At 72.2% G+C, this 50,687-nt stretch carries 54 protein-coding genes and 3 pseudogenes; 28 read left to right on the top strand and 29 right to left on the bottom strand.

From position 1 onward, the window contains the following. Positions 1 to 358: pseudogene (locus ACRYR7_RS05915) on the bottom strand (aminoglycoside phosphotransferase family protein); the annotation flags it as partial. A gap of 333 nt (positions 359 to 691) precedes the next feature. Between ACRYR7_RS05915 and ACRYR7_RS05910 the strand changes: the two are divergent. Beyond that, the gene (locus tag ACRYR7_RS05910; protein ID WP_432571143.1) at positions 692 to 1,834 is read left to right on the top strand and encodes an FAD-binding domain-containing protein; all 1,143 of its coding nucleotides are present in this window, start codon (positions 692 to 694) and stop codon (positions 1,832 to 1,834) included. Between the two features lie 76 nt (positions 1,835 to 1,910). Here ACRYR7_RS05910 and ACRYR7_RS05905 read toward each other — a convergent pair whose 3' ends face one another. The 4 genes from ACRYR7_RS05905 to ACRYR7_RS05890 form a co-directional block, all read right to left on the bottom strand. Further along, positions 1,911 to 2,372 carry a VOC family protein gene (locus ACRYR7_RS05905; RefSeq protein ID WP_432571142.1) on the bottom strand — a complete coding sequence of 154 codons (462 nt, stop codon included), beginning with the start codon at positions 2,370 to 2,372 and terminating at the stop codon, positions 1,911 to 1,913. Between the two features lie 97 nt (positions 2,373 to 2,469). After that, positions 2,470 to 2,625 (bottom strand): hypothetical protein, encoded by a 156-nt coding sequence (locus ACRYR7_RS05900; protein WP_432571141.1) that lies wholly within the window; start codon positions 2,623 to 2,625, stop codon positions 2,470 to 2,472. 413 nt (positions 2,626 to 3,038) lie between these two features. After that, on the bottom strand, positions 3,039 to 3,989 hold the full coding sequence (locus tag ACRYR7_RS05895) for an SDR family oxidoreductase (RefSeq protein ID WP_432571140.1): 951 nt from the start codon (positions 3,987 to 3,989) through the stop codon (positions 3,039 to 3,041). Between the two features lie 54 nt (positions 3,990 to 4,043). Continuing rightward, a complete protein-coding gene (locus ACRYR7_RS05890) occupies positions 4,044 to 4,805 on the bottom strand; it encodes a DUF3159 domain-containing protein (RefSeq protein WP_432571139.1) in 762 nt (253 codons plus the stop codon). A 242-nt stretch (positions 4,806 to 5,047) separates the two neighbouring features. On the opposite strand from ACRYR7_RS05890, the gene ACRYR7_RS05885 reads away from it, so the two are divergent. Further along, the gene (locus ACRYR7_RS05885; protein ID WP_432571138.1) at positions 5,048 to 5,887 is read left to right on the top strand and encodes a helix-turn-helix transcriptional regulator; all 840 of its coding nucleotides are present in this window, start codon (positions 5,048 to 5,050) and stop codon (positions 5,885 to 5,887) included. Positions 5,888 to 6,135: 248 nt separating this feature from the next. Next, positions 6,136 to 7,341, top strand: a complete 1,206-nt coding sequence (locus ACRYR7_RS05880) for a Gfo/Idh/MocA family protein (RefSeq protein ID WP_432571137.1) — start codon at positions 6,136 to 6,138, stop codon at positions 7,339 to 7,341. 723 nt (positions 7,342 to 8,064) lie between these two features. On the opposite strand, the gene ACRYR7_RS05875 is transcribed toward ACRYR7_RS05880, so the two are convergent. The 4 genes and pseudogenes from ACRYR7_RS05875 to ACRYR7_RS05860 all read right to left on the bottom strand — a co-directional run bounded on the left by ACRYR7_RS05875 (position 8,065) and on the right by ACRYR7_RS05860 (position 11,996). Then, entirely contained in the window at positions 8,065 to 8,649 is a 585-nt protein-coding gene (locus ACRYR7_RS05875) for a hypothetical protein (protein WP_432571136.1), read from the bottom strand. Positions 8,650 to 8,953: 304 nt separating this feature from the next. Beyond that, positions 8,954 to 10,030, bottom strand: a complete 1,077-nt coding sequence (locus tag ACRYR7_RS05870; RefSeq protein ID WP_432571135.1) for a helix-turn-helix transcriptional regulator — start codon at positions 10,028 to 10,030, stop codon at positions 8,954 to 8,956. Between the two features lie 127 nt (positions 10,031 to 10,157). Continuing rightward, positions 10,158 to 10,589: a VOC family protein gene (locus ACRYR7_RS05865; protein ID WP_432571134.1), complete on the bottom strand. Its 432-nt coding sequence runs from the start codon at positions 10,587 to 10,589 to the stop codon at positions 10,158 to 10,160. A 195-nt stretch (positions 10,590 to 10,784) separates the two neighbouring features. Next, a pseudogene (locus ACRYR7_RS05860) lies at positions 10,785 to 11,996 on the bottom strand (FAD-dependent oxidoreductase). 76 nt (positions 11,997 to 12,072) lie between these two features. Here ACRYR7_RS05860 and ACRYR7_RS05855 point away from each other — a divergent pair. Together ACRYR7_RS05855 and ACRYR7_RS05850 are read left to right on the top strand one after the other, a co-directional pair. Beyond that, positions 12,073 to 12,774 (top strand): TetR/AcrR family transcriptional regulator, encoded by a 702-nt coding sequence (locus ACRYR7_RS05855; RefSeq protein ID WP_432571133.1) that lies wholly within the window; start codon positions 12,073 to 12,075, stop codon positions 12,772 to 12,774. A gap of 349 nt (positions 12,775 to 13,123) precedes the next feature. Continuing rightward, positions 13,124 to 13,399 carry a hypothetical protein gene (locus tag ACRYR7_RS05850; RefSeq protein WP_432571132.1) on the top strand — a complete coding sequence of 92 codons (276 nt, stop codon included), beginning with the start codon at positions 13,124 to 13,126 and terminating at the stop codon, positions 13,397 to 13,399. A gap of 7 nt (positions 13,400 to 13,406) precedes the next feature. On the opposite strand, the gene ACRYR7_RS05845 is transcribed toward ACRYR7_RS05850, so the two are convergent. Next, positions 13,407 to 13,730, bottom strand: coding sequence for a hypothetical protein (locus tag ACRYR7_RS05845; RefSeq protein WP_432571131.1), 324 nt, complete (start codon positions 13,728 to 13,730; stop codon positions 13,407 to 13,409). Positions 13,731 to 14,418: 688 nt separating this feature from the next. On the opposite strand from ACRYR7_RS05845, the gene ACRYR7_RS05840 reads away from it, so the two are divergent. From ACRYR7_RS05840 to ACRYR7_RS05815, 6 genes are all read left to right on the top strand, one after another. After that, complete coding sequence (locus ACRYR7_RS05840) at positions 14,419 to 15,339, top strand: transposase (protein ID WP_432571130.1); 921 nt, start codon at positions 14,419 to 14,421, stop codon at positions 15,337 to 15,339. A gap of 126 nt (positions 15,340 to 15,465) precedes the next feature. Further along, positions 15,466 to 16,623, top strand: coding sequence for an IS30 family transposase (locus ACRYR7_RS05835; RefSeq protein WP_432571129.1), 1,158 nt, complete (start codon positions 15,466 to 15,468; stop codon positions 16,621 to 16,623). A gap of 336 nt (positions 16,624 to 16,959) precedes the next feature. Next, entirely contained in the window at positions 16,960 to 17,625 is a 666-nt protein-coding gene (locus ACRYR7_RS05830) for a hypothetical protein (protein WP_432571128.1), read from the top strand. Positions 17,626 to 17,638: 13 nt separating this feature from the next. After that, positions 17,639 to 18,070: a transposase gene (locus tag ACRYR7_RS05825; protein WP_432571127.1), complete on the top strand. Its 432-nt coding sequence runs from the start codon at positions 17,639 to 17,641 to the stop codon at positions 18,068 to 18,070. Further along, entirely contained in the window at positions 17,974 to 18,315 is a 342-nt protein-coding gene (locus tag ACRYR7_RS05820; protein ID WP_432571126.1) for a transposase, read from the top strand. Before ACRYR7_RS05825 ends, ACRYR7_RS05820 begins: the two co-directional genes overlap by 97 nt. 3 nt (positions 18,316 to 18,318) lie before the next feature. Further along, entirely contained in the window at positions 18,319 to 18,474 is a 156-nt protein-coding gene (locus ACRYR7_RS05815; RefSeq protein ID WP_432571125.1) for a hypothetical protein, read from the top strand. A gap of 109 nt (positions 18,475 to 18,583) precedes the next feature. On the opposite strand, the gene ACRYR7_RS05810 is transcribed toward ACRYR7_RS05815, so the two are convergent. The 4 genes from ACRYR7_RS05810 to ACRYR7_RS05795 all read right to left on the bottom strand — a co-directional run bounded on the left by ACRYR7_RS05810 (position 18,584) and on the right by ACRYR7_RS05795 (position 20,543). After that, positions 18,584 to 18,865 carry a tyrosine-type recombinase/integrase gene (locus ACRYR7_RS05810; RefSeq protein ID WP_432571146.1) on the bottom strand — a complete coding sequence of 94 codons (282 nt, stop codon included), beginning with the start codon at positions 18,863 to 18,865 and terminating at the stop codon, positions 18,584 to 18,586. Positions 18,866 to 18,907: 42 nt separating this feature from the next. Next, positions 18,908 to 19,561: a tyrosine-type recombinase/integrase gene (locus ACRYR7_RS05805; RefSeq protein ID WP_432571124.1), complete on the bottom strand. Its 654-nt coding sequence runs from the start codon at positions 19,559 to 19,561 to the stop codon at positions 18,908 to 18,910. A gap of 245 nt (positions 19,562 to 19,806) precedes the next feature. Further along, positions 19,807 to 20,109, bottom strand: coding sequence for a hypothetical protein (locus tag ACRYR7_RS05800; protein WP_432571123.1), 303 nt, complete (start codon positions 20,107 to 20,109; stop codon positions 19,807 to 19,809). 209 nt (positions 20,110 to 20,318) lie between these two features. After that, positions 20,319 to 20,543: a hypothetical protein gene (locus ACRYR7_RS05795; protein ID WP_432571122.1), complete on the bottom strand. Its 225-nt coding sequence runs from the start codon at positions 20,541 to 20,543 to the stop codon at positions 20,319 to 20,321. Positions 20,544 to 20,780: 237 nt separating this feature from the next. On the opposite strand from ACRYR7_RS05795, the gene ACRYR7_RS05790 reads away from it, so the two are divergent. Both ACRYR7_RS05790 and ACRYR7_RS05785 read left to right on the top strand, forming a co-directional pair. Then, the gene (locus ACRYR7_RS05790) at positions 20,781 to 21,305 is read left to right on the top strand and encodes a SigE family RNA polymerase sigma factor (protein ID WP_432571121.1); all 525 of its coding nucleotides are present in this window, start codon (positions 20,781 to 20,783) and stop codon (positions 21,303 to 21,305) included. Beyond that, complete coding sequence (locus ACRYR7_RS05785; RefSeq protein WP_432571120.1) at positions 21,302 to 22,393, top strand: hypothetical protein; 1,092 nt, start codon at positions 21,302 to 21,304, stop codon at positions 22,391 to 22,393. Before ACRYR7_RS05790 ends, ACRYR7_RS05785 begins: the two co-directional genes overlap by 4 nt. Before the next feature lie 211 nt (positions 22,394 to 22,604). On the opposite strand, the gene ACRYR7_RS05780 is transcribed toward ACRYR7_RS05785, so the two are convergent. The 7 genes from ACRYR7_RS05780 to ACRYR7_RS05750 all read right to left on the bottom strand — a co-directional run bounded on the left by ACRYR7_RS05780 (position 22,605) and on the right by ACRYR7_RS05750 (position 29,059). After that, on the bottom strand, positions 22,605 to 23,312 hold the full coding sequence (locus ACRYR7_RS05780; RefSeq protein WP_432571119.1) for a maleylpyruvate isomerase family mycothiol-dependent enzyme: 708 nt from the start codon (positions 23,310 to 23,312) through the stop codon (positions 22,605 to 22,607). A gap of 199 nt (positions 23,313 to 23,511) precedes the next feature. Continuing rightward, positions 23,512 to 23,922, bottom strand: coding sequence for a GNAT family N-acetyltransferase (locus ACRYR7_RS05775; protein WP_432571118.1), 411 nt, complete (start codon positions 23,920 to 23,922; stop codon positions 23,512 to 23,514). A gap of 70 nt (positions 23,923 to 23,992) precedes the next feature. After that, the gene (locus ACRYR7_RS05770; protein WP_432571117.1) at positions 23,993 to 24,634 is read right to left on the bottom strand and encodes a hypothetical protein; all 642 of its coding nucleotides are present in this window, start codon (positions 24,632 to 24,634) and stop codon (positions 23,993 to 23,995) included. Positions 24,635 to 24,921: 287 nt separating this feature from the next. After that, positions 24,922 to 26,118 (bottom strand): hypothetical protein, encoded by a 1,197-nt coding sequence (locus ACRYR7_RS05765; protein WP_432571116.1) that lies wholly within the window; start codon positions 26,116 to 26,118, stop codon positions 24,922 to 24,924. Next, on the bottom strand, positions 26,115 to 26,837 hold the full coding sequence (locus tag ACRYR7_RS05760; RefSeq protein WP_432571115.1) for a SigE family RNA polymerase sigma factor: 723 nt from the start codon (positions 26,835 to 26,837) through the stop codon (positions 26,115 to 26,117). Before ACRYR7_RS05760 ends, ACRYR7_RS05765 begins: the two co-directional genes overlap by 4 nt. A gap of 268 nt (positions 26,838 to 27,105) precedes the next feature. Beyond that, positions 27,106 to 27,402 carry a hypothetical protein gene (locus ACRYR7_RS05755; protein WP_432571114.1) on the bottom strand — a complete coding sequence of 99 codons (297 nt, stop codon included), beginning with the start codon at positions 27,400 to 27,402 and terminating at the stop codon, positions 27,106 to 27,108. Positions 27,403 to 27,925: 523 nt separating this feature from the next. After that, positions 27,926 to 29,059 (bottom strand): winged helix DNA-binding domain-containing protein, encoded by a 1,134-nt coding sequence (locus ACRYR7_RS05750; protein ID WP_432571113.1) that lies wholly within the window; start codon positions 29,057 to 29,059, stop codon positions 27,926 to 27,928. Positions 29,060 to 29,347: 288 nt separating this feature from the next. Between ACRYR7_RS05750 and ACRYR7_RS05745 the strand changes: the two genes are divergently transcribed. The 3 genes from ACRYR7_RS05745 (at position 29,348) to ACRYR7_RS05735 (ending at position 32,134) form a co-directional block, all read left to right on the top strand. Beyond that, a complete protein-coding gene (locus tag ACRYR7_RS05745) occupies positions 29,348 to 29,989 on the top strand; it encodes a TetR/AcrR family transcriptional regulator (protein WP_432571112.1) in 642 nt (213 codons plus the stop codon). Positions 29,990 to 30,147: 158 nt separating this feature from the next. Beyond that, positions 30,148 to 30,636 carry a VOC family protein gene (locus ACRYR7_RS05740; protein WP_432571111.1) on the top strand — a complete coding sequence of 163 codons (489 nt, stop codon included), beginning with the start codon at positions 30,148 to 30,150 and terminating at the stop codon, positions 30,634 to 30,636. A gap of 451 nt (positions 30,637 to 31,087) precedes the next feature. After that, positions 31,088 to 32,134 carry an aldo/keto reductase gene (locus ACRYR7_RS05735; RefSeq protein WP_432571110.1) on the top strand — a complete coding sequence of 349 codons (1,047 nt, stop codon included), beginning with the start codon at positions 31,088 to 31,090 and terminating at the stop codon, positions 32,132 to 32,134. A 23-nt stretch (positions 32,135 to 32,157) separates the two neighbouring features. Here the strand turns inward: ACRYR7_RS05735 and ACRYR7_RS05730 are convergent, their stop codons facing one another. Next, positions 32,158 to 32,838, bottom strand: coding sequence for an IS630 family transposase (locus ACRYR7_RS05730; RefSeq protein WP_432571145.1), 681 nt, complete (start codon positions 32,836 to 32,838; stop codon positions 32,158 to 32,160). Between the two features lie 33 nt (positions 32,839 to 32,871). Next, a complete protein-coding gene (locus ACRYR7_RS05725; protein WP_432571144.1) occupies positions 32,872 to 33,183 on the bottom strand; it encodes a helix-turn-helix domain-containing protein in 312 nt (103 codons plus the stop codon). 251 nt (positions 33,184 to 33,434) lie between these two features. Here ACRYR7_RS05725 and ACRYR7_RS05720 point away from each other — a divergent pair. Continuing rightward, positions 33,435 to 34,602, top strand: a pseudogene (locus ACRYR7_RS05720) (IS3 family transposase). A gap of 611 nt (positions 34,603 to 35,213) precedes the next feature. Here ACRYR7_RS05720 and ACRYR7_RS05715 read toward each other — a convergent pair. Both ACRYR7_RS05715 and ACRYR7_RS05710 read right to left on the bottom strand, forming a co-directional pair. After that, on the bottom strand, positions 35,214 to 36,188 hold the full coding sequence (locus ACRYR7_RS05715) for a hypothetical protein (protein WP_432571109.1): 975 nt from the start codon (positions 36,186 to 36,188) through the stop codon (positions 35,214 to 35,216). Between the two features lie 83 nt (positions 36,189 to 36,271). Continuing rightward, positions 36,272 to 37,219 (bottom strand): oxidoreductase, encoded by a 948-nt coding sequence (locus ACRYR7_RS05710; RefSeq protein WP_432571108.1) that lies wholly within the window; start codon positions 37,217 to 37,219, stop codon positions 36,272 to 36,274. 61 nt (positions 37,220 to 37,280) lie between these two features. On the opposite strand from ACRYR7_RS05710, the gene ACRYR7_RS05705 reads away from it, so the two are divergent. The 5 genes from ACRYR7_RS05705 (at position 37,281) to ACRYR7_RS05685 (ending at position 42,321) form a co-directional block, all read left to right on the top strand. Next, the gene (locus tag ACRYR7_RS05705) at positions 37,281 to 37,880 is read left to right on the top strand and encodes a TetR/AcrR family transcriptional regulator (protein ID WP_432571107.1); all 600 of its coding nucleotides are present in this window, start codon (positions 37,281 to 37,283) and stop codon (positions 37,878 to 37,880) included. Between the two features lie 869 nt (positions 37,881 to 38,749). After that, positions 38,750 to 39,043, top strand: a complete 294-nt coding sequence (locus tag ACRYR7_RS05700; protein WP_432571106.1) for a hypothetical protein — start codon at positions 38,750 to 38,752, stop codon at positions 39,041 to 39,043. Between the two features lie 228 nt (positions 39,044 to 39,271). Continuing rightward, positions 39,272 to 39,724, top strand: a complete 453-nt coding sequence (locus ACRYR7_RS05695; protein ID WP_432571105.1) for a hypothetical protein — start codon at positions 39,272 to 39,274, stop codon at positions 39,722 to 39,724. A 195-nt stretch (positions 39,725 to 39,919) separates the two neighbouring features. After that, entirely contained in the window at positions 39,920 to 40,768 is an 849-nt protein-coding gene (locus ACRYR7_RS05690; RefSeq protein ID WP_432571104.1) for a WD40 repeat domain-containing protein, read from the top strand. A 242-nt stretch (positions 40,769 to 41,010) separates the two neighbouring features. After that, positions 41,011 to 42,321, top strand: coding sequence for a hypothetical protein (locus ACRYR7_RS05685; RefSeq protein ID WP_432571103.1), 1,311 nt, complete (start codon positions 41,011 to 41,013; stop codon positions 42,319 to 42,321). Between the two features lie 249 nt (positions 42,322 to 42,570). Here the strand turns inward: ACRYR7_RS05685 and ACRYR7_RS05680 are convergent, their stop codons facing one another. After that, positions 42,571 to 43,119 carry a hypothetical protein gene (locus ACRYR7_RS05680; RefSeq protein ID WP_432571102.1) on the bottom strand — a complete coding sequence of 183 codons (549 nt, stop codon included), beginning with the start codon at positions 43,117 to 43,119 and terminating at the stop codon, positions 42,571 to 42,573. A 229-nt stretch (positions 43,120 to 43,348) separates the two neighbouring features. Between ACRYR7_RS05680 and ACRYR7_RS05675 the strand changes: the two genes are divergently transcribed. From ACRYR7_RS05675 to ACRYR7_RS05665, 3 genes are all read left to right on the top strand, one after another. After that, positions 43,349 to 43,573, top strand: a complete 225-nt coding sequence (locus ACRYR7_RS05675; protein ID WP_432571101.1) for a hypothetical protein — start codon at positions 43,349 to 43,351, stop codon at positions 43,571 to 43,573. Positions 43,574 to 43,763: 190 nt separating this feature from the next. Continuing rightward, positions 43,764 to 44,441, top strand: coding sequence for an RNA polymerase sigma factor (locus ACRYR7_RS05670; RefSeq protein WP_432571100.1), 678 nt, complete (start codon positions 43,764 to 43,766; stop codon positions 44,439 to 44,441). Then, complete coding sequence (locus tag ACRYR7_RS05665; protein ID WP_432571099.1) at positions 44,438 to 45,358, top strand: YbaN family protein; 921 nt, start codon at positions 44,438 to 44,440, stop codon at positions 45,356 to 45,358. Before ACRYR7_RS05670 ends, ACRYR7_RS05665 begins: the two co-directional genes overlap by 4 nt. 198 nt (positions 45,359 to 45,556) lie before the next feature. Here ACRYR7_RS05665 and ACRYR7_RS05660 read toward each other — a convergent pair whose 3' ends face one another. Together ACRYR7_RS05660 and ACRYR7_RS05655 are read right to left on the bottom strand one after the other, a co-directional pair. Further along, the gene (locus ACRYR7_RS05660) at positions 45,557 to 46,027 is read right to left on the bottom strand and encodes a hypothetical protein (RefSeq protein ID WP_432571098.1); all 471 of its coding nucleotides are present in this window, start codon (positions 46,025 to 46,027) and stop codon (positions 45,557 to 45,559) included. A 638-nt stretch (positions 46,028 to 46,665) separates the two neighbouring features. After that, on the bottom strand, positions 46,666 to 47,181 hold the full coding sequence (locus ACRYR7_RS05655) for a YbhB/YbcL family Raf kinase inhibitor-like protein (RefSeq protein ID WP_432571097.1): 516 nt from the start codon (positions 47,179 to 47,181) through the stop codon (positions 46,666 to 46,668). 70 nt (positions 47,182 to 47,251) lie between these two features. Between ACRYR7_RS05655 and ACRYR7_RS05650 the strand changes: the two genes are divergently transcribed. Beyond that, the gene (locus ACRYR7_RS05650) at positions 47,252 to 47,737 is read left to right on the top strand and encodes a MarR family winged helix-turn-helix transcriptional regulator (protein ID WP_432571096.1); all 486 of its coding nucleotides are present in this window, start codon (positions 47,252 to 47,254) and stop codon (positions 47,735 to 47,737) included. A gap of 207 nt (positions 47,738 to 47,944) precedes the next feature. On the opposite strand, the gene ACRYR7_RS05645 is transcribed toward ACRYR7_RS05650, so the two are convergent. Continuing rightward, positions 47,945 to 48,787 (bottom strand): SDR family NAD(P)-dependent oxidoreductase, encoded by an 843-nt coding sequence (locus tag ACRYR7_RS05645; protein WP_432571095.1) that lies wholly within the window; start codon positions 48,785 to 48,787, stop codon positions 47,945 to 47,947. Positions 48,788 to 48,940: 153 nt separating this feature from the next. On the opposite strand from ACRYR7_RS05645, the gene ACRYR7_RS05640 reads away from it, so the two are divergent. Further along, entirely contained in the window at positions 48,941 to 49,828 is an 888-nt protein-coding gene (locus ACRYR7_RS05640) for a helix-turn-helix transcriptional regulator (RefSeq protein WP_432571094.1), read from the top strand. 233 nt (positions 49,829 to 50,061) lie between these two features. After that, the coding region (locus ACRYR7_RS05635; RefSeq protein ID WP_432571093.1) for an acetamidase/formamidase family protein at positions 50,062 to 50,687 on the top strand (626 nt) is incomplete at its 3' end.

The following is a 50,687-nucleotide window of genomic DNA, read 5'->3' as shown; positions in this document are numbered from 1 at the left end:
TGAAGTCGGCGACCGCCTCGTGCAGGCGGCGCAGCAGGTGCCCGACGGCGATCACGGCCTGATCGGACCAGGGGCGCGGGTGGACGACCTCGCCGGGGACGAAGTGCACCGCTTCGCGCCCGTCGGGGGCGAAGCCGGTGCCCACCGGGCGCGGTGCGGCTTCGAAGCCGACGGCGTGCAGGTGGTGCAGCAGGGCGGTGGTGGAGGGTGACCAGGGCGCTGCGGGGCGCAGGACCACGTGGCCGCGGCGGGTGACGGTGCTGCGCCCACCACCGGTCAAGGCCACTTCCTGCTCGGTCTCGTGCCCGGTGCCGTCCCGGGGACCGCGGCGCTCAGGACCCCCGGGCGTGCTGCTCACGCGGGACAGCCTGGTGCAGCTGCTCGCCGGTGCGCACCCCGGGCACCGGCGTGTGCGTGACGCCGCACCGTGAGGGCACGGCGCTCACCGGAACCGACCGGACGGGGTGCCGGTGGCAAGCCGGTGGGTGAGGATCGTGCGGTGCCCGTGCTGCCGCCTCCACCGCTCGAGCGTGATGGCCTCCTGGCCTGGGTGGGTGCCCACCTGGGCCACCTGACCTGCGAGTCCAGCGGTGAGGCGGGCGGTGGGGGGAACAGGGGCCCGGGCGGGCAGCCGACAGCCGGTGCGCAGGCCGGGTCGGCGGGTGCGTCCAGCGCCGGCGCGGCGCGCGCGGTGGCGGCCTCACCGATCCGGGGAGGGCAGGCGGCGGCCGACGCCGCCCTGGCCGGGCTCGACCTGAGCGGTTACGCCGCCGGGCGCAGCCGGGTGTGGCCGCGCCAGCGGCGCGCCACCAGTCGCCTGTCGCCCTACGTCCGTCACGGGCTGCTCACCCTGCCGGCGGTGTGGGCCGCCGCGGCCGGCGCTCCGGCTGCTGACCGGGCGAAGTTCCGCGAGGAGCTGCTGTGGCAGGAGTACGCCCGCCACCTGTACGCGCGCCTGGGGCCCGCCACCGCGCGCTCGCTGCGCTTCGCCGAGCCCGTCGCCGTTCCCTCACCGGTGCCGGTGCCGGCGTGGGAGCGCGAGCCCTGGCCCGCCGAGATGGCCTGCGTGGCCACCTGCACCGCCGAGCTGCACCAGGACGGCTGGCTGGTGAACCAGGCCCGGATGTGGCTGGCCTCGCAGTACGCGGTGCGCGCCGGGCGTGACTGGCGCGAGGGAGCGGACCGGATGTACCGGCACCTGCTGGACGGCTCGGCGGCGGCCAACCGGCTGGGCTGGCAGTGGGCGGTCGGCACCGCCACGGGCAGGGTGTACGGCTTCAGCCGTCAGCAGGTGGAGGCGCGTGCGCCGGGTCTGTGCGGCACCTGCGCCCTGCAGCGGGCGTGCCCGATCCAGGACTGGCCCGAGGTCCAGACCGGTGCCCGCCTGCAGGCGCCGGCGGCCTTGAGCGGTGGGCGCGGCTGGGGCGGTGACAGCGGTGCGGGTCCGCGCCGCGCCGAGCTCAGCGGTGACCCGCAGGCGGTGTGGTTGACGGCGGAGTCCCTGGGCCGGGGAGATCCCGCGCTGGTGGCGCACCCGCAACTGCCGGCGGTGTTCGTCTTCGACGAGCCGTTGCTGGCGCGGCTGCGCCTGTCGGGCAAGCGTCTGGTGTTCCTGGCCGAGACGCTGGCCGAGCTGGGGTGCGAGGTGCGCCTGGGGGACCCGGTGAGCGAGCTGGCCGGGCGCCGGCTGGCCGTGACGCACGCACCGGTGCCGGGGTTCGCGCGCCGCGCGGCGCGCCTGGACGTGGTGGCGCGCCACCCCTGGCCGTGGCTGCGCCGGCCGGGGACCGGGTCGTTGCGCTCCTTCAGCGCCTGGGCGCGTTCAGCGCGCTGACGTCCGGCGCGTTCGCCACGGGCAGGCCCGCTGCTGCGGTGCTCGCCGGGGCTGCTGCGCGGTCCCGCCGCCGCCCTCAGCCGGCCTCGAAGGTGGGCAGGACGAGCGAGCCGTCGTCGGCCAGGGGGAAGCCGGGGTTGTGGGCGATCTCCCAGGCGTGCCCGTCGGGGTCGGTGAAGACCCCGGCGTAGCCGCCGTAGGAGGTGACCGCGGCGGGGCGGGTGATGGTGGCACCGGCTGCCTGCGCGGCGGTGAGGACCTGATCGACCTCGCTGCGCTCGTGGACGTTGTGGGCCAGGGCGATGCCGCTGAAGCCGCCGGGTGCGGGGGAGCCGGGGGAGGCGGGTGCCGGCTGGTCCGGCAGGGCGCAGTCGGCGGCGAGCTCGGCGCGGTCCCACAGCACCACGCCCAGGCCGCCGGCCTGGAAGAAGACGGTCTCCTGCACCTGCTGCCCGCGCCAGCCGAGCTGTTCGTAGAAGCGGCGTGCGCGCTGAAGGTCGCGCACGCCTAGGGTGATCAGGCTGATCCGCTGCTGCACGGGCGCCAGGCTAGGTGGCGCCACCGACACCGCTGCGGTCGCCGACGGCGCTGTTGATGAGGCGCCGGGGTGCCGGGGGACGTGGCGTGCACGGTGCTCACCGGCCGGCCGCGTCGCGGATGACGGCGGTGACCTCGTCGGGGTGGCTCATCATCACCACGTGCGAGCTGCGCACCTTGGTGGTCCTCGCCCCCATGCGCTCGGCCATCGCGAACTGCGCCGGTACCGGGATGAGGCCGTCACGGGTGGCCACGACGTACCAGGAGGGGATGTCCTTCCACGCCGGGGTTCCGGAGGGCTCGATGAGCGAGGAGGTGTGCTCTGCCCGGCCGCGGCCAGCAGGCCCAGCACGCCCAGCCCGACCAGGAAGCGTTCCGGCGGAGGGCCTTCGAGGGCGCCGGCGGCCACCCCCAGGGCGCGCTGGTGCTGGCCGGGCAGGGCGCTCAGGTGGGCGCGCAGCGGGCTCAGCAAGCGTTGCAGCGCGGCGAAGGGGATGGTGGACTCCGCCTCGTAGCCGTCCACCCGCAGCAGGCGCGTGCCGCTCAGCGCCGAGGTCGCCCGCTCCAGCAGCGCGCTCTTGCCGAGCCAGGGCGGTGGGGCTCGCCCGAGGGGCGCCCGCGCACCGGCGGCGACGGTCCACCCGCGACCGCCGGCGCGCGGCGGCGTTCACGCGGGCGCGGGTGCGTTGAACGAGACCCCGGCCAGTTCCTGCGAGACCCGCCAGACGCGCTCCGCCGCCCCGGTGTCGCGCAGCGGGCGGAACAGGGTGTGCTCGCCCGGGCCACCGCCGAGGTGACCCGGCCCGGCGGGTCCGTAGAGCCGTCCACCGCGCGCGTGCGGGGAGGTCGCGGCCATCAGCGCGGGCAGCTGCGCGCTGTCCACGCTGCCCACCAGGACGCCGGCGCGCGAGAGCCTCCTGATCACCGCGATCTGCGGGGTGTCGCGCTGCCTGCCCATCTCCGGGCGTGCGGCCAGCAGGCTGGTCGGGGCCACGCCGGGGTGCGAGAGGTTGCTGGTGATGCCCCAGCCGCCGGCCCGGGCGCGCCGCTCCAGCTCGAGGCCGAACAGGCCCAGGGCGATCTTCGACTGGCCGTAGGCGCGCATGCCCTCGTAGGAGGACTCCCAGTTCACGTCGTCCCAGTTGATCCCTCCGCTGCGCGCCGCCACGCTGATCTGCGAGGTGATGCGTGCCCGGCCGGCGGTGAGCAGCGGCAGCAGGTGCGCCACCAGCGCGACGTGACCCAGGTGGTTGGTGCCCAGCTGCAGCTCGATGCCGTCGGCGGTGACCTGCCGCTGCGGCGGGTGCATGACCCCGGCGTTGTTGACCAGCAGGTGGATCGGGTGGCCCTCGGTGCGCAGTTGCTCGCCCAGGGCGGCCACCGAACCCAGCGAGGACAGGTCCACCTCGCGCAGCGAGACCCGGGCGCCGGGGTGCTGGGTGCGGATGCGGGTCAGCGCCGCCTCGCCCTTGGCGCGGTTGCGCACGGGCAGGAGGACCTCGGCGCCGGCGGCGGCGAGCCGGCGGGCGATGCCGAAGCCGATCCCGTCGCTGGCTCCGGTGACGAGGGCGCGCCGACCGGACAGGTCGGGCACGGTGAGCTGGTGCGTGCGAGGCATGGCGTTGCTCCTGTCGATCACGACGAACGGGTGAACGGCGTCGGGTGGACGGCGTCAGGGGTGGGTGGGGGCGAGCGGGCCGGGGTGCGGGGCGGCGGCGGACCTGCCGGCCACCCGGCGGGCGATGAGCACGGTGAGGGCGAAGTGGACCGCGAACAGCACCGGGACACCGACCTGGAGCGCGGCGAGCGCGGCGAGCTGACCCTCGAGGTAGAACGCGACCCGCACGAGCAGGTTCGCGCCGGCCATGGCCGAGATGACCAGCGTGCTGAGGGTGTACACCCGGCGCAGGTCGCGGTGCTCGCGCCAGGCGCGCGGACCGCCGGCCAGCGGGTTGACGACGATGCCCATCAGCGGCCGCCGCGCGATGAGCGAGACGACGTAGGCGGCGATGAAGGCCGCGGGCAGCAGGGTGGTGGGCAGGAAGAAGGCCCGCGCCTCGCCGGTCAGGGCGGCGACCGCGGCGCAGACCACCGCGACCAGCAGCCCCGCGATCGCGGCGCCGGGCGACTCGCGGCGGGCCAGGCGCACCGCGCAGCCGAGCACCGCGGTGGCTCCCAGGGCCGCGAAGGCCGCACCGAGCCCGGCGGCGGCGTCGGCGGCCACGAAGGCGATCGTGGGGGCGGCGGCCACGGCCAGGCCGACCGGCCCGCCCAGGCGCTCGAGCGCGCGGTGCGCGGCGGTGCGCCACTCGGAGCGCTCCACGGGGTCGGGCAGGCCGAGCACCCGGCGGGCTCTGGCGCTGGCGCCGGTCGCTCCCTCGCCAGGACCGGTGTGCTCGGGCCGGCGGGTGTCGACGGTGGGTGAGTCGACCACGGTGTCCTCCTCGGTGGATCGGTTGGTCGGTCGGGCTGTGCTTCCAGCCTCGGCCGCAGGAGCGGGCTCAGCCAGGGCCTGCCGATCCGCCCCTGGTGCCACCGCGTCCGCCGAGCCCGCCGCTGCTCGCCGAGCCGGCTCAAGGGGGGATCGGCGGGCCGTGGCTGAGCGCGCCCGGCCGGTGCCAGGATCGCGGTGTCGACGGGACCGGCGAGCGGGCAGCGCGGACGAGCGGAGTGGCAGTGATCGACAGGGCGGGGTTGGCGGACTTCCTGCGCCGGCGGCGCCAGGCGCTGCAACCGCAGGACGTGGGCTTGCCGCGCGGGCAGCGCCGGCGCACCGCCGGGCTGCGCCGCGAGGAGGTCGCGGCCCTGTGCCACATGTCCACCGACTACTACGCGCGCCTGGAGCGCGAGCGCGGCCCGCACCCCTCGCAGCAGATGGTCGCCGCCATCGCGCAGGGGCTGCACCTGGGCCTGGACGAGCGCGACCACCTCTTCCGCCTGGCCGGGCACCACCCGCCGGCGCGCGGGGAGCTCAGCGAGCACGTCAGCCCCGGCCTGCTGCGCGTGCTGGACCGCCTGGAGGACACCCCCGCGGAGGTCGTCACCGAACTGGGCGAGACGCTGCGCCAGTCCCCGATGGGGGTGGCGCTGACCGGCGACGCCACCGGGTACAGCGGCCCGGCGCGCAGCCTGGGGTACCGGTGGTTCACCGACCCGGCCACCAGGGCGCTCTACCACCCGCGCGACCACGCGTTCCTCTCGCGCCTGTACGCCTCGGGCCTGCGCGAGGTGGTCACCCGGCGCGGGCCCGCCTCGCGCGCGGCGCGGCTGGCCGAGCTGGCCCTGGCCAGCAGCGAGGAGCTGCGCGAGCTGTGGCAGGCGCACGAGGTGGGGCTGCGCCCGCACGAGGTCAAGCGGTTCGTGCACCCGCAGGTCGGTGAGCTGGAGCTGCACTGCCAGACGCTGCTGGACCCGCAGCAGTCGCACCGGCTGCTGGTCTACACGGCGGTCCCGGGCACCGAGAGCCACGAGAAGCTGCAGCTGCTCTCCGTCCTGGGTGCCCAGGCGATCAGCTGATGCCCGCCGTGCGCCGCGACCACCGGTTCAGCGGGCAGGGCCGGCCTCGCTCACCGACCTCCCCCCGGTGCTCCACGAGCGACGGCGGATCCCACCGGTACCGGACCGGCGCCGGGCCCGCGGGCGCAGGAGTCCCGGTGGTGACCCGCGGGGCGCCGAGGACGGGGCACCCCGCGTCGCCGACGGCGTCGACGTGGATCATCCTGGGGGTTCACCGTCCGCGCCCTCGACTCGCAGGAGAGTCCCTCGTGAAGATCGCTGTCATCGGCACCGGCCAGTTCGCCCGCAGCTTCATCGCCCTGTGGCAACTGCACCCCGACGTCGAGGAGGTGTGGGTCAGCGACCTCGTCCCCGAACGTGCCCAGCAGCACGTGGAGACCCACGGCCTGGCCGGGTCCTTCGACAGCTTCGAGGACGCCCTGGCCTCCGACGTCGACGCGGTCGCGATCATGACACAGCGCTGGTCGCACGGTCCCCTGGTGCGCCAGGCGCTGGCCGCCGGCAAGCACGTCTACTCCGCCGTGCCGATGGCGAGCACCGTCGACGACGTCGAGGCCATCGTGGCCGCGGTGCGCGAGACGGGGCTGGTCTACATGATGGGCGAGACCAGCTACTACAACCCCGCCGTCGTCTGGGCCCGCGAGCACATCGCGGCCGGTGAGTTCGGCCGGGTGTTCTACGGCGAGGGCGACTACGTCCACGACATGGACAACGGCTTCTACGCCGCCTACCGCTACAGCGGCGGGCAGGACTGGAAGGAGACCGCGAGCTACCCGCCCATGCTCTACCCGACCCACGCCATCGGCGGTGTGCTGGGAGCCTGGCCGACCCACGCGGTCAGCGTCAGCTGCACGGGCATCAGCGACACCCGCGGCGACGGCGTGTTCGACAAGGCGGTCTCGCGCTGGGACAACGACTTCTCCAACATGTCGGCCCTGTTCGAGCTCGCTGACGGCGGGGTCATGCGGACCAACGAGTTCCGCCGGGTCGGGTACTGGAGCGGTCCGGAGTCGCGGTTCCGCTTCTACGGCACCGAGCAGGTCATGGAGCAGTCGGTCACCAGCACGGTCGTCACCGTCAAGACCGAGGGCGAGGACTACCACAAGGGCGAGACCCTGGACATCACCGACGAGCTGCGGGCCGGTGAGCACTCCGACGCGCCCGAGGACCTGAGCGATATCGATCCCGCGCTGCTGAGCAGCTTCCGCTCCGGCACCGCGAAGGTGCACGACCGCAGCCGGCTGCCGAAGGAGTTCGAAGGAGCCCCCAACGGCCACGAGGGGGCCCACCACTTCCTGGCCGACGACTTCGTCGTGGCGGTGCGCGACCGCGTCCACCCGCCGGTCAACGCCTGGGTCGCGGCCCGCTTCACCCTGCCGGGGATCATCGCCAACGAGTCGGCCAAGCAGGACGGGGCGCGGCTGCCCGTGCCGGACTTCGGCGATCCGGTCTGACCGGTGCACCGCCTCCCACCCGGGCGAGCGCGTCCGGGTGGGAGGCGGGTCCGCGGAGCTCGTCCCGTCCTCCGGTCGCGGCACGAGGACCGTGCCCGTTCCGGCCGCCGCCGACGAGCCGAGGTCGAAGCCCGCCTGGAAGCGGTGCCGGACGAGCTCCAGTCGACCGGACCGGTCACCGTGCCTGGAGGCGCGGCGGAGTACCCGGGGAACCCCGCGCTCCCACCCGGTGCACGCCGCCCGCTGCACGCACCTGACGACACGCGAGCACCACCGGCTCGAACCGGCCCGGGCGCGGGCCGCTCCCGCGGCGGCGTTGCTGCGGCAGCGGCACGCGGTGATCGTCACCGATCGGGCTCGGGACTCCGACACCGCCACCTCCGCCTCGAGGCGTGGCCGGCTGCGGGTCGCCGGCCGAGGGGGTGACCGCGGCCGATCCGCCACCTGACGTCAGCGCTGGTCGTCGTCACCTGCTGCCGGGGCGGGCTCCCCGCGCCGTCGAGGCCTCAGCCCGGACCTCGCCGATCACCACGAGCAGCCCCGCCCGTCGTTGCTTCAACTCGATCACACACTGCCGGGCGCCAGCCCCGTCACCGCTGTGCAGGGCACCGGCGACGAGCAGGGCACCCACCGGAGCTCGACGGAGAACGTCTCACGCTGATGACCGCGACCTCGCGGGCAGGGCGAGGTGACTGGACGTTCGCCCGGTGGTGACGAACCGGCTCAGGTGGGGACGGGGTAGCCGATCCGCGCGATGTCCCGCGCGAGGTCTGCCAGTCTGCGCTCGTGGTTGAGGCGGCGCACCAGCTCCTCGCTCAGTGGCTGCAGGGCCAGCACGTGCTCGACGTCGTGCCGGTCCACCTCGACCTCGTAGGTCTCCTGCAGGTGGGCGACGACGGCTGCACCGTCACCTTCGAGTTCGGCGAACAGCCAGTCCGAGCCGTCGCAGGTGTCCGAGGCGACTGAGCCGCGCAACCGCACCGGGTGCCAGCGCTCGTCCCCGTGCAGCCGCCAGCACGCCACGCTCACCAGCGGAAGACCGTCGCCGGTGAAGGCCGGCTCCGCCGCGACCTCGCGCAGCGGCTCGGGCACCGCGGCCAGCCAGTCGAGGTCGTGCTCCTCGACCCACGGGCTCATGGGGCTCTCGTGGTCGAAGCCGCGCAGCCACGTCCCGGCGGGGGTGAAGGTGATCGACCAGGCGTTGCCGCTGCCGTCGTCCATGGAGGCCAGCTCCTGGTCCGCGTCCCAGCCGGTGTCGAAGTCGAAGGTGCGGCTGTCACGGTCCTCGATCAGCACGGCGTCCAGCATCGCCAGGCCCTGGGCGCGATGGCGCAGCGTCTCAGGGTCGGGGAGTCGTCGTGCCAGCTGCACCGCACCGACCGGCAGCTCGGCCGGTGGGCTGGCAGGGACGTCTCGTCGCCGCGGTCGCCGCCTCACAGCGCCAGCATGCCCGAACTCGCGCCCGCCGTGATGGCGCCCGGCCCGCGCGATGACCGTGAGACATGCGCAGCGCGCCAGCACCGCGCCAGCGCGCACGGCGGCACCACCGGTGAGGATCTCGTTCCGGTAGTGGCCTGCCTGCTTCGGCGGGTGGATCTGCAGGTTGCTTCGATCACGCCCCGCGCCCGGACCTCGTCGACGTCGAGGGGGGTGCAGCAGCCCGCGTCCCGCGCTCGGCGAGCCGGCTGAAGGCGGCACGCAGGTCCTGCGGGCCGACGACCTCGATATCGGCGTCCAGCCGGGCCAGGGAGGCGGCCAAGCCCATCCAGGACCAGGACCCCAGCACGAGGCGGCAGCGGTGCGCTCCGAGGCTCTCCAGGGTCCCGTCACCGACGAACGGGGCCAGCTCGGCAGCGGACCGGTGCACGATGACCACCCCCGTGCACGGCCACCCCTTGCCCGCGGGCGAGCCCTTGAACCGGCCGGCGACGTAGGCGGCCGCGTCGCCGCCGGGGACCTCCCTCGGGCTGAAGCGGGCTCCGCCGGGCACCCGCAGCCGCATCCGGTCGACGCGGTAGGTCCGCCAGTCCTGCTTCCCGGGTTCCCAGGCGAGGAGGTACCAGCGCCCGGCGCGCAGGACCAGGTGGTGGGGGTGGACCTCCCGGGAGGCTGTCGGCTCGGTCGATGCGGTGCTTCCTCCGTCGTCTCTCCCGTCACCGGTTGCAGTGGTGCGGTCGTGGTCGTAGTCGAAGCGCAGCCCTTCACGCAGCTGCACGGCCTGATTGATGGCCAGCAGCAGGTCGACGTCGACCTGCTCGACCTCTGCCTGTCCGGTGCCTGCCGTCGCGGCCCGGTCCAGCACGATCGGGCGCAGCGCGTCGATGCGTCGGGTGAGGTGCGAGGGCATGACCTGGGAGAGGGTGCTCAGTGCTCGCGCGGCGGCTTCTTCGATCCCGGCGCCGGTGACGACGGCCAGCTGGAGGGCCACCGCCAGGGCGACGGCCTGCTCGTCGTCGAACAGCAGCGGCGGCAGCTGGGCACCGGCTTCCAGCCGGTAGCCGCCGTCGGGTCCCTTGACGGCGTTGATGGGGTACCCGAGCTCGCGCAGGCGGTCCACGTCGCGGCGCACGGTCCGCTCGCTGACCTCCAGCCGTTGGGCCAGGAGCGGCCCGGGCCAGTCGCGTCGGGACTGCAGGAGGGACAGCAGCGCGAGCAGGCGCGAGGACGTCGCGGAGGCGGGAAGGGCCATGACAGCAGCATGCCGGTCCGTGCGGACAGCGACTGTCCGCTTGTCCACGATCGGACGAGGGGCGGAGGGCGGTCGTGGTGGCCGCGCTCGGCGCACGGCCACCACGACGTCACCACGCCCGGTCGGGTCACTCAGCCGGGAACCAGGGGGCGATGACGTCGATGATCCAGGTGACCCCGAACTGGTCGGTGAGCTTGCCGTACAGCGGGCTGAAGATGGAGGGCCCCAGGTCGACCTCCACGTCGGCGGCAGCAGGACACAGCTCGTTCCAGTACCGGGTGATCTCCTCGGCGTCGGTGCTGCGCAGGGAGAAGTAGTAGGGGTTGTGGCCCAGGTCGTAGGGCCGGTCGTCCTGGACGTCGTAGGCCATGACGTGGAAGCCGCTGGGGGAGAGGACCTGGCCCCAGGCGATCTGCTCGGCCTGGTCCGGTCCCTGGCCGGAGGGGGTGGTGCCGTAGGGGACGGCGATGAGGTCTCCACCGAAGACGGACCGGTAGAACTCCAGGGCCTGCTTGGCGTTGCCGCGCAGGTTGATGTGCAGGGTGCTGGTGACGCTCACGGTGGTCCTCCTCCGCCCTGACCGGGCCATCCGCTCAGGCATGGAAGAACCATCTCGCCGGAAGAGGTCAGCTACTGTCCTGCACTGGCGATCAGATGAGGAAGCCTTTCGTTCGAGGCGTTCGCCCGTGGTGGTTGCGCCGGCGAGGTGGGTCGTGCGCACACGTGAGGATCGCCAGGTCGAGCTCCGGCTCGGTCATCGGCGTGTCCGCGAGATCGTCGTACGGGAGGGGTCGTGGTGAGTGTCGGTCGTCTCGTACTTCGTGGGTTCGTCGGTGTTCCCGGGGTCGAGGAGGTCGAGGAGGTCGAGGAGGGAGAAGGGCGTTTGTTCGCCGAGGGTGAGTTCCAGGGTCTCGTAGGAGTCGTTCGCAGCGGTTTCGCTGCGGGGGAAGAGCTCCGCCTCGTAGGCGGTGAGGGCGGCTTCGACGTCGTCGGGGTGGGCGACGATCGCGAGGGCGAGCTCGGCCCCGTCGAGCATGGCGAGGTTGGCGCCCTCTCCGGCCGGGGGAGCCAGGTGGGCCGCGTCGCCGATGAGGGTGACCCCGGGCACGCGCTGCCAGCGGTGGCCGACGGGCAGGGAGTGGATCATCCGCTTGACCGGGGTGGTCTCCCCGTCGGTGATGAGGGCGGTCAGCTCAGGGGCCCAGCCGTCGAACTCCGCGGCGACGCGGGCCGCGGCCTCGGCGGTGTCGGCGAAGTCGATGTTCTCGAGCCACTCGGCGGAACGGTTGAGCTGCACGTAGGTGTGCAGCACGTCGCCGGCCTCGCGGTGGGCGGAGATCCCCTGGCCCGGGGTCAGCGCGTACATCGCCCCGGCGCCGACGGCGGCCGCCGCGGCCGGGTGCTTCTCGTCCACGTCGTGCAGGTAGGTCTCGACGTAGACTGTTCCGACGTAGGCCGGGGTGGCCTCGCTCAGCAGGGCCCGCACCTTCGACCAGGCGCCGTCGGCTCCGACCAGCAGGCTCGTGGTGGTCGTGGTCCCGTCGGCGAAGGTGAGCGCGTGACGGCCTCCGCCGAGGGGGCGGACGGCGGTGGTCTTCTTGCCCCACTGCACCGTGCCCTCGGGCAGGGAGTCCAGCAGGATCTGGCGCAGATCACCGCGCAGCACCTCCGGACGCCCGCTGGCGCCGTCGTCGGGGGCCTGGAACAGGACCCGCCCCTGCGGGTCGAGGACGCGCAGGGCTTCGGCGCCGCGGTGAATGATCGCCTGGAACTGCTCGGTGAGGCCGGCGGCCTACAGGGCCAGCTGCCCGTTCTCGGGGTGGATGTCGAGCTGGCCGCCTTGGGTGCGTGCGTCCGCGGACTGCTCGCCTTCGTAGATCGTCACCGCGATGCCGTGGACGTGCAGCACGCGGGCCAGGACGAGGCCGCCGAGGCCGGCGCCGACGATCGTGACCGATGTGGGCATGGTGCTCTCCCGCAGTGCTGGAACGCTGTTCTACAGCTACTTTGGAACGCCGTTCTACATCTGTCAAGATGGGACCGTGGCAGACCGGAAGCAGGCAGGGGAGCGACGCACCGACGCGCTGTCCAGGCAACGCATCGTCGAGGCGGCGCTGGAGATCCTCGACGCGCACGGGGAGTCGGCGCTGACCTTCCGCGCCCTGGCGGCCCACCTTCAGACGGGACCGGGGGCCATCTACCACTACGTGTCCAACAAGAGCGAACTGCTCCAGGCCGCGACCGAGGGCTTGATCCGCCACGTGCTGGAGCAGGCGGGACGGCCCGGGGCGAGCCCGCGGGAGGCGGTGCGCGAGGTGACGCTGGCCGTCTTCGACGCTCTGAGCGAGCACCCGTGGGTCGGTGGGCAGCTGGCGAACGAGCCCTGGCAGTCCGCACTCCTGCAGATCTTCGAAGCTGTCGGCGCTCAGCTGCCCGCTCTGGGGGTTCCGGAGCCGGAGCAGTTCGATGCCGCCTCCACGATCGTCAACTACGTCCTCGGCGTCGCCGGGCAGTACGCCGCCGCTGCACGGCTGGCCCCGACCGTGAGCGACCGCTCGTCCTTCCTGGTGGAGGTCGCGGAGCGCTGGACGGATCAGCACGACGTCTCCGAGCACCCGTTCATCCAGCGGTTCGCGGCACGGCTGCGCGACCACGACGATCGGGAACAGTTCGCGGCGGGGATCGAGATCCTCCTGCGGGGGCTGCCGCGGGAGCCGCAGCCGCAGGACAGCGCTCGGGGCTGAACCTGCGGACTCGGCGCTCCTGGTGAGACCTCGTGTCCGCACCTGGCGGTGCCGGGTCGGCGCACAGTCGGCCGGGCACGACCACGCAGCGCGCCAGACGGGGCGGGGATCGACTCGAGCCTGCTGAGCTTCCTGGAGCTGCCGACGACCATGCGGACATCGGCACGAGCGCGACGTCGCGACCCGTCGCTGACCGACCGGATCGCGGGATGACCGTGAGGTCGGTGAAGAGGTCGCGGAGGTACTGGCGCCTCCCATCGCGTTGCAGGCCGACCGGGCACGGTGAGCAGGTGCACGTCATCGCCTGGCCGGAGTCCGCGTCGTGGGGGTGATCGACACCGTCGGCCCGATGGTCGTAGCCCTGACCGTCATGGTCCTGCCCCTGCTGGTGGCGGCCGCTCGACGATCCTGGAACCGCTGGGCCGTGGGGCTGTACCTGCTCAGCCTGGTGCTGCTGGCGGTGTGGACGGCGAAGAGCGTGGTCATCGCTGACAGCAGCTTCGACCAGCCTCCAGCGTGGCCCGCGCTGCCGTGGATGGTGGCGACGCTTCTGGCCACAGGAGCCACGATCGTGAGTCTGCCGATGTCCCGACCCCGCTCTGGAGCACGCTGGCCAGCGGGATGAGCGGTCGTTAGGTGCTCTGCAAGTCTCCGATGAACTGGACGTCGTAGTTCGCACCCAGCTCCTCCCGAAGCCGGGGCAGCAGGTCCTCGCGGGCCTGGATGGCCCAGGTCCGCAGGTTCCGTTCGGCGGCAGGGGTCTTCAGCGCCGCGTGGGCCTGCTGCACCAGGTGCTCCCAGGCGCGCAGCTCGTCCTTGAGCCGCGAGGACAGCGGGAGGCGGTCCAGGTCGAGGTTGCCGATGGTCTGCAGGGTGGGACTGCGGAAGTGCAGCGGGTCTCCGCCGAAGCCGGGTGCGAGCAGCACGGGGATCGGCTTCTCGGTCCAGTCGCTCATGGTCTTCACGCTACGTCGTACCGGTGAGACCGCGAAGGAGAGCAGTTCGTGATCTTCAGCTATTCGGCTACTTGTTGACTTCCCTCACGGCGACGGCCCGGCCAGGCTGGAGCCGAGGTGCCCGACGTGACGCTCTCATATCGGCTGCCCACCCCAGGCGGGTGTGGCTCTCACATGGCGTGCGGAGCGTCGGGCACCGCCCGACGAGGACGTGGCTCAAGAAGGGTCTGTCTCACTCGAAGTAGCGCTGCCCGACCTCGTCAGCAAGACCGGCCGCACCGCCTTGGTGCGACCGGCGGCGAGGGAAGGGGCGCGGCATGGACGTCGACTCCGGCGTGATCATCGGGATGGACCCGCACAAACGCTCCGCGACCATCGAGGTCGTCGATCGAGCCGAGCGCATCCTGGGCGGTGCTCGTTTCGCCACCGACACCACCGGCTACCGCGACATGCTCACCGCGGGGCGCGCCTGGCCGCAGCGGGTCTGGGCGGTCGAAGGCGCCGGCGGCATCGGCAAGCACCTCGCGCAGCGGCTGATCGCCGACGGCGAGCAGGTCCTGGACGTGCCGGCGAAGCTGTCGGCTCGGGCGCGGGAGGGGGTACCTCCCACGCGCAGCGTGGGGGAGTCTCCACCGGTCAGGGCCGCAAGACCGACGCCACCGATGCGCACTCCATCGCCCTGGTCGCCTTGCGCACCCCGATCCTGCGCCGGGTCGAGGTCGATGCCGAGAACGTCGCGCTGCGGCTGCTGGTCGATCGCCGCGACGAGCTGGGAGTGGCACGCAGCCAGACGATCAACCGCATCCACAAGCTGCTGCTGGAGCTGCTGCCCGGCGGCGCCAAGGTCTTCTTGACTGCGCCGCAGGCCAGGGCACTGCTGGCCACGGTCCGCCCGCGCGACATCGTCGGGCGGACGAGGCGGTCGCTGGCGGCGGAGAAGATCGCCGAGCTCGCGGTGATCGACAAGAAGATCAAGGCGGCGAAGAAGGAGCTCACCGAGCTGATCACCGCGACCGGTTCGGGGCTGCTGCAGCTGAACGGTATCGGCCCGTCAGGCGCTGCCCGGTTGCTCGGCGATGTCGGTGACGTCGTCCGCTTTCCGACCAAGGCGCACTTCGCGTCCTGGAACGGCACCGCCCCGATCGACGCCTCCAGCGGCGAGAACAACCGCCACCGCCTGTCGCGCTCGGGCAATCGGCGCATCAACCGGGTCCTGCACATCATGGCGATCGTGCAGATGCGCCACGACACTGAAGGCCGGGCGTACTACCGGCGCAAGCTCGCGGCGGGCAAGTCGTCGATGGAGGCCATCCGCTGCCTGAAGCGGCGCCTGTCGGACGTGGTCTACCGGCAGATGGTCGCCGACGCGCAGGGCACCACGAGTCCGGCCGAGCCGGAGGTGGACATCGTTGACGACGTCGCCGAGGTCACAGCTGCCGAGGTGCTGCTGACGGGCCCGGGAGGACAAGCGGGGGCGGCTGCTGGCTCCAGCGCGACCGGCTCGGACCCCGGCGCCGGCTCTTCGGAGAAGTCACTTCCCGGGCCCGCCACGTCCATCGTCGCCACCCGCCGACGAAGCCGCAAGGCCCCTGTTGGACCCCGCCCTTGACACAGAAGGGAGCCATGAGCGTGCGGTCGTCGTCCGCTCGGATCATCTCAGAAACGGTGGCGGTCTCAACCGGTCAACGCACCACCCTCTTTGGATCATGGTGTGGTAGGTGTGGAGGTGGGGCCGGTGCAAACGTTCGGGTTGAGTCCACAGCAGCAGGACGAGGTGTGGGTGCGGTGGCGTGCGGGTGAGTCGCTGCGCTCGATCGCGCGATCGCTGGGCATCAACCGCCCAGCCAGCGTGCGCTGCTTCGTGGCCGCCACCGGCGGGGTGCGCCGGCCTGCACGGCGCAGGGCCGACCACCAGTTGAGCGCGGCCGAGCGTGAGGAGATCAGCCGCGGGCTGGCCGCGAAGGACAGCGCCCGGGCGATCGCCCGGCGGCTGGGCCGGTCGGCTTCGACGGTCAGCCGGGAGGTCGCCCGCAACGGCGGGCGCGCCAGCTACCGCGCCGGGACCGCTGAGGCCAGGGCCTGGCAGCGCGGCCGGCGCCCCAAGGCGTGCAAGCTGGCGGGGACCTCAGCAGCAGCCGCCCGGCTGCGGGCCCGGGTCGAGCACGACCTGGCTCAGGGCTGGTCCCCGCAGCAGATCGCGGCGCGCCTGCGGGTGGACTTCGGTGACGATGAGGCCATGCGCGTCAGCCGCGAAGCGATCTACCTGAGCCTGTTCGTGCAGGCCAGGGGCGCCTTGCGCAAGGAGCTGAGCGCTGCGCTGCGCACCGGGCGGGCCATGCGCTACCCCCGCGCCAAGCGTCTGCCGCAAGGGCGCGGGCAGCTGGTGGACACCGTGCCGATCAGCGAACGCCCCGCCGAGGTCGAGGACCGGGCGGTGCCTGGGCACTGGGAGGGCGACCTGGTCTTCGGCGCTCGGCCCAGCGCCATCGCCACGCTCGTGGAGCGCCGGACGCGCTTCGTGTCGCTCATCGCCCTGCCGCACGGCTACAAGGCCGAGCAGGTCCGCCAGGCCTTGAGCGCAGCCGTTCAGCGCCTTCCTGAACAGCTGCGACGCAGTCTGACCTGGGACCGCGGCAAGGAGATGGCCCAGCACGCCCAGGTCAGCATCGACACCGGGGTCCAGGTCTACTTCTGCGACCCGCACAGCCCCTGGCAGCGCGGGTCCAACGAGAACACGAATGGCTTGCTGCGCCAGTACGTGCCCAAGGACGCGGACCTACGTGCTTTCAGCCAGGCGGATCTCGATGAGATCGCCGCCCGCCTGAACGGAAGACCTCGACAGACCTTGGGATGGCAGACACCATCAGAAGCTCTCGACGAGGTGGTGCGTTGACCCCTTGAGACCGCCACCGTTTGTGAGACGGCGACCGCGCACGGGCGGTGAGATGACCGTGAGGTCGATCGTGACCACGGGATCGCTGCTGTCGGACCCGCCGGGCACAGTCCTGGGCGTGGTCTTCGACGGGCTCGTGCAGGGTGCTCTCCGGTGATCGGCCTGTGGAACGTCGCCGCCCCGCCGTGGGAGGAGGACCTGCTGGTCACCGCCGGGCGCCAGTGACTCGTGGACGTGTGGTCGCTGACGCGTGCTGCGCGCTGCGCCACGTTCGAGACCGTCTGGGGCAGTGGCGGTGGCTGGCGCGAGGCGTTGGTACCCGGGAAGGACCCGGTGGTGGTCGCCGGCGCCTGGGAGCGTTACGGGGTGTGCGGCTACGACCTGACGGGTCAGCGGCTGTGGCAGGACCGCAGCCGTACGAACGTGGAGGCTGTGACCGCCCTGGCCGACGGCCGTGTCGTCGTCACGTACAACCGCAGAGCCACCCGCGTGCTGCAGGCATCCACCGGGCAGGAGGTCCGTTCCCTGCGCGGGGTGCTGAGGGTGATCGCGCTGAGCGCGGACCTCTCGCTGGCGGTGGGCGGCGGCTGGTGCCGCCTGCTGGATCGTTCGCTGGATCCAGTGGCGCCGCGGATCGCGACGGGATGGGGTCCGGTCTGGTGCGCGGCCAGCGACGGAGAGCACCTGGCGATCACCGACAACGAGTTCTTGCGCATCCTGGATCCCCACGGGCGCGAACGAGCGAGGTCGGCCAGCCACGTGCGCCACGTCGTGCACGACCCGCTCACCCGCACCTGGGTGGCGATCCACGAGACCGATGAGGGGCAGGCGTCACTGCTCCGGCTCGACCACGACGCGGCAGTCCTGGAGCAGCGGCCCTGCGAACGCCCGCTCGACGTGGCCACCGTGCGCGCCGGCAGGGCGTTGGTCCTGCTCACTGATGCCGGCGTGCAGGTCCTGGACTGCTCGGACTGGAGCACCCGGGTCCTCGTCGACGTCTGAGTGACTGTTTCAGATGTCGGTGCTGATGGGTCATGCTGTCGCCGTGGCTGTCGAACGCGAGGCGTACCCCTCTGACCTGAGCGATGCGGAGTGGCAGCTGATCGAGCCGCTGCTGCCGAAGCAGGGCCGGATGGGCAGACCCCGCCAGGACCTGCGCGAGGTCCTCAACGGCATCTTCTACGTCGTCGACAACGGCGCCAAGTGGCGCGCGATGCCGCACGACCTGCCGCCGTGGGAGACGTGCTACCGGTGGATGCGCCGCCTGGAAGACGAGGGGACCTGGCAGAAGCTGGTGGACGAGGTCCGCGTGCTGGACCGCATGGGAAAAGACGCACCGTCGCGGCCAGCGTGTTCGTCATCGACTCCCAGAGCGTCCGCAGCAGCGAAGGCGGGCACGGGCGTTCCTACGACGCGGGCAAGAAGGTCAACGGGCGCAAGCGGATGACCGCGGTCGACGTCGAGGGCAACCTGCTGGCGGTGCAGATCACCGGTGGGGCGATCAGCGAGACCGCCGGTGGCATCACCCTGCTGAACGAACTGTCCGAGCAGTTCCCCGATCTGCGCCAGGTCTGGTGCGACCAGGGCTTCCGCCGCGGGTTCACCGACCGTGCTGCCGAACTGAGCATCACCGCCACGGTGATCAGCAGAGCACCGGGCAGCGTCGGCTTCCACGTCCTGCCGCGGCGCTGAGTGGTGGAGCGCTTCTTCGCCTGGATCAGCCGGGCTCGCCGGCTGGCGCGTGACTTCGAGCGGCTGGCGAGCACGGCGGTGACGATGGTCGAGGTCGCCTACATGCGGGTGATGCTGCGCCGGTTGACCAGGTCGGCGCAGTACTCACCACACATCTGAAACAATCACTGAGTGGTGTCGAGCGCTACGAGTACCACGCCGGCGAGGTCGGGCGGACACCGACCCGTCCTCCGCTCTTCGGCAGATGAGTGAAGTCGGGGCAGCCCCGTCAGGTGCCTGAGGCCATGTACACGGCAAGGATGTAGTTGGGGTGGCGATCCAGCGTGGTGCGGGCCCGGTCGTAGCGCATGGTGGTGCGGGGGTCGGCGTGGCGGGCGGCAATCTGGACGTCTCTGAGGTCCACTCCGGCGTCGAGCATGGTGGTGACGTAGGTGTGGCGCAGCATGTGCGGGTGCATCCGCGGTAGCCGAATCCGGGCGTCGGCAGCGAGGTGCTTGAGGCGGCGGGTGGCGGAGTGCCGGTCCAGCCGGCCGCCGCGGGTGTTGAGCAGCAGCGGCTGAGCGCCGTAGGCGCCACGATCACGGGCGTGAGTTCAGTCGTGGTCTTGGCGGTCGCCGATGGCGCGGTCCACCGCCCTGCCCACGGCCGGAGCCAGCGGGACCAAGACCACCTTGTGACCCTTCCCCACCACCCGCAGGACGCGGTGGCCGTGCTCCTCACCCAGGTCGGCGATGTCCAGGGCGCAGGCCTCGAAGATGCGCAGGCCCAGCAGCCCCAGCAGACAGACCAGGGCGAAGTCGCACGGGTTGGCCGAGTCCCGGGAGCTGGCGAGCATCGCTTCGAGCTGCAGGTGGGACAGGCCCATGGTGGGCGACTCGGGTGGGACGTTGGGGCGGCGGACGTAGTCGGCCGGTGAGTGCTCCAGGACGGCGTTGATGACGCAGGTCCGGTAGAAGCCCGCGACCACCGACATCCGCCTCGACACGGTCGAAGCGGCGAAGCGCTGGGTCTCCTGCATCCACCGCACGTACAGCTCGATGTGGGGCCGGCGAGCTTGCAGCGGGTCCAGTCCGCGCAGCTGGCACCAGGTGAGGTAGGCGCGCAGGTCGGACTCGGCGTGGCGGCGGGTCTCGCCGCGGTAGCGGGCCAGGTAGGCGGCGATGGCTAAGCGGAGCGGGTCGGTGCGCCAGGTCCCGTCACCGACGGCGATGGGCAGGGAAGCAGGGATGTCGGTGTGCTGGGTCATGACCGAGCATGCGCTGCAGACGGGCCGCGCGTCAGTCACGCTCGGCGAGCCGGAAGGACCGCGAAGGGGGGCGTGGTGCCGCTGCTCCGTCAGCGAATAGCTGACGGGCCTGGTGCAGCTCGGCGACGGCGATCAGCGGCAGCGTGCTGGCACCGGGCCGTCCACGTCGCGGCAGCCCCCGCCGGCAACGAGGTCGTCGACGGTGATGGTGAGCGTGGCCAGCACCGGCGTACTGAGTCGGGCCCTCACGACGTCGTCAAGGTCACTGCCCACACGGCGTACCCGTCGTCGCCGACAGGGCCAGAGCGCCGGAACGCCCGGCGCGACAGCACACGGGCCATCTCCTGATTCTGGTCGTGGACCACCGCGGCCACGAGAACCTCGGCCGCCTGCAGCTGCGCCGCGCCCGTGCGCAGCAGGTTCAGGCGCGCATCCACCGCCGAGCCACCGACCCCGCTGTGCCGGGCGTCAGCCCGCACGGCCAAGACGCTGAGCTGGCCTGCGGCCACACCGCTGGGGCGAAGGGTCGCCGGCTCGTACTCGCACACGCCTTCCAAGACCCCGTCCTGGCCCCGGTACAGCAGTGCCCGCGGACGCCGGTCCGGTTCGCGGCGTGGGGAGGGCAACGTGCTGGCCAGGTACTGCAGCTCCTCGATGACGTGCCGCTCCCACAGCGGGGGACGGCGGCTGAGGGCTGCGATGAAGTCCTTCAGCTCTCGCCGTGAGGTCGAGCCGTCGTGCAGCGGGACCCAGTCGTTCAGGACTGGACCTGAGACCGGCCCTGAGGCTGGACCCGTCGCGGCGCCAGGACGGTCTGCTCGATCAGCTGGTCCATCTGGGCCTCGCTCAACTGCGGCCGTCCCGTCGGGGGTGCCGGGACCGGACGGGGGCGGCGCAGCAGACCCCGCGCGGCGTCCTCGAGGTGGTCAGCGCCGCGCCAGCGCAGGACGCGAAGCGCCTGCCGGGTCTGGTCGCTGAGCATGGCTTCATCGTAGTCGCCGGCGGGCCACCGCGCTGGGTGCTCGGCCGGCCGCTGACCGGGCCTGGGTTTCATGCCACTCGCTGGACGAGGCAGTGGGCTTCCAGGGGCGACTCGAGGAGTCGGTGACGTCCACGACAGCGGGATGAGCGGGCGACCCATCGTGGGTGCACGGCAGAGCGGGACAACCTTCTGCAGGGTCCAGCCGGTTGTAGCAGGTGAGACCCTGAGGAGGCCCAGATGGATGCAGCGGAGGACTTCCGGCTCTTCGTCAGCAGCAGGCAGCAGGCGCTGCTGGGCACGGCGTGGTTGCTGACCGGCAACTGGGCCACCGCCGAGGACCTGGTGCAGACCGCGCTGGTGCGGGCCTGGCCGCACTGGCGGCGCATCGGCGGTGCCCGGGGCGTGAACGGGCGCGAGGGCGCTGACGCCTACGTCCGCCGGATCATGGTGAACCAGGCGCTGGACTGGCGCCGCCGGCGCTGGCGCGGGGAGGTCCCCACCGCCGACCTGCCCGACCTGCCCGTTCCCGCCGGCCTGGGGCCAGAGGTCCACCACGTCCTGCTCACCGCGGTGCGGGCCCTGCCCCCGCGTCAGCGGGCCGTCATCGCCCTGCGCTTCTACGAGGACCTCACCGAGGTCGACACCGCCGCCGCGCTGGACTGCTCGGTGGGCACGGTGAAGAGCCAGACCTCCAAGGCGCTGGCCACGCTGCGCCGCCACCCCGCCCTGCACGAGCTCGACCTCCAGGAGAGTGCGCGATGAACCAGGACCTGCAGCGGATGCTGACCGAAGCCGTGCCGAGCCCGCCGCGGCGCCTGGACCCCGAGGAGGTCCTGCACGCTGCCCGGCGCCGCCAGCACGCACGCCGGCGCACCGCGGCCTTCGCCGCCACGGGCCTGCTCGCCGCCTGCACCGCCGCTGCGCTCGTCGTCACGGACCTGGGCGGGCAAGGTGCCGTTCGCCTGCAGCCGGCGGCGCCGACTGCACCTGTCCCACCCGCACCGGCACCTGCACCTGCACCGGCACCGCGGTGGGAGCCGCCGGGCATCGAGGCCACCGATCGCGGCATCAACGGCGTGGAGATCACCGCGCAGGGCTACCAGGTGCGGGCCGGCTCGGCGCAGGCGGCCTGCGTGGCTGCTGGCGCGATCACCGTGGTGGCCGAGCCGACCTTGAGCGTGGGGCCCGGGTGCGACCCCTCCCTCGACGGGCCCGGCGCCCTGCTGGTGCCGTGGGTGGTGCGGCAGTGGACGGGAGGAGCGGGGCTCGCCTCGGGGGTCAGGCTCGTCGACGGGGTGCCCGTCTACCTCGACGACGTCCCCTACGGGCAGGAGAGCAGCGCCGTCGTCAGCGTCCCCTCGCGCGGGGTGCGGGTGCAGATGGCCGGTGACGAGGAGCAGGTGCGTGTCCTGCTGGACAGCCTGGCCATCCAGCCACGTCCCGGGGAGCGGCAGGCCCCGGCCCGTGCCAGCAGCAATCCCGTGGCAGGTGCCACGATCACGGAGACCACCGGCGCGTGGACGGGGCAGTCCCGCGACCCGGACCTGCTGGCCCGCTTGCAGGAGGTGGTGGACGCCGCTGCCCGCGTGGACGGTGAGCCCGGCTGCCTTCCCGCGCCCGGGCAGCAGGCGCAGATCGACCTGCTGACCACGCCGGACTACGAGCACGACCCCGACGGCACGCCCACTAAGCGGTACCTGCGCGAGTACACCTACCTCCTGGTGGACGTCACCGGTGGTTGTGACCTGGTGTTCTCCAGCACCGGCGCCGTCCTGCGTCCCGACCCGGCCCTCTTTGGCCCGCTGGTGCAGCAGTTGCGCGACAGCAAGGACTTCGACGACGGCAGGTGACGATCCGACGCGACGGAGGCCGAGCGGTCTCTACGGCACGAGTGAAGACTGCCCGCCTCTGAAGCAACAACCCCACGACTCCGACCTCATCCGTGACACCTCGGTCTTCGACAGATGCGGGCGTCGTGGCCAGCGCCAAGACCGCGAAGCCAGCGCTGCTGGCGAGGCCAGGCACAGTGAGCGGGGAGCGAGTCGACGTCCTGGCCAGGTCTTACGGGGTCAAGGCCGTGCCCAGCAGCGCGGTGGCCGCACCCCGATCACCCGTCGACGTCAGGTGGGCGTCGTCCACGCCGGTGCGCCGCCACAGCAGCTGCGCCAGGGCCGCAGCGGGACCGCTGACCTCGGCGACGACGTGCTGCGGTGCGCCCAGGACCCAGTGCCCGCCGGGGGCGCGCAGCGCCACGCCGATCCGCGGGGCCGGGATGCGGCCCAGGCGGACCTGGCGCGGGTGCAGGGTGTCGAGGACCTCGGCGATGCAGTCGGCCGCGAGCAGCTCGTCGGTGCTGCGGGGCAGGCCCAGCGCGTCGTGCAGGTCCCAACGGTGCACGGCGGTCTCGTGCAGCTGCCGGCGCCTCCACTGCGCCACGGTGCCGGGCCCGGTCAGGGTGCGGCACGGCCGGGAGGGGTCACCGGCCAGGGCGTGGCGCAGCTCGTGCGCGGCGGCGGTGTAGTCGGCGGCGGGGTCGGCGGCGGCGGGCGGATCCTCATCGGGCAGGTCCGCCTCCTCGGGGTACAGCCGGCTCATGGCCGCGGCCCAGCGGTGCACCCCGGCCAGGTGGGTGAGCAAGTCGCGAACGCTCCAGGGGGCGCAGTGGGGCACCGGCGCGCTCAGATCGGCGTCCCGCAGCAAGGCGATGACCGCGTCTTGCTCGGCTACCAACGCCTGGTGGTCCTGCAAAGACGTGTGAGCGTGCTGCACGAGGCTGACGTTAGGTCACCGGCAGGAGCGCTCGGGCCCTTACATGATCTTCCGGACATCGAGCTGTCCGCGAGGTCGCCGACAGCTCGGGACTGCACACCGCGGGATGAGCGGAAGATCAGCTTGAGGATGCCGTCGAGGGAGTGCGGGGCCGCGCAGAGCCCGGCTTCGGTCCTCGACCGCGACCTTCAAGGGTGCTTCAGCCCTGTGCGGGCATGAGCTTGGTGCACAGCACGTCGGGGCAGCTGAGGTAGCCCAGCCGCTGCCAGAAGAGCAGTCCTTCGGTGTTGTCGGGCATCACCAGCAGGTTGATGCGCGGTGCTCCACGGGCGCTCAGGCGTCGCTCCAGCTCGCCGACCAGGGCGGCAGCGAGTCCCTTGCGGCGGTGCTCGGGCTGCACGGCGAGGCGGTGGATCCAGCCTCGTCGGCCGTCGAAGGTGCCCAGCACCGCTCCGGTGATCCCCGCGTCGGCGTCTGCTGCGACGAGCATCAAGTCCGGGCCGTGAGTGAGGGTCGCCCGCAACTCCTCCTCGGGCATCACGTCTCGCCCGGTCGCTTGCCACAGCTGGGCAGTGGCGGGGTAGTCGGACCATGCAAAGGTGCGGATCACCGGCTCATTGTGGGGTGCACCGCCCGCTCATGATCGCGCCCCACCAGCGGGATGACCGCGAGGTGCGCGCTCAGGTGCCCTTCGCGGTCGACTGGGTCGAGGCGCCGTCGTCAGGGGAGCGGGTGGCGACCTGGGCCAGCCAGGCGTCGGTGTCCGTGCACGCCCGTCGCACCTGCTCGTTGTCCGCTTCCGGTCGCCTGGGCCCGTCGACGGCTGCGCTCCAGGCCCGCCCGTGCTGCAGCGCGGTGTAGCGGATGCCCAGCCAGAACCCCGGTTCCTGCACCTGCAGGCCGTCCTCGTCGTCCTCGGCTTCGCGGGCGCGGTCGATGAGGACCTGGGTGACGTAGGCGCGCCCGTGGCCGTCGGTGCCTTCGAGCACCACGATGCGCGAGCCGGCCTGCGAGGGGGTGGCCGGCAGCGCCACGGTGCACAGCTCCTGCGGCGCCTGTTCGGGGCCGGGTGCGTCCAGGGGCGTGAACTCGATGGAGCTGGACATGCCGGGGCAGCCGTCGTTGTCGGCGCACAGCTGCTGCATCGCCTCCTCGGTGCGCTGGGCGGCCAGGGCGACGACCTGGGCGGCGGCGGTGCGGGCCTCGGCCTGGCTGACGGCGGCGACAGGCAGCTCCTCCTGCCCGGAGCAGCCGGTGAGGGCCCCGGCCAGGGTCAGCGCGCCCAGCGTGGTGGGCAGCAGCGCGCGGCGCGGTGTGGTCACGCCGTCGACGCTATCCAGCCGGCGCTTCGCTCGGGGGGCGATGTGTGCACAAGGGCTCGACGGATCGCTGGCACCGGTGCAGGGACGGACATCGACAAGACCACCACCTCGCCGGTGGCTGACAATCACGCACACCGCGCCATGACCGCGGTGCCGCATGCTGCACCATGACCGTGGCTGGTCCGGACGTCGGTGGTGCGGTTCCCCTCCTCACCGCACCACCGACGATCCGTGGGTTCACCTCAGGCACCGACCGGCGACCTCCACCGAAACCGCCCGTATGCGGGTCAGTGCCGGTTGACCTCCGCCGCGACGACGCGAGCGTGCTCGACCATCGCTCGGTAGGCGTCCAGTTCGCCTGCGTGCTCGCTGGCCAGCGGCGTCCCGTACTCGACCAGCGCTTGGGCCACCGCGGACCCCAGGGCACTGGTGTCCTTGCAGTCCCGATCCGCCCTCGCCAGCGTGGTCTCGGCGTCGCCCAACGCGACCAGGTCCGCCTCGGTGGCTTTACTGCCGTCTGGCTTGTGCAGCAGAAGGTCTCGGCGCGCAGCCTGCAACTGCACGGGCAGGTCGGCAGGAGTGATGACGTCGTGACCGCGGTCCTGCATGCACCGCGACCACTGCTGGGTCGCGTCCTGCACCGTCTCGTCGGCGGCGACCTGGGTGAGCAGCTGCTCGCGCAGGGGACGGACCGTGACGTAGGCGCGGGTGTAGGTCTCCACGTCGGTGCCGTACAGCTGCTGGACGGCCTGGGCGTAGCAGCCGGTGGTCGCCACGGTCAGGCTGCCGTTGTCCTCCAGCGGCACGGTCAGCTCCACCTTCGGGTCCCCGTACACGGCCTGCTCGTAGCCGGCGGGGATGCCGTGGACGTAGTCGCCCAGCTCACCGGCTCCAGGGCTGGCCAGGGCAGCGCGGATGGCGGAGCTGAGGCCGTAGTCGCTGCCGTGCGCGGTCCACGCGGTCAGGTCCTCCACGTCGCCACCGCGCCGCGCGGCGTCGGCGATGGGGTCGGAGGCGTCGAGGGTGACCCGGCCGCGGGCAACGTCCAAGCCCTGCGCGGCCAGGCACCGGTCGATGAGGACCTGCTGGGCCACGCCCAAGTCGAAGCCGCCGCCGGTCTCGGTGGGCAGCTGGGCCAGGACGTCGTCGGTGGTGGTGGCAGCGCGTTGCCCCTCGCGGACCTGCTCAGCGACCGGGACGGTGCGCACCTGCCCGCCGTCCCAGGGCTGGGCCCAGCCCAGACCGGCGGCACCGACTGCGACCAGCGCGACGGGAGCAGCGATCACCGCGCGACGCTGGCGACGGCGGCGCCGGCCCCCGCGCAGGGCCGCGGCGGCGATTCCTGCGGGGGCGTGGACCCCGCGTCCGGCGACGTACAGGCCGTGACGCAGTCGCCGGACGGTGGGGTCATCGGCTCCGGTCCCGGCCTCGGCGCCGAGGGAGTCGGCCGGGTCGTGGAAGTCGTGCGGGTCGTGGTGGCTCATCGGATGCGCTCCTCGTGTGAGGGAACCGGATGGCGGGAGGCGGTGACCGACTCCTCGACGGCAACCTCGAAGGCAGCAGCCCCGTCGGGCGGGCTGGTCTTGTCGGGTGGATCGGCGCGGTCGGTGCCCAGCAGTTGCCGCAGCCGGGCCAGGCCGCGGGAGGCTTGGGTCTTTACGGTGCCGGTGGAGCAGTTCAGCGCGTCGGCGATCTGTGCTTCGCTCCAGTCCTCGTAGTAGCGCAGCACCAGCACCGCGCGTTGACGTGGGGAGAGCTGACGCAGCGCGGTGATGGCCTCGTCCTGCTCGACGTAGCGGGTCGCCGCGTCCAGGCCGCCGGTGCCGGCGAGCTCGGCGCGGGCGTTGAGGTGGTCGGGCTGCTGGTTGGTCTGACCGGTGTGGTCGGGCCAGAGCGCGTCGAGGGGTACTTCGCGGGGGCGCCGGCCCAGGCGGCGCCAGCGGTCGGTGACCGCCCGGGCCATGACGGTGCGGGCGTAGGCGGCGGGCTCGCTCACCCGGCGCCAGTGCAGGTAGGTGCGCTCGAGGGTGTCTTGGAGGAGGTCTTCAGCGGTGTGGTGGTCGCCGGTGAGGAAGAGGGCGGTGCGCATCAGCTGGTCGGCGTGCGCGGCGGCCCAGTCCTCGAAGTCACGCTCACCTTGGCGGGCAGGGTGAGGGCGCGTGGGGTCAGGGCCCTGCGGGGAGTCCTGCCCAGGCTTGGTCACGGTGCCGTCCTTCACGCTGGTCTGGCTGAGTCACCTTTCCAGACGCCAGGGGGGCGAGGTCGGTTGACAGGCAGAGCCCAGCTCCTGGAGAGGCGGGCCGAGGCTGCCGCTCATCCGCGTTATGCAGGTGATCGCTGGCGCTTGGGCACCGCTCGCTCATCGACACGACCGCAGGATCATCGGCAACCGGGACCGCTGAGATCGCGGGATGACCGTGAAGTCGCCCGCTGACCGCTGAGACTGTGTGTCGGGCGGGGTTGCTTTCCGATCAGCGGGGTACCGGGCGCAGGCGCCGGTGGGTGCCCCGGCAGGCGGCGCCCACACCCACCGCGGCCAGGCGACCTGCGGCCGCGCTGAGGGTGAACATGAACCACAGGATCATGCCGAGGGAGTCCGACGCTGCCAGCGGCGGCGCCGCGAGCAGGGCCGCGGGGCCCAGCACGAGCACCGAGCCCCGCCAGGACCCGAGGGCGACTTCACCTACGACGGTGGCGATCAGCACGGTGCAGGCAGCGGCGGCGACCAGCGCGTCCGGGTGAGCGGGCCGCTGTCGTTCAGGGGCCACCATCCCATCCAGGCCACCCACGCCGCGCTTCCGAGGGCCACGACGAGCCCGGCCCAGGGTCGTCGGGTCCGCGGGAGGGTGAGGAGGAGCAGGTGCAGTCCGGTGACCGTGGCGGCCAGCACACCCGCAGCGGGGGCCAGGTACAGGACGTTTGAGAGCTGGGAGGGGTCCAGCCCTTGGGGGCCGCCGGTGAGCAGGTTGGCCACACCGGCGGCGGCGGTGGTGGTGGCTCCGGCCAGCACTGCTCGAGGCCGCGTCCGCTGCTTCACCGGGTCAGTGCGTCGGCCGGTGAACGAGTCTGGGCGAGAGCACAGGAGGTGCTGCCCGCTCGGGCGAGCGCATACACGTGCGGCAATGGTGCGGTGCGTGTGGTGGCTGCCACAGCCGCAGGCCTTGGTTCAAGGTGCTGCTCGAGGGCGCGGCCCGCGGGATGACCGCGAAGCCGCTGGTGTGCAGGCAGCCGTCTAGGGCGTGCCCTGCGGATCTTGTAGCAGTGTGCGCGGCGCGGTCGGCGTGCGGTGGGCTAAGGCGAAGCCATGGTCATGGCTGGGGAGGTGATGATGCCGGCGTTGGTGGCTCCGGTGAGGAAGACACTCAACTCCTCGGCTTCTTGCTGCAGCCGGCGGATGGCCCACGATGGGACCTCCTCCAGGAGGTGCAGGCGGACGCCTTCTCGTGGGTCGAGGGTCCAGCAGCCCACGATGCGACCGTTCACCCATACGGTGGTGCCGGCGTTGCCGTTGCGGTCGAAGAGGGCCGCTCCATGATCGCTCATGTAGAAGTCGCGGTGCTTCCAGCCCATCACGGTGGGATCCAGGACGGGCAGCAGTGCGACCCAGTCAGCGTCGATATCGGCGTCGCGGTGGTGCTCGTTCGTGTCCTGCGGCGCCGCCACGATGTCCACGTCGTCGGGCAGGAGCCATCCCACCCCGCCCCCCTCGAGGGTGACCGGGACGGCGTCGAGGTCGCGCAGCGCGGCCCGGACGACGGTCTTGGTCGAACCCAGCCACCAGACGATGTCGTCCTCGGTGCCTGGGCCGAAGGTTCGCAGCCAGTGGTGGACGAGCACCCGGTAGCCCGTGGCCGGCTCCAAGGGACTGGGTGCTCCTGCGCCGGCTTGGCCCAGCCAGTCCTGGGTCCGGACCCATCGGGGCCGAGACGTCCGCCAGGTGCCGGTGTTGTGCCCCCGCACGATGTCGGCGGTCGCCCCCAGGTGCGTCAGCACCCGCGACCCGGTCCACGACGAGCCGGCAGCGACGTCCAGCTTGACCTGTAGGCGGGGCACAGCGGCACGGATCTCGGTGGCCGGCAACCCGGTGGGTGCAGCGGCCAGCACATCCAGAACCTCAGCACGGGCGTCAGCGAGCCAGCCAGCCCCGTCGTGGTGCACGCCCGCCTTCTCGATGTCGCGGGCCATCTGCTGGGCTTCGGTGCGCGCTACCCGCGCTGCGGCGCTGGGCCACATCGCCGCGAGCAGGTCGCGGGGGGCGACGAAGAGCGTGCGGCGCATGGCCAGCTGCTTGACCAGCGTCTTGTCCTCGTACAGCGCCCGGTCCAGGTCGGCGACGGTGTGGGAACGCTCGCGCATCCGGGCCCAGCACGAGAGGTAGACGGTGGCGGGGTCGGTCGCGTGCAGCACCGTCAGGGCCTGCGCCACCGCGAGGGGTGTCTCGCGGCGGGCGTGGGTGCCCAGGGCGTGACGGAGCGCTAGGCGACGGCGCCGCTCGGCGTCGGAGACGTACCTGACCGGGACAGCCGAGGAAGCAGGGGGAACACTGCGTGAGGGTGGTGGGGGCGTCACCGGACCACCGTAGGGCGCGTTGCGCCAAATCGGTACTGGTTCGTTCCGGTACTTGCGCGTTCCGGAATGAGGATCTACCTTGAAGGAGTGGCCAACGCCACGGTGACCAGCGCCGCAGTAGCCGACGATCGGAGAGGGGGACCGGTGGACGACACTGACTCCACGGCACCGGCCGTCACCCCACCCGACCGGCCGGTCCGCCCGGGCCGCAAACGGGACCACACCCGAGACGCAGCGCTCCTAGACGCTGCGCTGGACGTGCTCGCTGACGTCGGCTACGACGCGCTGACCATCGACGCGGTCGCGGCCAGGGCGAAGGCCGGCAAGGGAACGGTCTACCGGCGCTGGTCCTCCAAGCACGACCTCGTCCTCGACGCCGTCGAGCGACTGCAACGAACGCAGATCGACGCCAGCACGTTGCCCGACACCGGTTCTCTGCGGGGTGACCTGTTGGCGCTCTTCCAGCCCCTGGATCCGGAGCAGACCGCCCGGCGGCTGGCGATCATGGCAGGGCTCGCGTCCACGGCCGCTCACGACGACGCTCTGGCCGAAGCCGTCGACGCCGCAGCCATCCGGCCCTGGGCCCAGGCGCACCTGCTGTTCATGACCCGCGCCGTCGAACGTGGTGAGATCCCGGCGGACGCGCCGATCCAGACCGTGTCCCAGATCCTGCCGACGATGGCCGCCTACCGCTCGATGATCCAGCGCCGAGCCTTCACCCGCGAGTTCCTCGAAGAGGTCGTCGAGGGCATCGTCCTCCCCGCCCTGCGCAGCACTGCGCGCTGACCTCGCCCCACCACCTCCACCTCCACCCCGCACCACGCCAGCTCTGGCGCTTCGTCGTTCCACGCCTGTCGCTAGACGTGGACGAGCAGCACGTTCCGCGTCGCCGTGACGCGGGTGCACCTTCCCGCCCGACGACCCGACTGATCAGGAGAACCCTCGTGAGCATCACCACCACCACGCACCTGAACTTCCGCGGCCAGGCCCGCGCGGCCCTGGAGTTCTACCAGTCCGTCTTCGGCGGCAGCCTGAACATCGCCACCTACGGCGACTTCGGCATGCCGAAGGAAGTCCCCGGTGCGGACAACGTCGTCTTCGGCGCCGTCACCGCGGACAACGGGTTCCGCGTCATGGCCTACGACGTCCCCGGCCAGGTCCTCGGGCAGGTTTCCGGCCAGGCGGCGGCCAGCGCCGGCTCCGAGCCCTCCACCCGCCGCGAGAACGGCACGACGGTCACCACCGAACCGTTCTTCCTCTCGGTGCGCGGGGAGACGCTGGCCGAGATCGAGGAGTTCTGGGCGGAGCTGGCCGTCGAGGCCACCATCGTCGAACCTCTCGCCGCCTCGGCGTGGTCCCCGGGTTTCGGCATGCTCGCCGACCGCTTCGGTGTCACCTGGATCCTCGACGTCGAGGCTCCCTACCAGTCCTGAGCGATGCAGTCTCGATGCCGCGCCGTGTGATCACGGCGCGGCACACCTGCGGCGGGGGATGGTCGTTACCGGAGTTTGGCCGGCCATCGGCTCCTGTCGACCGGAATCGCGATCCTCGCCGGTGTATGACTCTGATATCAACATCGCGTCTCGCAACGGTTATCACCGGTGGCAGGGGGCGGCATGATCGGCGCCGCACCGATAACCCTCAAGGCCATCACCTGTCTCAAATCCTGGGCTGCCACCACTACGTCGACTGCTACGAGGTCAGTCCTGGGGAAGAAGTGGGGTACCTCCGCTGTCACGGAACAGCAACGCGTTCTTGTCGCGAGGTGTTGATGTGGCGAGCTAGAACGAAACCGATACCGCCCGATGCGGCCTCGACACGACATCGACAGTGTGCGAACCGCTGGTGGTTCCACGGCAGCCCACCACGAAGAGGACGAGAACCATGAAGTTACGACCCCTGGGGCGTACCGGACTGATGGTCAGCCCGTACTGCCTGGGCACGATGATGTTCGGCGACGCCGGGAATAAGAACGAGGACGACTGCGTCCGCATCATCCATCGTGCCCTGGATGCGGGGATCAACTTCGTCGACACCGCCGACGTGTACGGCGGCTTCGGCGCCACCGAACGCATCGTGGGGAAGGCACTGCGTGGACGCCGCGACGAGGTGGTCCTCGCCACGAAGTTCAGCGGCCCCATGGGTCCCGGCGCCAACGAGCGGGGTAGTTCCCGGCACTGGGTCACCACCGCCGTCGAAGGTTCCCTGCGTCGCCTGCAGGTGGACCACATCGACCTCTACCAGCTGCACCACCCCGACCCTCAGACGGACATCGAGGAAACCCTCGCCGCCTTGGACGTCCTGCTCCGCTCGGGCAAGGTCCGAGCCATCGGGCACTCCAACCTGCCCGCCACCGACATCGTCGAGGCGCAGTGGATCGCCGAACGCCGCGGCCTCGCCCGCTTCCGCACTGAGCAGCCGACGTACTCCCTGCTGAACCGCGGCATTGAGCGCGACGTCCTGCCCGTGTGCCAGAAGTACGGCCTGGGCACCTTGACCTGGAGCCCGTTGGCGATGGGGCTGCTCACCGGGAAGTACCGCAACACGAACGCGGCCAACGCGGCCAACGTCTCAGCCGCGAGAGCTTTCTGGGTTCCACGGCACATGAGTGACCCGGACAAGCACGCTGCCGTGGAAGAGCTCGCTGCGGTCGCGGACGCGGCAGGGATCAGCTTGACGCACCTGGCGATGGCTTTCGCTGTGGCTCACCCCGGCGTCACCGCCGCTATCATCGGACCCCGGACCATCGACCAGCTTCAGGACCTCCTGGCTGGCGCGGGAACCATCCTGGACGACGCGACACTCGACCGCATCGACGAGATCGTTCTCCCCGGGCTCGATGTCGGCCCCATGGACGTCTCCTACAGCCCCCCGCACCTGAGCGAGCCCGGGCGACGTCGCCGAAGCCTCACGGAGCGAGTTGCCGCCTAGTGGTCAGCTCGGAAAGTTCCTGATCATGCTGCCGCCTGCCAGGTAAAGCGGACGGGCCGCCGAGTCTGGCTCCGTTCACGGGCCCAGGCTTGCACGGCTCGGTCGCACTCATCCGTGGTGGTGAACCAGCCGTGCTTGAGGACCTGACGAGCGAGGATCCCGAACACTGACTCGATGGGGTTCACCCACGAGGCGTGCTTGGGGGTGAACAGCACCTCGATGCCAGGATGCTCCGCCAGCCAGGCAGTGGTGGCCTTGCTGGTGTGTGCTGATCCGTTGTCCATCACCAAGACGAAGTCGCAGCCATTCGCATCGCGCAGGCGCTCCAGAACCTCGATGAACGCCGCCGAGTTCATCCGAGACCGGGCGCGGATCATCTCCACCGCGCCGGTGGCGCAGTTCTGCACTCCGTACCAGGAGACCGTGCCGCGGCGGACGTACTCGAACTCCCGGCGAATCGTGCCGTCGTCGGCGCGGCTATCAGCCCGCACCGGGGTGCGAACTGGATGTGCGGTCTTCTCATCCAGGCTCAATACCACCCGCCCACTGACCCGGGCAGTGGTGACGGCGCGCTGCACTGCAGCGACTTTGCTGTCGAAGTCAGGATCGGGACGGCGATGGATCCAGCCGCGGACCCGGTGGACCTTCACGCCCAGCGCGCTGAGCTGAGTCGTCACCCAGGAGCAGGTGACGCCCCAGTCCAGGTTCCACAGCGCATCGCGCAGTGCGCGGTGGGTCTACAAGGCGTGCGGGCCTGGCCGGGTGGAGGTGGCCAGGGTGAGCAGATCACGAACGGTCTCATCGCGGTAGAGAAGCGGCCGTCCCGATCGGGGTGAGTCGAGTAGACCGCTGATCCCGTCCGTGGCGACGCGTTGTACCCACTTGCGCACGGTGTTGCGGGTGGTCCCGTGGGCGGCAGCGACCGCGCGCAGCGACCCGCCGCGCGCTGCCAGCACCACTCGGGCGCGGAAAGCGTGCCGCTGCGCCACGCCGGGGTGGGCGGCGACGTAGTGCAGTTGCCGCTCGATAGTCTGCGCCGTGCGCGGCATCGTCGGAAGTGCTGTACCCACGGCCACCGACGGTGCCGCGTCCTTCGGTACCGCTGTCGCAGCGACATGTGTAGATCAGGTGATCAAGAACTTCCCGAGCTGACCACTAGGTCATGCGACGAGGTGCATGCGGCCTTCTCTGTCAGAAGAAGGCAGGGTCTGCCCCGACTTCAGTTGACCCCCTGACCTGCCCCACCTCTCGGTCACCTCAGCCCCTGTGAAGATCACGCTTCTCCTGAGAGGCTTTGATCATGCCCAGACCGTCCCCCGTCGAGTGCCGAGCCCGGCCCTGGTCCGGGCCGGCAAGCCCGTGACGACCGCGGCCGTCGAGCTCGGTATCAGCGCCGGTGCGTTGCACAAGTGGGCCCGCCAGGACCATATCGACCGCGGTGAACGCAATGGACTGAGGAGCCCCGAGATCGCGGAGCTGACCTCAGCGAAGAAGCGCATCCGCCAGCTCGAGGCTGAGGTGGGGATCCTGCGGCAGGCGTCTCACCTGCTCGGGGAGGACCGGCCGCACCCAAAAGGATCCAGCCGGTGATCGACGTCCTCGTCGACGCCGGGCACCCCGTCAAGACCTGCTGTCGCCTGCTGGGTGTCAGCAGCCCTGGCTACTACCGATACGAGCACCGCCCCATCGCGCCACGGACGATGCGCCGGCAATGGCTGGCGGGACTGATCCGCGAAGTGCACACCGCGTCCCGTCAGACCTACGGCTCCCGCCGCGTCCACGCTGAGCTCACGCAGGCGATGGGCGTTCAGGTCAGTGAGCGCCTCGTCGCAGTGCTGATGAGCCGGGCCAGCATCGCTGGGCTTCCCGGGCCGGTGAAGGTGAAACGCCTCACTGGCATCGCCACCGCCGATGACCTGGTGCATCGCAAGTCCCACCGGCTCTCACCGAACGAGCTGCGGGTCAGCGACATTCCCCGGCAAGCGGGAGGTGCCCCCATTGAGCATCCCACCCGGGAGGGCAAGGTGTACTGCTGCGCGGTGATGGACACGTTCTCCCGCCGGATCGTGGGCTGGTCCATGGATACCGCCCAGGACTCCAGCCTCGTCGTCAACGCCCTGGACATGGCCGTCAAGAAGCGCAATCCACCGGCGGGCGGCATCGTGCCTGCCGATCACAGAGTTCAGTTCACGCCGTGAGTGTTCACCAACGAGATCTGGGCCGCGGGGTTGATGCCGTCGTTAGGCGCCATCGGTGATGGCTACGACAACGCGATGATGGAGTCGTTCTGGTCCAGCATGCAGATCGAGCCGCTGAACCGGGGGAAGTGGCGAACGCGCGTTGACCTGGCGAGCGCGATCTCCGACTACATCGAGATCCTCTACAACCGTCAGCGTCGCCACTCCGGGATCAGCTACGTCAGTGCCGTTGAGCATGAACTACGCTATGAAGCATCCGTCCCTGCTTGATCTTCACACCGCAGTGGGTAACCGAGGAGTGGGTCAGGTCAGAGTCAACCGGAGCTAGGGCAGACCCGTCTGCTGGCGCGGGCAGCCCTGGCGCTGGCAAGGTCGTCCTGGTCCACGGTCAGGACCGTTCACTAGGACGGGTGAAAACTCACAGTCTTCGGCGCGACGTGGGTGCTCGCCGTGCTGAGCGACCGTCCTCGATCTGACTGTGACCGCGTCGTCGACGACATACCGCGCACGGCGATGAGCTCGATCCGTCGTACGACGGGCTGTCCTGGGTGTCGTGCAGCTCAGCGGGGTGGCTCTGCTCCTACCGGCTGTGCAGCAGCCCGGTCTGCACCTGGGTATCGGCATCCCCGAACGGCTCACCGTCCTCCCCGTCCAGGTGTTCGCCGCCCTCCTCGGCGCCCACTGGTGGCGAACGGGGAAGCCGCAGAGGTCCGTCAAGGCGGTGCAGACGGCCATCGTTGCGAGGTAGGGGCCGCCGGCTCACAGGTGCGAGCCGGCGGTCACCGGTCAGGACGAGAAGCGCCTCGCCGGTGGTCCATGACCGGGGACGAAGTGGACCGTGTGTCTCGTCGTGGTGGTCAGTGCTCGAGCGTGTCGTGGTCTCACCTCGGCGTATGGGGGGCTTGCGGTGCCACGAGCTGGTGGTGACGGAGGTCTTGGTGGGCGCGGCGGCTGATCACGGTGCCGCAAACGACGGCCGCCAGCGTCAGGGCGCCGGCCGTGGCCCATGTGAGGGCGTCGGGGTTGGTGATCGACTGGCCGCGCAGTGCCTGCCAGAGCACGAGCCCGGTCAGTGATGACCACGCGGCGGCTGTCAGGAGCACGATCCGCAGGCGAGTTCCCTCGCTCAGGCGCGGGGCGGCGGTGGTGCGCAGGGCCAGCGCCAGCAAGGGCAGTGCTTGCAGGGCGTGGATGCCGACGAAGTGGGCCGGGCGGAAGTCTCCGTTCTGGGTGTTCCACCCCAGGAAGAACAGGCCGCCGCTGGCGTCGTCACCATCGACGGAGTGCGACCCGATGACGGTCTGCTCGGGGGCGGCCAGCTGCTGGTCGGTGGGCAGCACCATGAGGAAGCCCACCGACAGGCCTGCCACCGCGATGAGCAGGCCCAGGCGCAACGCCCAGGTCAGTGAGCGGTCGGGGAGCTTGGTGAACAGGGCCAGGAACACCCCGATGAGCAGGGTCGCGCAGTACAGGACGACCACGGCGATCCCCATGACCGCGTACAGGGTGGCGTCCAGCGGGGTGGCCACGTTGAAGTGGCTGGTGGTGCCGCGCACGACCTGCACGGTGGTGGCGATGATCTCCAGCACCGCCGTGGTGGCGGCGGTGGTGCCGGCCCACCACCCGACGCGACGTCGCCAGGACCCGGTGATCAGCGACAGCGTCCAGGCCAGCGTGAGGCCGTAGAGGCCGTAGAGGCCGAAGGAGATGGCGAACTTCAGTGGTTTCGCCCAGATCGGGGCGCCTTCCAGCACGCGGCCGTCCAGGAGCAGGCCGAGCGTGCAGACGACCGCCCAGCCGGCCGTGGCCGCCACGCGCCAGGCCAGTGGGCCGTGCCAGGCGCGGACGGTGGCCACGACCGTGCGCGGCGAAGGACGCGGCCAGAGGTCGGACCCCCCGCGCCGGGCGCGGGAACTGGCTGCGGTGGTGCTCGCGCGGCTCACCGCTCCGCCTGCAGGCCGCCGGTGGGCCCGCCCTCGTCCGTGGTCGGCTGCTCGGTGGCCACGCCGGTCAGCTGCTCCGACGCCTGCCAGAGCGCTCGCGCGAGCTCAGGGTTCTTCGCGCGAGCGGAGCGGCCGATGACCTGCGCGCCGCCGCGCATGTGGGCCAGGTGGCGCGGCCCGGTGAACGTGTCGCCGGGCAGGTCTCCGGTGGTCGCCAGCAGCACCGGGAGCGCCCCGTGCTCAGCGTCTTGCCCGAAGACGGGGAGCAGACGGTCCCAGACCCCACGGCGGGTGCGGTGGGGGTCGTCGTAGATGGCGGTGGTGACCAGGCCGGGGTGGGCGGCCAGGGCCCGTACCGCTGAGCCCTCGGCGCCCAACCGGCGGTCCAGCTCGGCGGTGAAGAGCAGGTTGGCGAGCTTGGAGTCGGCGTAGGCGCGAGCGGCGTTGTAGGGGCGCCGTTGCCACTGCAGGTCATCCAGGTCCAGACGGCTGGCCCGCTCGGCTTGAGAGGCGAGGGTGACCACCCGGGTGGTGATGATCGGCAGCAGGAGCGTGGTCAGGGCGAAGTGGCCCAGGTGGTTGGTGCCGACCTGCACCTCGAAGCCGTCGGCGGTGTGGGTCAGGCGAGAGGAGGAGACCCCAGCGTTGTTGATCAGAGTGTCGACGACCTCACCGGAGTCCTGCATCTGGGTGGCGAAGCGGCCCACGGAGGACAGGTCGGCCAGGTTCAGGGCCTGCACGCGGTGCTGCCCTGCCCCATCGGCGGGGCGGGGCAAGGTCGCGGCGACGGCGCGTCCCTTGTCGGTGTTGCGCACGGCCAACACGATGCGTGCCCCTGCTGCGGCTAGGGCGGTGGCCGTGGCCCGCCCGATCCCGCTGGTGGCTCCGGTGATGACGATGGTCGTGCCGCTGACGTCGGTGGGGCTCGTCCCCGCGTAGCTCATGACCTCAATGTGTATGCCAATCACATTGTTGTCAACACCTACATTGACTTACGATGCCGGGATGCCGACCTCCTACCACCACGGGTCCCTGCGACAAGCCCTGCTCGAGGAGGGCCGACGTCTGCTGGCCGAGCAGGGTGTGGCCGCGGTGACGATGCGCGAGCTGGCCCGGCGCACCGGGGTGAGTTACGCCGCCCCGGCACGGCACTTCTCGAGCCGGGAGGCGCTGCTGGAGGCCATCGCCGATGAGGGCTTCAAAGAGCTCGTCGAGGTCTTGCAAGCGGCCGAGCGAGCGGGGGATCTGCCCGCTCGTCTGAGCGCCTACGCGCATGCGCACGTCCGCTTCGCCGTGACCAACGGTGCGCTCATGGAGTTGATGTTCACCCGCGGGCCCGGTTCCGAGCGGGCTGACCACCCGCCGTCCCCGGCCGCCGTGCAGTTCTTCGCCCTCGGCGCGCGCATGCTCGGTGAGCAGGCGCCGCACGGTCACCTGGGCCCCCTGCCGTATGTGCTGACCGGTGCCCTGGAGGGCATCAGCTCCCTGGCCATCAACGGCCGGCTGCCTCCCGAGCAGGTCGAGGAGGTCACTGATGCGGCGGTGAGGATGATGCTGCCCGCCGTCCGTGAGCAGATGGAGCGGACGCCGGATCACAGCACGTGAGTCCGGCCCCAAGGGTGGAGGATGGCCCAGCGCGTTCTTGGTGTCACACCGCAGGCGTGCATGGTGGTGGAGGACGCTGTCGCCGGTTTGCAGGCGGCGGCTGCACGCCGGCGGGCGCAGGCGCTCGAAGGCGAGACGGGTCCCTTGCCAGCGCCTCACGCGCACGCGCTGAGGCTCCGGTGGAGGTGACTGCAGGAGCGGACTTTTAGCGGGCGCCGTCCGCGTCTGCCTACATCCGCTTCTCGGCATGACCGTGACGTCGGGCACGACTCATCGAGAGCCAGGCTGGCCCATCCGCCCACCTCGACCGGCGGGCCCAACGGCATCCAGCGCCCCACCAGGGGGTAGTCGCCAGCGCGTGGCCTCCATGTGCCTGCGGTGCGCTGCGAGGTGCCTCGTGCGGCGCCGCCGCCGCCCAGCCCTTCACCGACCTGCACGACCTGAGCCAGCGGGTCCGCCCGTAAGCGCCCACGCTGCGGCGGCTGGCCGCGGTCGGCGCCCTGGACGCCCTGGTGGGCGTGGGCACCCACCGCTCCGGCACGGGGCGGGTACTGCTGCGCTGCGGCTGCGGCTGGTGCGCGGCCGGCTGCGCCGCACCGGCCCGCGCGGGGTCGGCGTCCGCGCGCTGCAGTTGTGGGACCTGTAGCTCCTGCTCACCACCAGCCAGCCCCTCGAGCAGCGGCTGCCGTGAAGCGGTCCTGGTTGCTGAACGCATCGGCGGGCCGGGTCCTCGACGCGCTCGCGCGGTGTCCCCGAGGTGCCCGCGGCGTGCCCGCGAGGCGTGGAACACGCACGACCGCGTGGAGGAGGGATCCGCGGTTCGTGGTGTTCACCCACCGCAGGCCCTGCTTCGACGTCACGATGAGGACATGAGCGATGCCCGTGGCCAGCACTCGTGGACGGACGATCGGACCGGCGAGGTCGATGAGGTCGATGAGGTGGAAGAGCGCATCGCTCCGCTGCGTTCGGCGTCCTTCGTCGGCCTGGGGCTGGGTGTGCTGCTCCTGACCGTCGGGACGGCGTTGCTGCAGGACGCGGACACCTCTGCCAGCGGTCTTCCACGGGGGTCTGTGCTCTGCTTCGCTCTGGCCTTCGGGGCGCTGGGGTGGGGAGGCTTGGCGGCCCTGGCGTTCTGGGTCTGCCGGGCGTTCTTGGGCCGGTAGCCGGGTTGCGGCTCGACCACACCCCTCGCGCGCACACCGGTGCTCGCCCTGCTCGAAGGCAGGTTTTCCAGCGGTACTCGGGGCTGGAGCAGCGTTGCGATCACGCTTGTGTGCTTCGGGGGTGGATGCACGCGGCCCGCGCCCGCGACGCACCACGACCCGAGATCGCGCAACGCGGCATGTCCGGACGCACCCCCGGTGCGGCTACCTGCTGTGCCATGGTGAATCGTGCGATGGACCCGAAGCGGTGACCACGAGCGAGCATCTGTCGGCACCGGCAAGTCGTTCTCGTTCGACGGTGTGTCGCCGTGGACGGCCGGGCCGCAGCTGGAGCTTCAGGTGCAGGGCTGGACCATCGACCTGCACTCCTCGGCGTGCTTCCTGGGGTGCACCTACCTGGCCGAGGAGCAGGTGCGGCTGCAGTGGTGGCACCACGATCCGGCGCTGGGGCCGGCGCAGCCGCAGCTGGTGACGATGCTCTTCGGGAACGTGCGGGGACTGAAGGCCGTGCAGGACGAGGAGCTGGATGCGCGCACTCGTCGGGACACCTTCGGCTGGTCGTTCACCCCGGCCGGCGACGGCACGGCGCTGCTGGACTTCTCGGTCGGGGAGCTGGAGGTGACCTTCCACGCCGGCGAGGTGGCCGTGACGCTGGAGCCCACCGACCTGCCTCACCCCTGAGGAGCGCCCGGGCCGCAGGATGCACGTGACGTCGGTCGCGGCGCGATCCTCGTCGGCGCCCATCGCGGCTCCCACCCACTGCCCACCTCCGGTGGGCGGTGCGGTGCATCGGACCCCTGCCTGGACGCTGCTGTCGGAGCCGTCGGTCAGACTCCCCAGCATGGTCTTCGACGTGCTCGCGCAGGGTGCTCGCCGGTGATCGACCTGCGTGGGGTCGCCGCGCCGCCGTGGGAGGAGGACCTGCTGGTCACGGCGGAGTCCGAGCGGGTCGTGCACGTGTGGTCGCGGCAGCGCGCGGCGCGCTGCGCCACGTTCGAGACGGTCTACGACTTCGGCGGCCGCCGGGTGGCGCTGGTCCCTGGTGAGCGGCCGGTGGTGGTCGCCGGTGCGTACACCCGTCACGGGGTGTGCGGTTACGACCTGAGCGGTGAGCGGCTGTGGCAGGAGCGCAGCCGCACCGACGTGCAGGTCGTGACCGCCCTGGCGGGAGGTCGTGTCGCCGTCAGCTGCGACCGGGGCCCCACCCGGGTGCTGGAAGCCGCCACCGGGGAGGAGGTGCGTTCCCTGCGGGGTGTGCTGCAGGTGATCGCACTGACTCCGGACCTCTCGCTGGGGGTGGGTGCCGGCTGGTGCCGCCCGCTGGGTGGTTCGCTGGATCCGCTGGGGCCTCGGATCGCGACGGGTCTGAACCCGGTCTGGCTCGCGGCCGGCGACGGGGAGCACCTGGCGGTCAGCGGGATCGGCGGACCACTGCGCCTGCTGGATCTCGACGGGCGCGAGCGCGCGAGGGTGGCCGGCCACTTCCGGCACGTCGTCCACGACCCGGTGACCGCGACGTGGGTCCTGGTGCGGGTCTCCGAGGACGGTCAGACCTCGCTGCTGCGGCTCACCCGGGACGCGGAGGTCCTGGAGCAACGACCCTGGGGTCTCTTCCGCGACGTGGCGACGATGGGCAGCGGCAGGGTGCTGGTCCTGCTCACGGACGAGGGGCCGCAGGTCTTGAACTGCTCGGACTGGAGCACTGGTGCGCTGGAGGCGGCGTGAGCTGAGGTGCCGTGTGCTGCATCGGCACCGGAGGGTTCGGCAGCGGTGCTTGGTTCGCTCTTCGGCAAGACCACCACGTCGCCGGCGGCTGACGACCACGCACAACGCGTCATGCGCGTGGGTCCTCCTTCGACCGGTCCGTGTCTCGAAGGTGCTCGCGCGGTGTGCCGCGGCCGTGGATGATCAGGTGGGTGCGCGCTCTGCGACCGGGACGGCTCTTCAGTACGGCTGCGGGGATCTGGGTGCTGGACGACACCCAGCCGGCGGCCGCCGTCCTCGACCCCGCCGAGGGAGCTGTGCGGCAGCTGGTGTCCTGGAGCGAGCTGCCGCCGCCGCCGTCGGGGGAGTCGATGAGCGCGCGTGTCGACGACCAGGCCCTGTGGGTCCAGGGCACCGCCGCAGGGCCTCTGCTGCGGGTGCCGGTCGACGGAGGTCGCACCGCGGTGTGGACCCACGGGCTGGCTCTGGCCGCAGCCGGGCGCTCCAGCGCCTGGTGCACCTCTGCACCTCCTCCGCAGGAGGTCGTGCACGGCGCCGGGGCCGTACCGGTGGGATGGGGCGGGGCCGGGAGCGTGCTGCGAGCGGATGCTGACGGGCGGGCCCAGCGGGTGCACACCGACCGCCCGGTCCGGGGGCTGCGCACGGGCGCCGACGCGCTGTGGGTGCAGCTCGACGTCGAACTCTGGTCGTTGCGCGAGCTGGGCGCCGACACCTTCGAGGCTGTCTGGTCCAGCCGGTGGGTGGCACTGCCCTGGGTCGGTGACCTGCCCGAGCAGGTGAGCGCGGCGGACGGGCAGGAGGAGGCACCAGCCGGTTCCGTGCTGGACTTCGCGGGCGACGGGGCCTGGCACGGCTACGCCTACGACCCGGACAGCAGTGCCGAGCGCGGCGCTGCGGTGCGCGCCGGTGGGTGGACGTGGCGCGCGGGCTGGAGCAGGATCGAGCGCGAGGGCCCGAACGCACGACGCACGGCGGTCGCGGCGGCGTTCGAGGTTTCCGGCCGGGCTCGCCCGGGCGATCCGCCGAGGTGCCTCGTCGACCTGGGCGAAGGCACCGTCCTGGCGGCGGCACCGGCCGGGGAGCGCCTCGCCATCGTGCTCGCCAGCGACCGGCAACCGTCTCGCGTGCTGGTGGTGGACGCCGTGACGCGCAGCGCGCAGACGTGGCTTTCCGGCGGCGAGCTCGACATCAGCTCCGGGTCCTGGCCCTTGCACCCGCGCCCGCTCGAGGCTGACTCCTACACCCAGCAGGTCCTGGAGGACTGGAGCCGGCTGGAGCGGTACTGGCGGGGGCCGGGGACCGTCGAACCGCTGGCCGACGGGATGAGCGCCACCAGGGCGAGGCTGGTGGGGCAGTGGCCCGCGACGCGGCTGGAGTGCACGTTCGACTTCGAGCCCTGCCCGGGGGTGCGGCTGCGTCGCAGCGTGGCCCTCTTCGACGAGCTCGGTGCCATCGCCAGACCGGAGCACGCGCAGATCCACCTCATGGAAGACCTCGACACCCGCAAGCTGCTGCCCCTCGAGGAGGCCGTCGACGGAGTCCTCGATATCTGACGCCGGTTGACGTCCCAAGGGCCGGGCCTGGCGATGGTGGACAGGTGAGCCCAGCAGCCGCCGGGGGTCTCGGGGCTGTCCAGGACGCCCCGGGCCCGGTGGGTGTTCCAGCTGCGCACCACCGCCAGGACCGTCACGGACTCAGTGTGCTCGCCCGGCGGCCCGGCGGCCCGGCGTCTGCGGACGGCGCAGGATGCGCACGGACGGCGTCGTGCGCGGACGTGCTCGCTGGTCACGGTCTGGTTCTGATCATGGGCAGGAGGTCTTGACCGCGGCCGGCTGCTGCAGGGCCCACCGGCTGACCAGAGCCGGTGCCGCTTCGAAGCTCGCCCGGCGGTGCTCGTCCTGCCAGATGCCGATCCACCTGCCCTCCTCGGCGACCTGCACGCGCAGCGCGCCGTGCCCTGCCCGCGGCTCCTCGCCGCTGATGCAGGAGGTGCTCCTGCGCAGCGGGTCGTCCTGCTCGCCGCGCGCCTGCGCCCACGCCTGCTCGCTCAACGCCACGTGCTCGTCCCGGCTGCGCAGGTAGATCAACCTGACGGGCGCGGAGCACGAGGACACCCAGGCCCGCACGAGGTCCTCCTCGCCCTCGGCGAAGGCGTCGCGGTCCTCGTCCTGCCACCACGCGTGCCACTGCCCGGGCTCGCCGCGCCGGATCCGGAGCACGCCGCAACCGTGGCGGGGCACCTCCTCCTTCTCCTGCTCCTGCTGCTGCCCACGCCTCAAGCGCTGCACGGTCTGCGGCGGCAGCGCCCGCTCGTCCTCGGGCGGGTAGTCGCGGTACGGAGGCCCACTCACTGCTCGATCATGGCTGCTGGCGCAGGTCCGCGACAGTGCCGTGACGCATCTCCGAGCCGGCGTGTGCGCGCCTCCACCGCTCGGTGGGGTCATCGCAGGAGCGACCGTTTCCAAGACGATGATCACGTCTGCGAGGCAGTAGGGGAGTGGCCTCACGCCGGTGTCGGCATCGAGGTCCGCGGGCTTGTCGCGTGAGGTGGTCACCCGTTGCCCGTGCCAGCATCCGCCCGTGGCGAGGGGTCCCGCGCGTGAGCCTGACGATGTACGTGAGCTGCTCATCGGCTGCGTCGCGCTGGTGGTGGCCGACGTCTTCTTCTCGATCGTCTGGGGGGATGACCACACCGTCGGCATCCGTGGTACTCCGCGCAGCAACCTGGGCCCGCTGCTCATCGGCGCCAGCGTCTTCACGCTGGTGCTGACGGGGCTGAAGGCGTGGTGGCAGCGCAGGCGCTGAGACCTCCGGTGGCGGTGTCCGGGCTGCTCGTGCCCGTCTCGGCTGGCGTGCGGCTGCCGCCTGGGGCGAGGCAACCGCGGCACCCGGCTCGTCGAAGCACCAGGCTTGTCAGGGCGGAGCCTGTAAGAGTGCGGGCTCTGCGCTCATGAACGGGTGTGAGAGTCGAGCTGACGGACGGGGCGGGCACCTGATGGAGGACGCGCAGGCCTTCGCGGCGCTCTTCGCGCGCCAGCACCACCTCATCCACGCCTTCGCCGCCCGGCGCGTGGGCGCCGGGGACGCCGAGGAGGTCACCTCCGAGGTCTTCCTGCGCGCCTGGCAGCACTGGCCGCGCTCGGGGCAGCGGGCGCCGGGCTGGCTGTACCGCACGGCCGCCAACGTCATCGCTGAGCAGTTGCGCACCCGCAAGCGCCAGGACCACCTGGTGCAGCACCTGCAGCACCTCGCCGCTCGCGCCGGCCGGTGCGGGCAGGAGCAGGGGTGGGAGCAGGGCCACGAGCGGGGGCAGGACGCCGAGGCGCGCCTGGAGCAGGCCGACGCCGCGGCCGCGCTGCTGCAGCTGAGCGCGGCAGACCGCGAGATCCTGCTGGCGCTGTCGTGGGACGGGCTGAGCACCAGCGAGCTGGCCGTGCTGCTGGGCTGCAGCGTGGCGGCCGCCCACGTGCGCGTGCACCGCGCCCGCCGGCGCTTGGCCGCGCTCACCGGCAGCGCCGGTAGCGCTGCCGGCACCAGCACCAGCACCGTTGCCGGTAAGGGGCCGGCTGTCGTGCAACCCGCTGCACCACCCGCCGCACCACCCGCTGACCCAACGCCGCACCGCGCTGCGCGGGCAGCGGTGACCTGCGACGCCCAGGAGGAGCTGCGATGAGCCGGCGTACCCACGCCTCCCAGCACGAGGTCCTCGGGCAGCTCGATCCGCTGCACGGCGGACAGCACCTTGTTGCCGGCGCGGAGGAACCTTCGGCCGAGCAGGTGCACCAGGCGCACCAGCAGCTGCTGGCCTTGGCCACCGCCCACCCGCACCCCGCCTCTGTGCGCGAGGGCTCAGCACACCAGGGCTCAGCGCAGCAGGGTAGGCACAGGTGGCGCGTGCGCTCTGCGGGGCGCTGGATCGCCGTCGGTGCGACCGCTGTGGCCTTGGGCATCGCCGCGGTGGTGCTGCCCGGTCTTCCCGGCAGCACTCCGCCGGCGGCCTTCGCCTCCTGGACGGCGGTGCCCGCGGCGCTGGCGGTGAGCGACGTGCAGGCCGCCGGGCAGGCGTGCCGGCGCAACCACTTCGGCCAGCCCGCGGAGATGGCGCCGATGCTGCCCAGCGACGCGCAGATCCAGCGGATGGACACCGTGCTGGCCGAGCAGCGCGGGGCCTACACGTACACCCTGCTCGCCGGGGGCGGCTGGCTGGCGGAGTGCCTGAGCGGGGACGGCCTGGGCGGGGGAGTGCTGGCCTCGGCCGGGGAGGTGGACCTGCGCACCGGGTGGAGCCTGGTGCCCGCACCGGACGGGGTGGTCGTCCTGACCGGCGGCACCCAGCGCACCGGAGGTGGCGCGAGCGCGACCTACCGCTGGCTCAGCGGGCGCGTGGGTGAGCAGGTCAGCGCCGTGGAGGTCACCCCCACCGGGGAGGGGGTGGTCACCGCCACGGTGAGCAACGGCTACTTCGCCGCGTGGTGGCCCGCGGGCCGCTCCGAGAGCGCCGAGCTCACGCTGCGCCTGGCCGACGGCGAGGTCGTGACCGGTCTGCCCGCCGATCCGATCGTCTCGCGCTACGAGGGCGGGCCCGGCTGAGGGCCCAGAACACCCGAGCGACACCGGTTCTCGGTAGCGCCCGAGAGGGCGCTACTCGCTCACCGGCGGCAGGTGCGCATCCACCAGCCTGGCCAGACCTTCGTGGAGGCGAGCACCTGCGAGGTGGCGGGGGTACGCAGGCCGACGGGCTCACCTGCCACGGCGACGTGCCTTGCGGTGCCGTGCTCGAGGCGTGGCTCAGCGGGTGCAGGACACCTCGGCCGCGCGGGTGCACCCGCTGGGTGCACTGGTCGCCTCCGGTGTCGGGGTGGGCGCCGCGGCCGCGGCGGTGCTGGCGGTGGTGGCCGCGCCTTCGGCGCGGTGGTGGCGGGTTCCTGCGCGAGCTCGGTGGAGCGGAACTGCACCTCGCCGTCCTCGGCGATGCCGCGGGTCTCCAGCAGCGCTCCCGTCTGCGGGTCGAGGACGTGGACGACGCGGAACCAGCCCTGCTTCGGCGTGCAGCGCCGGGGAGGCCGGGCTCTCGCGCAGCAGACCGGCCACGCTCTCCCGCAGCCGGTTCGCCTCGCCGGCTTCGTGGCCGGCGACCTCGCGCCGGATCAGGGCGGCCAGCTCGTCGGAGTCCGTGGGCAGGGCTTCGAGGTCCTGCCAGGAGCGGGTCGTGCCGCCGGTGGCGAACACCGCCGGTCCCTCGAGGTTCTCGGTGCGCACCTCGGCGCGACCAGCGGTGCCACCGTCCAGGGTCCCCGCCGTGCTGGCCGCGCGCGCAGGACGCCGTCCCGGGTGCGCCCCTGCCACGTCTCGCGCTCGAACGGCTCGGTCTCGGGGTGGTCGACCTCGGAGCGCACCTACCAGTACTCCGCCCCGGCAGCGCGCTCTGGTTGCTGGCCGGCGGCCTCGGCGGTGACGGGCAGGACCTTATCCGCCGAGGTCGAGGGCGCGCCGGCCAGCGGACCGAGGAGCCGGTGACTGCTGAAGGGCGCGGTCCTCGAGCTCCACGGGACTGCGCCGACCGGAGGCGGGGTGTCGACGCCGCCGGTCGTGGAAGCCTTCGATGTTTCCGCCCTGCGCTGCAGTTGCCCGCATCGAACATCGCGCTGGCGAGCTCGGTGCGGGTGTCCCGGTGCCGACGGTCGAGCAGTTCGGTCTGCATCCGCCCCTGGAAGGATTCGAGCACCGCGTCGTCGTGCGGGTCCCCGACGCTGCCCGGAGACGGCTGCGGGCGCCTCCCGCGCAGCGGGGGAGCACCGGCAGGTGCTGCTGAGGCCTGGTGGACCGTGCCGATCGGATCGCCTGACCGCTGGACGTGGCGGGTGGGGCGAGGCGCCACGTCCAGCGGTGCGGGGCGCTCAGGCGGACGGTGCCTCGCTGGTGGCCACGAGGACGGCGCGTCCCAGCGTGTGCGGGATGGCCAGGACGTGGACCAGGGCGGTGCTGGCGTCGGCGGGGAGGTCGAGGTGGTCGACGTCCAGGGCGGTGGCGGCGATGAAGAGGCGGTGGACGCCGGTGCCCGCCGGGGGGTTGACGCCCGAGTACCCCGCGCGGCCGAGGTCGTTGGGCAGCGCCCTCGCGCCGGGCACGGCGCCGCCGGGGGAACCTGCGCCGGCGGCCAGCCCCCCGGCGGTGGCGGGCACGTCGGTGAGGACCCAGTGCCACAGCCCGCCGGGGACGGGCGCATCGGCGTCGTAGGCGGTGACCAGCACGCTGCGGGTGCCCTCGGGCAGGTCGGTCCAGGCCAGGGCCGGGGACCGGTCCCCCTCCTCGGCGTAGGCCGAGCGGGGCAGCTCCCCGCGCTCGTCGACGTCGGGGCTGCTCAGCGAGAACACGGGGGCGGGGAAGGCGAGGGCGTAGGGGTCGTGCGACATGGCGGGGCCTCCTGATTTGTACAGGCTTGCTGGATGAATCCAACGTACAGCACTGCTGTACTATCGACCGGTGACCAGCCGCGCACGCCCGTCGACGGACGCCGCACAGCCCGGTGCGGGCAGCGGGACGGACCTGCCGCCGGAGCTCGTGCACGCCGAAGCGCTGCGCACCGCGGTGGGTGCCTTCGTCCGCCGGGTCCGCAGCCGGGACACCATGCCCGTCGGGCAGGCGGCGGTCCTCGGTCACCTGGCCCGCGCCGGGGACCTGTCCATCACCGCCCTGGCCGAGCTCGAAGGGGTGCGCCACCAGTCCATGGCCCGCACCGTGTCCCTGCTGGCCGAGCAGGGCCTCGTCGCGACGTCGGTCGACGAGCGCGACCGGCGTCGCGTCAGCGTCAACCTCCTGGAGCGGGGCGCCCACCGGCTCGGCGAGGAGCGCCGGCAGCGCGCGAGCGCGATCGCCGCCGCCACCGCGGCCGCCCTCACCGCGGAGGAACGTGCCATCGCCGAGCGCATCCCCGAGATCCTGGGCAAGATCGGCGGATCGGTGGCCTGACCCGCGGTCGTCCGCGGCGTCGTCGACACGCCTCCAGCGCGTGCGGGGGTGACCGGGAGCCGGGGAGCCGTCGAGGGCGCTCACCGAGCTCTCGAGCGACGGCGCCGAAGCCCGCCCGCGTCAGGGCCCGAGAGCCCAGCTGACGGGGTGGGTGCTGGTCGCGGGCAGGTGGGTGGGCCAGGCGCTCGCCCGACCCACCCCCCACGCTCAGGCGGCGGCGACGTCGGTGGATCGGGCGACCTCCTCGCCGGCCTCCACTTCCGCGCGGCGCGTCCGGAGGGCCGAGACGGCGATGGCGTGAGCGTCCGAGCCCAGCAGGTGCCGCAGCCGTCCGCCGTTGCCGCCCACCGCGAGGTCGATCAGGGCGGCGGCGGCCCTGGCCGGGTCACCGAGCTGGGTGCCGGGCATCTGCAGGTGCGCCTGCGTCATCTCGCGCAGCGCCGGGTACGCATCGGTGGTCCTCTCGGGCAGCACCAGGGAGTGCGGGGTCAGGAAGTCGGTGCGGAAGTAGCCCGGCTCGACGAGGCTGACCTGGATGCCCAGGTCGGCGACCTCCGCGGCGAGGGACTCGGTCAGGCCCTCCAGGGCGAACTTGCCCGCGCAGTACAGCCCCCAGCCGGGGAAGGACGTCAGCCCGAGGACGGAGGAGATGTTGACGACGTGACCGGCTCGCTGGGCGCGCAGGATCGGCAGGGCGGCCCGCAGGACGTTCCAGACCCCGACGACCTGCACGTCCAGCATCGCCCGCACCTGCGCGTCGGAGGTCTCCTCGACGGCGCCGAGGAAGCCGTAACCGGCGTTGTTGACCACGACGTCCACGGTGCCGAACCGCTCGCGGGTGCGCTCGATCGCCCTCGCGACGGCGGCTTCGTCGGTGAGGTCGAGCTCCAGCGGCAGCAGCCCGGAGGTGTCGACGTCGCCGCCGAGGGCGGCGGTCAGCCGCCGGGTGGAACGGGTGGTGGCGGCGACGTGCTCGCCGCGGGCCAGCAGCTGGGTGACGAGCTCACGGCCCAGGCCGCGGGAGGTTCCGGTGACGAACCAGGTGGACACGGGGTCTCCTTCGAGACGGGGGTTCGGGGACGCCCACCAGCCTGGGGTGCGTCCCGGTGCCCGGGAGGGCCGGTAGCCGGCCCACCCCTGCCTGGGTACGGCGTGCCCCCTCTGGCCCCGTGCGCTCCCGGCGCGCGCGGGCACACTGGTGCGGTGACCTCCCGCGCCGAGCGCCGCAACGACCTGGGTGACTTCCTGCGCAGCCGTCGTGCGGCGGCCGCGCCGGACGCCGCGGGCTTGCCGGTGGCGGCGGGGCGACGGGTCCAGGGGCTGCGCCGCGAGGAGGTCGCTCAGCTCGCCGGGCTGAGCGTCGACTACTACGCGCGGCTGGAGCAGGGCAGGCACGCCAGCCCGTCGCGCGCCGTGGTCGAGGCGCTGGCTCGTGCCCTGGGCCTGGACGCGGCGGCTCGCGCGCACCTGCACGACCTGGCGGGGCCGTCGGCGCCGAGGACGGAGCGTCCGGCGGTGCAGCGGGTCCGGCCGGCGGTGCACCAGTTGCTGGACTCCCTCGGCGACCACCCGGCGTTCGTGCTGGGGCGGCGCACCGACGTGCTGGCCTCCAACGCGCTGGCCCGCGCGCTGCTGAGCGACTGGGACGCGTTGCCGACCCGGCAGCGCAACTACGTCCGCTGGTTGCTGCTGGACCCGGCCGCCCGGACGCTGTTCCCCGACTGGGAGGTGCTGGCGGCCGAGGCGGTCGGCACGCTGCGCCTGGACGCCGGCCGCCACCCCGGCGACCCGCGCTTGAACTCCCTCGTCGGGGAGTTGACGATCGGCTGCCCGGAGTTCGGCCGGTGGTGGTCCGACCGCCGCGTGCACGAACGCACCCACGGCACCAAGCGCGTGCACCACCCCGTGGTGGGGGAGGTGACGATCCGCTTCGAGGCCCTGGCGCTGAGCGGGGAGGAGGACCAGACGCTGTTCGTCTACTCGACCGAGCCGGGCAGCGCGTCCGCGGACAACCTGCGGCTGCTGTCGTCCTGGACCGCGGGCACCGGCCCGGCCGCGCGCAGCCGGTCGAACCCACCCGGCGGCGGGTGACTGCGACCGAGGGGTCGCGCGCCCGCTGATCGCAGCGATCACGCGCTACCGCAGCACGCGCGAGCGGTGCACCCTGGACCGCCTGGGGAGAGGCGCACCGTCGAGGCGAGCCCCGTCGTCGCCGTGCTGACCGGACCGGTGGTGCACGTCGTCCTCACCGTGGTGAAGCGCGGGCGGTTCTACACTCCCGCGAACACACCGAAACCGGCCTCTCAGCACAAGGCGGCACTCCTGTGAGCACCCTGTCGACCATCTCGCACGAGAACGACCCCGACCTGCCGGCCAGCGCGCTGGTCTACACCTTCGGCGGCAGGGACGCCGTGCGGTCCCTGACACCGCCCGTCGCCCTGTCGACCTCGACGCTGGACGCCTTCGCCAACGCGCTGACCCGGCCCGACCAGCTGCCCTCGCAGGTGCTGGACCCGCGCTACCTGAACCCGCAGACCGGTCCCTTCTTCATCGAGGGGGCCCAGGTGGGCGACACGCTGGCGGTGCACTTCCTCGACATCGTCCCGCGCACCAAGCACGGCGTCAGCGCCACCATCCCCTACTTCGGGGCGCTGACCTCCACCCCGGACACCGCGACCCTGCAAGCACCCCTGGAGGAGAGGGTCTGGTTCTACGAGCTGGACGTCGACGCGGGCCTGGTGCACTACCGGGCGCGCGACTCCTCCTTCGGCGTGGCGCTGCCCATGGACCCCATGCACGGCACCGTGGGTGTCGCGCCCCCCCTGCAGGAGGTGCGTTCCTCCCTGACGCCCGGGCGGTGGGGCGGCAACATGGACACCCCCGAGATGCGCGCCGGCACCACCTGCTACCTGGGCGTCAACGTCGAAGGAGCCATGTTCAGCTTCGGCGA

Source organism: Kineococcus gurbantunggutensis, from assembly GCF_050871925.1.
Taxonomy (GTDB): Bacteria; Actinomycetota; Actinomycetes; order Actinomycetales; family Kineococcaceae; genus Kineococcus.
Note: the sequence above shows the minus strand (reverse complement) of the source record. Positions and strands in the feature narration are given on the sequence as shown.

Coding starts and splice junctions, on each gene's coding strand:
- ACRYR7_RS05850 (WP_432571132.1), top strand. CDS start 13,124: ATGGTCGTAGCCCTGACCGTCATGGTCCTGCCCCTGCTGGTGGCGGCC.
- ACRYR7_RS05825 (WP_432571127.1), top strand. CDS start 17,639: ATGTCGGTGCTGATGGGTCATGCTGTCGCCGTGGCTGTCGAACGCGAG.
- ACRYR7_RS05895 (WP_432571140.1), bottom strand. CDS start 3,989: ATGCCTCGCACGCACCAGCTCACCGTGCCCGACCTGTCCGGTCGGCGC.
- ACRYR7_RS05870 (WP_432571135.1), bottom strand. CDS start 10,030: ATGGCCCTTCCCGCCTCCGCGACGTCCTCGCGCCTGCTCGCGCTGCTG.
- ACRYR7_RS05705 (WP_432571107.1), top strand. CDS start 37,281: ATGCCGACCTCCTACCACCACGGGTCCCTGCGACAAGCCCTGCTCGAG.
- ACRYR7_RS05795 (WP_432571122.1), bottom strand. CDS start 20,543: ATGCTCAGCGACCAGACCCGGCAGGCGCTTCGCGTCCTGCGCTGGCGC.
- ACRYR7_RS05875 (WP_432571136.1), bottom strand. CDS start 8,649: ATGCTGGACGCCGTGCTGATCGAGGACCGTGACAGCCGCACCTTCGAC.
- ACRYR7_RS05805 (WP_432571124.1), bottom strand. CDS start 19,561: ATGACCCAGCACACCGACATCCCTGCTTCCCTGCCCATCGCCGTCGGT.
- ACRYR7_RS05765 (WP_432571116.1), bottom strand. CDS start 26,118: ATGAGCCACCACGACCCGCACGACTTCCACGACCCGGCCGACTCCCTC.
- ACRYR7_RS05700 (WP_432571106.1), top strand. CDS start 38,750: ATGAGCGATGCCCGTGGCCAGCACTCGTGGACGGACGATCGGACCGGC.
- ACRYR7_RS05735 (WP_432571110.1), top strand. CDS start 31,088: ATGAAGTTACGACCCCTGGGGCGTACCGGACTGATGGTCAGCCCGTAC.
- ACRYR7_RS05785 (WP_432571120.1), top strand. CDS start 21,302: ATGAACCAGGACCTGCAGCGGATGCTGACCGAAGCCGTGCCGAGCCCG.
- ACRYR7_RS05710 (WP_432571108.1), bottom strand. CDS start 37,219: ATGAGCTACGCGGGGACGAGCCCCACCGACGTCAGCGGCACGACCATC.
- ACRYR7_RS05790 (WP_432571121.1), top strand. CDS start 20,781: ATGGATGCAGCGGAGGACTTCCGGCTCTTCGTCAGCAGCAGGCAGCAG.
- ACRYR7_RS05670 (WP_432571100.1), top strand. CDS start 43,764: ATGGAGGACGCGCAGGCCTTCGCGGCGCTCTTCGCGCGCCAGCACCAC.
- ACRYR7_RS05725 (WP_432571144.1), bottom strand. CDS start 33,183: ATGCCGCGCACGGCGCAGACTATCGAGCGGCAACTGCACTACGTCGCC.
- ACRYR7_RS05845 (WP_432571131.1), bottom strand. CDS start 13,730: ATGAGCGACTGGACCGAGAAGCCGATCCCCGTGCTGCTCGCACCCGGC.
- ACRYR7_RS05665 (WP_432571099.1), top strand. CDS start 44,438: ATGAGCCGGCGTACCCACGCCTCCCAGCACGAGGTCCTCGGGCAGCTC.
- ACRYR7_RS05655 (WP_432571097.1), bottom strand. CDS start 47,181: ATGTCGCACGACCCCTACGCCCTCGCCTTCCCCGCCCCCGTGTTCTCG.